Origin of the sequence: Sphingobacterium sp. UBA2610, assembly GCF_002339225.1 — a bacterium.
Lineage (GTDB): Bacteria > Bacteroidota > Bacteroidia > Sphingobacteriales > Sphingobacteriaceae > Sphingobacterium > Sphingobacterium multivorum.
In genome coordinates this window covers 56,627-114,297 of the sequence record NZ_DDKA01000032.1, presented here as the reverse complement: position 1 = coordinate 114,297, position 57,671 = coordinate 56,627, and the positions used below count along the sequence as shown (strand labels likewise).

The window sequence follows — 57,671 nt, the reverse complement described above, 5'->3', positions numbered from 1 at the left end:
TTGTCGAGCTCTCCCTGCATCTGATCTGTAAGAATCTTACATTTTTTTGCATATTGATCTTTTTTAATTGATAAGCTTTCGCCAGTAACTTTGCGATAATAGTTATTCAATATTTTCTTTCCCGACTGGCAGGAACATACATTATTACAAACTGATAAAAAATCATAGCCCGTTGTTCCCTGTATAGGCCAGTCGACCGGGAGATTCTCTCCTTTCTCCAGTATCTTTTCAGCGACGATATACGTTTTCGGACCGATATATTTTCTCAAATTGTAGAGGTAGGCTGTGGGATTATAAAGTCCATCGATATGATCAATGCGGAGTCCATCAATCAGCCCCTCGTCAACGAGTGTTTTGATTAGCTCATGAGACTGCTTGAATACTTCTTCGTCCTGCACATTTAAACAAATTAGTTCGTTGACCGTAAAAAAACGTCTATAATTTATTCGTTGATGTGTATGCCACCAAGGACAAAGCTCATAATTCTGACTAGTTACCAATTCAAGAATACGATCGGGATCCGCATTAAAGCGTTGCAGCGTAGACGTAAGTATCTCGCCTGAGAGACCTTTAAAGATGTGTATTCGCAACTGCTTCCACTCTTCGTTATCTCCATTGGCTTGAGCGGTATTTATCTGAACCAAAAGGCCGCTAAAATCGGCTTGTGTGTTCCGTAAATAATCGCCCAATATAAAGCCATAGGATTCTGGTGAAATTGGATAAACATTTCCTTGATAAGAAAGTCGAAGACTATCATCGGAAAAAACGACTGTAATTTCATTGTCTGATATTGCTTCATCCAAAGTCTTTGCTAATATAGGTACCATTAATTTTCCCTGCTCAAATAAATTCGAACTATAGCAGGTATCAAAAAAACGGCTAAATGTTGATGACTGTCCAAATTCCAGCAAATCCATGAGCCATTCGTTCGCTGGATGAAATGCCATGTGATTTGGAACGATATCCTGAATCCATTTGATATTGGATTCTCTTAATTGTTTCTTAATAGCCCTGAGCTCGTCGAGTGTACCTAATTCTGGATTTATCTGATGCATATTAACACCGTCATAGCCATGGACACTCCCCGGCGTTGATTGTAAAATAGGTGCAGCATAAATCGTATCTATACCTAGATTAAGCAGGTAAGGAATTATGGCTTTAAAATCAGCAAAGTTAAACGCTTTATGAAATTGAATTCTGTAGGTTGTATTTGGCTTATTAATGGATACATTTCTATTCGTCTGCATAGTGCTGGATTTCATTTTAGTTCAGAACGCCAGCCAGCCATTTTAGTTCAATCGTTTTTCAAAAAAGGGAAGTTGAAATGAGATGGAAGGGGGTTGAAAATAATAAGGCAAAAAAATAATTTAAAATTAAAACGAATCTTTCTGAGCTGCGTTCTACCTGTACTTCTTCAATAATTGCAGTTTAAATTATTATAATATGAAAAAAATAGGAATTACGTTTTCCGCTTTTGATCTGCTTCATGCAGGTCACATTAAGATGCTCGAAGATGCCAAAGAACAGTGCGACTTTCTGATTTGCGGTCTGCAGACAGATCCAACGCTGGATCGTCCAGAAAAAAACAAGCCGACACAATCGGTATTTGAACGCTATATGCAATTAAAGGCATGTAAACATGTGGATATGATTATCCCTTACGCTACTGAGCAGGACCTCGAAGATGTTTTACGTTCATACAAAATACATGTTCGCATTTTGGGTGATGAATATATGGATAAGGCATTTACAGGCAGACAGTATTGCGAAGAAAAAGGGATACGACTTTATTTCAATAGACGGGAAAACAGGTTCTCGAGTTCGTCTTTGCGGAGAATAATTGCATCGAAGGAAAACACTAGTAAGGGCGCCGTGGTCAGTATAAACGATGGGGCTAATTACGCGTTAAAGCGCATAAACGCATAAACTAATAGTAAAAATATGATTATAGGTATTATTTTCGGCGTATTTGACATGTTGCATGTAGGCCATATCGTTGCGCTACAGGAAGCGAAGAGTCAGTGTGATTATCTCATTGTGGGACTTAAAACCGATTCAAATGTACAGGAAGCTGATGGCCATGACACGGCTCAGACCATGGTCGAAAGATTCATCAAATTGGAAGGCTGTCAGTTTGTTGATGAAATCATCCCTTTTGAATCGGATCACGACATTACAGATATGCTTCAGTCACTACCTGTCCACAAATTCTTTATAGGGGAAGACTATAAGATGGTTGATTTTTCAGGCAGAGATTATTGTATTTCAGAGGGAATTGAAATTTGTTATACCAAGAACAAAAACCGATTTTCAAGTCAGTCGCTTCGAAAAATTGTGAGTGAAAAAGAAATTGAGAAGGCGGAAAGGAGTTTTGGCGCAAGTTTAAAATGCCATTCCGCAAATATTATTTCAACTACACCCCAATAAAGGAGCAATGAAATATAGATACTGCAGGCTTGTAAACAATAACAATATCGTTCGTTATGAAAAAAATCAATATCGGTATTATTACGAGTTTAAGAAAGCAGTTGTTTGCCTATCGCATCCTCTTTTCTGAACATGTACAAAGTCCCGCAAGGGTTGTCCTGGAAGCAGCATCTCTTGAATCTATTAGCAGCAATTCTCTCATTCATGAAAAGCCTGAATTGCTGCTGCTCGATTATCGTTTGGTATTTAAAGATACCGCCCTTTTCTTTTCGCTTCTAAATAATCGCTATCCAAACCTGATCGTTATTGTTCTTGTGGATCAAACTCAGCTAAAAGAAGCGAAGCGATGTCAACGGTTTGTTGATGCCTATGTAGCCCCAAACATAGAGATTCTCCAGCTTTCTACACAGATTAGGAATCTAACAGTACGCGCTCCCTTCATGAACGCACATTAGTATAACAAGTGATGGCTTCGTCTTTTAATGAAATACCTGAGATAAGCGTATAAATAACGTGTACTTTGGGGCATTATCGAGAAAATTCCAATCGCAAAAATTTAATACGGTTTTAAATCCTTAGCTGATTATGTTGGCGCGACTCACACAGTGATTCTAACATGCTGATAATGAACAGTCATGACCAATATTAAGTATAAATTACATCTTCCGTAATATTTACCTAAAGATCGTTTCAGCGTTCCAACACGAAGCATTTTGACTAAAATCTGCACTGTTGTTGTTCTATAATTGCCGTAACATTTAGAAAATAACAACATGCAGCACATCGAGATAAACTCATTTTTTAAAGAAAAAAGAAGCCTACTCAAAAATTTCGCTTCGCAATTTACTTCAGATCCGGAGATTAAAAATGATCTTATACAGGACACCATGGTTAATGCATTAAAATCCATCGAAAAGCTTATACATAATCCTAAGGTGGGCTCATGGTTGTATGTGATTATGCGCAACATTTATATTAACCATTACAGAAAAACAAAACGTACTGAGAACTATCACCATGAGTATGCAGCTTTAGCCAGTGCGGATTCTGTTTCAACAAATTTAAGCAGCAGCAAATTTATCCAGGATGATATCCAAAAAGCATTGCGTCAGCTTTCCGAAGATAATTATGAAATTTTCAACATGTTCCTAGAAGGTTATAAATATCATGAAATCGCCGAATACATGCAGATGCCTGAAGGCACTATTAAAACACGCATTCATTTTATTCGAAAGACCATGCAAAAGCAGTTAGCAATATATCATTAATACAGGGCATATATTAAACTATAAAAAAATAAAAATTAAAACTATTTACAAATAAATCTTGTTATTTAAACATTATCACTAAATAAATAAATATTATGATTTCAAACAAAACATTACTTGCTTCACTAGCTACCGCAGCGATTTTAGTTTCGTGTAATAATCAAACACCGCAGGAAAAGGCGGCTGAGAAGATGGAGCATGCGGAGGAAAAAGCAGCCGACGCCAATGAAGAGGCAATGAAAACTTCCGAAGATGCTGCGACGAAAGATGCAGAAGCTGTTGTTTATTCCGATAAAGCGGCGGCTAATGCAGCCATTGCTTCAGTGACAGCCCCTGTCCTTTCCAATGATAAAGCCAAGGAACTTTATACAAAATTAGGTAAAACTTGGGTGGATCGCATCAATGCAGAGTCTGCAGATCAAGCGTTGGATAAAGAGAAATCACTGTTGGATATTAAAAACGAGATCGAAAAAAGTCTTGCTGATGGAAAAATATCTGCTTCGGATAAAGATAACATCATGAAATACCAATCGGATTGTTTAGCCGCTATTAAAGCTGCGCTCTAGAACATACGAGCAAAATAATCAATAAATCATAGGATATTTTGCGATTCACTTTCAAATCGTAAGATATCCTATTATTTTTGTCGTTATCCTTACGGCTCCATTGATTAAAGAAAGATGAAAATTATGAAAATCCATTCGACCAATTATTTTAACACATTGATTGAAGCTGCTGCAGATACCAAAGTAGTTAAGGGCACTATTCCACCATCAAAAAGCAATAAAACCGTTGCTGAACGACAATATGAATTAATCGCCTCTGCACCTTATCAGTATACATCTGACGATATTATTTTCCAAGTCTATGCGGAAAGAAGGGATCTAACGCCAGATGAGTATCCCGAAGCAAGAGCAGTTTTTTTCTCAAGAGGACAAGCTTGCCTGCGAGCTTCCCCCCTTACAAAAACCTATGTGTATGGGATTCATAGTAATAGTGAAGGCAGGATCGCTCTATATGGAATGGAAACAGCAATTTATCAGAAGTTTGTAGCGGATGATAATACAGCGAAAGTTAAAGCAATGAGGTCTACTAGGTAGCACTTGCACAATAAAATGGTGTTGAAAAAATTAACATTTCTCATGAGCAATCAATTGCTCCAAAAAAGAAATCTGCCGTTCGTTTATTTTCTTCCTAGCTTCCGCAAATGTAAACCAACCTCCGCGATCTACTTCTGGATAAGTTTGCATTTTTCCGGATTTCGGCGGCCATTCCATTTCAAAGGTATTGCTTACCAGATCAGCAGGATCTATATCTCCTTCAATTGCCCAGCACTTAACTATTTTTCCTCCTTTCTGTTGAATAGCTTGTAGCGCAATAAAATTTCCGCTGGGAAGATAGCCTGTCTCTTCAATAAATTCCCTTTTGGCTGCTTCAAGTTCATCTTCATACAAATCGATTTCTCCCTTAGGAATTGTCCAAGAGCCTTCATCTTTTTTCGTAAAATAGGGACCACCAGGATGTACTAAGAAAAAATAAATTTCTAGCGCCTCAAATTTATACAATAACAATCCAGCACTGGTATTTATCTTTTTAGCCATTGTTGCTGCTATTCCGTAACCGAATCCATGTAGGGGCATGATCGCTGCTCTTTTCCCAGCCGCGAACATGGCGATCAATACCGCCTTCAATCAAATGATTCTGAATTGAAGGGCTTAATAGGATATGATCTATACGCAAACCGGCATTTCGACTATAAGCCTGACGAAAGTAATCCCAGAACGTATACACCTGCTGATCCGGAAAAAGCTGACGAATCGCATCCTGCCAGCCCGCTTCAAGAAGTTGACTGAAAGCCTCTTTAACCTCCTTTCTGAACAATGCATCGTCGACATATTTTTCAGGTTTATAGGTATCCATTTCAGTTGGAATAATGTTAAAATCGCCGATGAGTATCGCTGGAATATCCATACTAAGCAACGTTTTGGCCCGCTTAGCTAAGCGCTCAATCCACGTCAATTTATACTCAAATTTGGGCCCGGGAAATGGGTTCCCATTGGGCAGATAAAGACAGCAAATCGCGACTTGCTGGATCATAACCTCCAAATAACGGCTTTGAACATCTTCGGCATCACCTGGAAGCACTCTAGAGATTTCTTCGATCTCATATTTAGAAAGAACCGCAACCCCATTCCAGCTTTTTTGACCGTGCCAAACGGCATGATATCCGATGGCATTAATTTCTTTCAGTGGAAAACGTTCCTGCGGAGATTTCAACTCCTGGAGGCATACAACATCAGGCGATTCTTCGGCCAACCAGCGAAGCAAGACTGGTAGACGCGCATTGATACCATTAATATTATAGGTAGCTATTTTCATGAACTCATTTTTAACTTAAATAAACAACCAAAGGAACCTCTTTATTGTTTGAAACTGCTAAGAAAAATTTAAGCGAGGAAAATTGAACATCTTTAGCAAAACAGCACTTATTTATGAAATTTGTATGGGATTAAATGACTATTTAAGTGATACGACGATAAATTCATTTCTCCAACGCTATAAATACGTATTTAACCTGTATTTTTCGGAAGTTCCTTAGCTACCCTACGCTATTTCTATTCAAAAACTACGGTTAAAGCTTCATAAACATCCTTTAGGTATAAATTTTGTTTCAATTACATCAAAAGAATTTACATTCAAATAGCGTACGGATATGGAAAATATTGAAAAGAAAGCAAAAAAAATAGGTTTGGAAAAAGGCTACTATTTATTGCTAATGGCCATTTTGGATCTTCCAGTTGAAGAAGTACAAAATACAGTAAAGGAGGGTTAAATCATATGAAAAAAATAGCAATCATCAGTACTTGTCCGCCTCAAGAATGTGGGTTAGCAACTTTTACGAAAGACCTTAAACAAGGTATGGAATTCGATCCTACTGTACAAATTGACATCATCGCTTTATCTAAACATGGATTAGAGGATTTTAATGAATCTGTACGCTTTGTCATCTTTCGGGATCGACTTGATAGTTATCATCAAGCAGCTCGTATCATCAATGAGGAATATGATTATTGTATTGTGCAACATGAATTTGGAATATTTGGTGGTGCCGACGGTATTTTCATCACACAAATCGCCAACAATCTTACTATACCATTATTAACCGTATTTCATACTATTCTGCAAACCCCTTCATTGCAGCAGAAAGAAATTATGGAATTACTTCTGGAAAAATCTCAGGTGGTTGTCAGCTTATCGCCAAAAGGAGTAGAATTGTTAAAGGAGCAATTTGATTCGGCTCTTACGGATAAAATTAAAGTTATACCGCATGGCGTGCCGCAGTTTGACTATAATCAGGGGTTAGCCAAGTACAGGTTGAATTTACAGCAAAACTTTGTGATGATGACTTTTGGTTTAATCGGAAGAAGTAAAGGGCTTGAATATGCCATAAAATCCCTGTCGGGTATCGATCTTCCTGGATTCAAATACTTGATTGTTGGAAAAACACACCCCAATGTGCTTGCCCATGAAGGTGAATCTTACCGATTCGAACTTCAAAATTTAGTTGATCAACTAGGTTTACAGGATAAAGTTGTTTTTATTGATAAATTCTTAACGGATGAAGAACTTAAAGAGTATCTGACGGCATGCGATATATACTTATCCCCATACCCTCACGAACAACAAATAAGCAGTGGAACCTTATCTTTTGCAGTAGGCGCGGGAGCTGCAGTTATCTCCACTCCTTACTGGCATGCCAAAGATCTATTGAAAGATGATCGTGGCATTCTCACTCCGTTTAACGACATAGAATCCATGCGTGGCAACATCAAATTATTGTATACCTCCCATCGACTACTCGCTTGGCATCGTTTCAAAGCACGCAGCTACGGAGAACAAACTGTATGGAAAAACGTAGCAAAAATGTATATCGAGCTTCTAAATGGAGTAACAACACCGGTGAGATCTTTAATTGATTATGAAAAATACCTCTCTTTTGATTTGAAAAGAGAAGCTTAAAGTTAAAGGGCTGTCCGAGGAGTCTAACTTTTCAGGGCAGTGATTAACGTGGACAGCCCTTCTTTTTTACTATTTTATGTACATCCCATCCAATTCAACAGCCTTTCGGGTAATCAATTCTCAAACGGATTGGCTTGACTTTTTACTTACCCTATTTAGTCGTAATAGCCTATTTAAAGTTTCGAATGCCTTTATGGTATAAATGGCCTGCGCTTCTTCCATTTTGACACTCGATTGAAGTTCGATTTTTTCGGTAGATATAATCTTGTCCTTTTCAGCAATTGAAATATAGGCGAACAATTTACCAGCTGATTCGGGCACCGCTGTTGCATATCCCGTTGTGGCAATAGCCCAGGTTGTACCAAACAGGTTGCTTACTGCAAGTGCCATTTCTTCGGTAATTTTCGGAGATACGCAGTCGCATCTTTCGGCTTCCTTTGCATCCACCTTTAGGATTTTTATCTTAGCATTAATCGTATAGGTGGTCACTCCCCCAGCGAAAACTTCCATTGCGCCCTCCATCTGTGAACAGGCTAACTGCAACAATCCCGCTGTCACACTTTCAGCAACGGCAATACGATCTTTAGCTTCTTTGAGATTTTGAGCGACTTCGCGCAGTAACAATTCTGGAAACTCTATTTTCATTATATATTAATATAAGGTCATTTACATTGAAGGCATTGCCTACGCTATCTTTATGCCACATGGTATATTTTAATTTCAGGATTATTGCTTATTAGTGGCTTTAGTGCAACGAGGATGATATTATTGTATAATTCTGTTGACAAAAAAGCCTCAGCATCTTCATAAGTATCAAAGCCATATAAGAGCTGTATATCCCCATCGCTGAAGAGTAACTCTTGTGTTTTCGCTCCTTTTATTTGTTCTCGAAATAAATCTTTGAACTTATGATATGTACTTGTCAATTCCCCCCTATTGGAAGAATTCATTTTTAACACAATTTGCAAATATGCTGTCGTCATTTGTTCCTTATTTTTATTGTCCATAATGGTTTAAATTTCCCTGACCCGGTACGAATGGATTGGAATTGCCCAATCCAAATGTCTCTAAAAACCAAACAGCTTCTAACCAAAGATCGTTTGTAATAAATTAATATTCCTTCGTTATCTAAGCTAACTTTAGCATAAACATTTTAGATGATATGCATGTTAAGTAAAAGGACGATCTTTGCATACTAACATTGAGATAAAATCTATCAGCACATGATATATTCAAAAATAGCGCTGTCAACTGTACTTTTCGTATTAATGGCACTCACTTGTACAGGCCAGAGTTTTGATCGCCAACTGAGGATCAAAAGGAAAAGACGCAAAAGGAATTTTTGAAGTTTATTACTGAAATAGGAAGTAAAATAACGGATTCGACCTTAACGACCGAACAGCAAAATGCATTATTTAAGCCGATCGTTGCGTATGCTCATAAAGAACATACTGGCTTAACACGATTGCGCAAAAAATATTTTGAAAAAATACAGGCTCCACCAACAGCGCTTAATGCATTTATTTTTGATAGCAAGCCTCCTGAGGAACTGTCAAAAATGTTGGAAACCCCACAATTCACGACAGTAACCTTGCTACAGTGTTATCGACCTATCGAAATAGCGCGACTTATCATTATGGGAATATCGATCTGGCCATGTCTAAAGTAGATAAATCCTCGCCTATCAATTTGATGCTTTCACACGATCCCTCCCATTGGCGCGCAGAGATCCTACCCAAATATCCCACAATCGACGTCACTTTCAGCGGGCATACGCATGGGGGACAATTCGGCTATAACAACCCGAATTATCAGTGGAGTCCGGTCAAATATGCTTACCGCGAATGGGCAGGCCTGTACCGTGAAAAGCATCAGGCACTGTACGTAAATGTTGGCTTCGGTTATCTAGATTATCCAAGCCGAGTTGGGATACTACCGGAGATCACTATATTTCACCTGAAGAGTAAAGGTTAAAGCAAATTAAATACTATCCCTGATGGATTTTTCACCCAGTACATATTTTCGGGTAACTCATTAAATTCATCACAGATTTCAACACACTTTCTAATCGAATTTCCTATCGGCTGGTCTGAAATACCAAGAAGTAGCAATTAGAATAATGTATAATAGTGCCGGAGCCATTAAAGCGAAAGAATCTCCCGATGCAATATGCGAATACAAGGCACCAGTAGCCGTAAAGAAAATACCCGCATATGCCCATTCTTTCCAAAGTGGTCTTTTAGGCCAAAGCAAGGCAACCACAGCTAATAGTTTCCAGATTCCCAGTAAAGGAAGTATATAACTCGGATATCCCAAATGGTCTATATTTTGTATCCCACCTGCTCCTTCTGTTTGAATTTTAAAAATCTGTATGATAGCAGTTGACAATAACCCTACAGCCAACCATATGGTTGCTATCCAATAAATTATCCGATTTCTTTTCATAATGCGTTGATTTATTTATTATCCTGTTAATTACTTTACATTCCTAGCCACCTCTCCTATCTTCAACACCCGGTATTATCCTTGCCACACAAGATAAAGCAGCTCTTTTACTAACCGTTCTTTATTATGTAGCTATTTGACTACAAATATAAATGTAGTTATGTAACTACACAATATTATTTTCACTTTTTTAAAGCGAGGCATTGAATACAACGGCTATCCTGCGATACCCCAATTAAACCTGCTAATTATTTTTTCATATATTTGAGTTAAGATCAATCCGACGTCACATAGTAACAACAAAATAACCGTAGTTACTATTCATCGCTGCGGTGGGCCGGAAATTCTGGAAGGATGCCGTAACATTGGGGCTAAACAAGGAGGCTGCAAGGTAGGTGAAGCCGTCATCACAACTGCAGGCAAGCTAGCCGCTAAATATGTAATTCATACAGTTGGACCAGTGTGGAATGGTGTCATTACACCGTTTCTGATGGCCGATACAACACTTAAGCAGATCAAAATAGTATGTTTGACGATGATACCTTTCTACTGATCAATCAAATAGTAATATAAACCTAGCATAAAACTAAGACTACTCCGCTTCAAATTCCCATCTATATTCATAGGAAGGAACAGGCTTATCAATGTGTGGAAATTGCAGTTTTTTGAGTTCCCTAATATGTTCAAAATCTTTATTTAGAAGTAAATATATACCTGCGTTCTTACCTATTTCTCTTAATATTTCTGGGGTAATCTCTTTTTCTCGACTGTTGGCAGATATGATCATTTTTACAAATTGCTTGCCCGATGAAGTTATATACGGGTTTAGCTTATAGGGCCCCGGAACACCAGTATTTTCGTGAGATTGTCCTGCCAATACATTATTGATATAGATAGCATAGTCTACATTTTTTATTTCATGGTAGAGAAAGTATGATTTTACGACCGAGGCTATTCCGCTATGAGCAACCTCAGCAACCTCATCATTTTCCCTATCTCCACCGCCATTGTTACACGACATAAACAACACAACACAGTACATAGCAATGACGATAATTTTTTTCATTTCGTATTTTCTCCTTATTTTTAAAACTGTCGCAATATTCCTTTGATAGCGATTCTAAGCCAATACGACCAACAAGTTAACAACCCAATTTAAGGCCTTAAAACAAGAAATTGCGGATGGCTATACAGCTTATTAAGATACAAATTAGTCGGAATAAAATGGGCTATACAGGTTATTTTTTTACAGGAGAAGTAAGAAAAGTGTAACCATATATCAACCTCTTGGCCGTATTTAAAAGAAAGAGAAACTTCCATCTTTTTAAAATTTCTTTATAAGTCACTAGAATTCACGATATTTGGAAAATAAACACCCTACCAGTATCTGTTTAAAACATTGGTTATCCAATAGCTGGATAACCTTTTTTTGTAAGAAGCTATCCTGAAGTTGCCCCACTCTCAATATAGCATGTCGAACAGTATGTAAACACAGCTTCACGATTGTTCGGCTGTCATCTATCTCGGTAAACTTTCGGGACGGCGCATACGATAAGAAGTCCCTGTGATGGCGTGCAAAAAGGCCTCAATATCTTTTATTTCATCTTTTGTCAGATTTAGGGGTTGCATCAATGGATCAGTTACAGGATAAAGTGGATCTTTTGCTTTCTGCTCAGCAGTAGCGGAATTCATCTGCATACCACTATTGTACATATTCAACAGACCGGTCATATTCCAAAACAATCCGTTGTGCATCCACGGATCGGTATTCATCACGTCACGTAGGGATGGTGTACGGAAACGTCCTACATCAGCAGGATCCTTTGTAATCTCGTATCGTCCCAGGTCCTGATATTTCCGTTTGTAATAGGTGAGACCAATATTGTGATACAGATCATCGGTAAAAAATTGACCATTATGACAATTCATACAGCGCGCTTTGGTGCGAAATAAATGAAGACCGCGCACTTCCTGATCAGACAACACTTTATAATTGCCATCTAAAAACTCGTCAAAACGGCTTCTTCTACTTGTTAATGTCCGTTGAAAAGCACTCAAGGCTTTCAGTACCTCCGGCATCGAATAATCGGTTTCCCCGAAAGCATCCACAAACAATTTGTTGTATCCGGGGATGGCCTTTAGCTTGGGAATCAGTTTTGTCAATTCCATATCCATTTCATGATGAGCTTCAATAGGACCCAACGCTTGTTCCTCCAATGAACCAGCACGACCGTCCCAAAACAATTCCTTGCGTGCATACACATTGAGCAAAGATGGCGTATTACGCGTGCCTTCAAGATGATCATTACCAACTGGTACGGTAAGCTTGTCAGCCCAGGAAGTCTGGGGGTTGTGGCAGCTACTACAGGATATCTGATTGCTTCCCGATAGAATGGGGTCAAAAAAAAGATATTTCCCCAACTTCACATCAGGCTTTTCCTTTAAAGAAAAATAACCGGTATCGATCTTGGGTAGGGACTTAAATTCATTCCAATGAGCCCCTACATCAATTGTTGGTTTTGGCCATTCGCTCACCGGCCGTCGATAATAAAGCTGTATCTCATCATCAAAGGCTTGCTGTTGATCTTTCATAGAAAGCAAACCCACAAAACCAACAATAGTGGCCAATACACAAAACTGCTTTTTCATTCTCTCTTAATTATGCTTATAAACAAGTACGATAACTATTTTAAAATATATAAGAAACCCCCAATTTACCCAGAAACCAATTTTTACCCGGTACACTTGACAACGTATAGTCTATCGGCACCAAATTACCCCTACACTGATAATCCATCTGGAGCTGTATGCTCCAATTGTTCTTTGCATGATGCGTGCCCCATACCCAGGACATATTCCAGCTATTACTTGGAGCGGTGTCGTAAAGATAATCTTGATACAGTATCTGCTTCCCAAAATCCCCTGTATTCAACTCAGATACGTAGAGATTATGGCTTGGTGACCATTGTTTAGTATAGGCTATTGTTCCTATTATATCGGCCGGCTGGCCGAGCCGGAATGTTCGATTCAGTCCTAGTCCCAGTTTAACTTGATCATATTCCATTTGGTTACCACTAACACCATCTTTTTTCTCGGTCTTATACATACCAGCATGGCCTTCAAACAAATACTGATGTACGGCTAATTGAGTTTTAAACGAAATTTCATGCCGACGATAGGTGTAGTTATTTGCTAGATAACTATAATTAAAATCCTGTCCATTTTCAATTTGTCCCTGCAGCGCTACTCTTAGCAATCGCTTGCGATGCATCTGCCGGCTCCATAAAAAATCGATTGATCCGATATCTTTTTTATAGTCATTTAAGGACAAATAGGTCTGTTTTGAGTTATCATTTCGTCTAAATGATTGTTCTTCATTTAGATAGCGACTATTAAAATAGATCTTATTCCTATCATTGGGTTTCAGCAAGATATGCGCGCCGACGCCTTTACGGTGAATAATATCGTTGTAATTGATCTCTTTTAGTCGCTCACTCGCACTTCCAAAACCGTTCATCATCCAATTGACATACAATGGGTCTTCTGTATTGGTTGTATACTTGTCATTTTTATAGCCCACGTTGACCCGTTCAGAACCATATCCCCAAATACCAGCAATATGATAAGAAAATGTTGGCAGATTGTGACCAACACTCAATTCAAACTGCAGGTTCATATCTTTGATATCGCCTCTGGGATCATTATTGGAGTAGTGAGAGCCTAATCGATAATCGATGCCCAGGGAAATCGGGAGCTTAGCATCGAAGAATGCTCTTTGGATTCCCGCATCGAGCTTATAGGTCTCTCGACTGTATTTATTTTTTCGCAACGAACCAAAATACAATGGCGCATCGACATTCCATCGTGACTGATGGCGCAAAGCAGTACTGTCTTCTGCGGAGCGGTCATATGAAAATCTTCCCCAAAAGCTAGTTTTGCGCCAATCGGTCTTCCCTTCCGTATACAATTGGGATTGAATGAGCCCATCAGTTCCTTGCGCCGCCTTAAAGTCCCCTTGCCCCCTGCTGTGCCGAATACCAAATAGAGAAGATCTATTTTTGATTTCCTCAGGAATCCATACCCTATTTCGTATGGCCATATCATGCATTATTACAAATGATGGCTGATACCAATAGGTCAAAGCTGCTGTTGAATCTAAAGAATTAGACGTACTCTGCCCGAAGACAGCGTGGTGGGCTAAGAAAGCCCCCAAAAATAACATGATGTATCTCACACTTTTCATTCAGGTATTTTTTATAAAATACCAGCTTTCCAACGAAAAAGCTGGTATTGGGAATAACCGTTTTTCATTAATCACCAAATCCAAATGGATTTGCTTTTATCGCGATAAAATCTTCTGTGGAATTATTTGTATCTTTTAATTTACGAACTCCATTGTTCGTTTTTTCGGTTTTGCGAATTACAGATTGCGATGAATAGCCACCTAATGGTGCGAAAGTAAAACCTGCATCCTGTGACGCCGTCAATTTTTTAGGAATTCTCGCGTCCTTGGTGTTTGGCTGTACTTCTACGGCATCCATAATCCAACCGACAGGTAACTGTCTGTATTTTTTTGCGGTGGAAGTCGGAACACTGATGGACGGTTCCGCATAGCTCTTCAAATTCTCCACATCTGAACGATTCGCGTGCTTAAAAATAACATAAGCATCCCGCCCTAAATTATCCAATATCCAGTCATTCCCCGTATAATCCAATATCTCCACATTGGGAACAGCCGGATTGTCAATATCTGTTGCAAAAGGAGTTTTGCCAGGGATATCTCCAAAATAAACCTCAAAATTAGCTTTACTCAGATCTACTGTAAGATCCGGATTCTTGATGGCTACTTCTTTTCCATTATTACCAACAAACGGTGATTTATGGTTTAGCGCATTTTGCGCAATTACAATGCTTTTACCAGGTTCCACTGGATAGGTCTTTCCATTGCCAGGAATCATAAATAAATCTCTTAAGTAAACATAGTCTGTATTTTCTGATTCGTAGCCGCCCATTCCTGAAGATTTACTCCAATCCAATTGGCCATTGGATTGATAGTAATCGGATTGACTGGTCGGAGATTGCCTTCCCCATAACCGGCCAAAGTAAAGACTATCGGCATATAAAACACGTTCTGTATTATTGTAAACTTCAAAAAACTGATCCCTGAATACCGCTCCTTCTTTATTATCAGAACCTGCATAGTAAATCTGCTTGATGACAAAGTCGCCCAATAGACCTGCAACCAATTCCATATCCAAAGTCGTAGAACTGGTTAAACTGATTTTTTTCAGCGAAGCATTGAATGTCACGTCTTCAATACTTGATTCTCCTGTCAAACTGTTGTATTGCGCTTTGGGTATCGTAATAGAAGCATCAATATCATATTCACCCGGTATAATAGAAGTCAGGTTGACCACACCTTGGGACGAAGAATATGTAGCACTGGTTTTTGTTGCCAGATTGGTTATCTTAACAATAACCTTGCTTAAGTCCAACTTGGTATTAAAATTTTCAGAAGCATATTTTAAATTCAGCTTAATATCCAGCGCTTGTACACCGGATGTATTATCTTTTTTACAGGAGATAAAAGGTAAAAAGAGAAAAGGAATTAAGTAACGAGTTTTCATTGTGTTTAGTTTTTATGTTAAAATTTATAAGTCAGTTGGGCGCCATAGTTGGGAGATGAATTTGGGGCTTGCACTGAAGAAGCTCCTTCCCTATAAAAGCGCGGTTGGTAATCCAGAAAATTATAGACGTTAAATGACAGGTAAATATTCTTGCCTATTTCCTTGGCCATATTGAGACCAAAATTCCAGTAGATGTAGTTGTTTTCAATATTTACCAAGTCAGCTTCATTTTTCCTTGCTGTGTATAATTCGAGATGCTTCGGATTGTATATATCAAATTGATCAATGATATGATACGTATAATCACGTGTATAATATCCTACAGGAATAATATCTCGGTAATTAGATTTATTGTAGTTTAATAATTCACAGTCTGCACTCAGTTCAATAATCAAACGCAAAGCGGGAAAATGAGTTGAACTTCGTAACTGCGCTCGACTTAAATAGTTCTTGGTAGATTTGGACGGAAAAAATCCAAGGATAACGTCATCTAACGCTGTCTTTTCGGCATTAAAATTCAAACGGCTCAGCGCACTGGAACTAGAATTGGCTAGGGTAAATGCGGCAGTAGCGGAGAAAGTTGTCATAATCTGTTGAATTCTAGGTGTAGAATACATGACTTCCGCACCAATATTGGACGATTTATTACTATTGGCAAAGTACAGATTGGACATTAAATAGCTTCTCGTCCCCGTCTGTTCAACTATTGGTTTACCCCCGGGCACCGCAGTAGCCGAATAGGTAGGCAAGTCAATGAGTTGATCAGCCGTAACCGTGTTGATTCCGCGCGTATTTTTTTTATAGAAAAGATTCGTACGTAGCTGATGCCCATTCTTATGCCATGAAAACGATGATTCCAGCGTTTGCCCTACACTACTTTTGAGATTGCTATTATCTTTTTCATAACGCCGCAAGTAAATCAATGCCATACTTTCGTCAACCTTACCATTATAAGAGTTGAGCAATATAATTTCATCAAAAGTAGGCCCGGGATATAGTTGTGCTAATCCAGGAGATTTGAAGGATAAGCCGTATGCTAGCCCAATCTGAGTTGATTTAGAAAGTGAATAATTGATGTTGGTTCTTGGAGAGATGGAAGAGTGACCATTCATAAGATCCCAGCGAACGCCCGCCCGCATGCTAAGATCCCTTCCCCATACTTTTGGCCGCATAGCATCCTCCGCATACAAGCCCAGGTTTTGCAAAGCGTTTGTTAATGAAAAATCATAATACCTATCCGATCTCGCTCCAAGATCCTTTTTGGGAATAGAAGGATCTGCAATTCGCCCCTTTCCACGGTTGATGTCATAACTATAGTTACTTCCAAAGTTTATTTTGTGGATAATATCGCCGGTAATTGCGATGGCATTTCCTTCCAATCGGGCATTTAAATTCAATGGTCTATTATCCACATGATCTAGCGCAGTATACTGACCAGGTGCATATTGTCCTTCTACAATTCCAGTTTGCACAGAATCGGTATAAAGCACGACTGCACCATTATAGTAATACTCCCGATAGGTTTTCTGCAGTGTTGAACTTATTCCTGCATTGAGACTAATGCTTTTAAGGAATTTATGGTCCAATTTGTAACTGGTTCGGCTAGCAGCATTCCAACCCCAGCCGCCAAAAGAAATGGCATTCGAGAGTGGGTCATCTGGATCTTTTCGGACCTGATCAATAACTTTATTATAAGAGCCTGAGAAGGTTTGTTTCAGACGCTTATCTGCGCCAAAATAGTTTGTCCATATCAAAGTTCCGTTTACGCGGTCGTATTGTTTCAGCTTATCTCTATTGTCTGCGTAAGACTGCACATAACCTAAATCCACATTAATTGTCCCAAGCTTTTTTCCGAGCTGCATTCCCTTAGACAGACCATATGAAGTTGCATTGCTCCGCACTTGAAGCCTAAAAAAAGCCGGAGTCTTGCCAGCCTGCCTTTCGATAATAACGGCACCATTTGATAAATCGCCATAGCGTGCCGGTGCTACGCCAGAAATAACTTCCAAATGTTCGATATTTTCTATCGGAATCTGACGCAGATCCAGACCGCTAAACACGTTTTCTCCAGAATAGAATTTTCCCGTTGTCGGTCGACCGGTTAAACCATAATCTGAAGGTCTAATTGCATTCGTTGCGGAAGACATGCCAAATATTCCAGCGTTCCGCCCTTGCATATTTCCATTGTTACCCAAAACCATGTCATCCATTATGATAGCGACACCAAAGGAGTTATTCAGTTCATTCGCGTCTCGCGATCGTACTGTAGTCTCACTAAAAGCACCTCTCAGCGTCAGATTTTGCATCTCCTGAACAGAAGGGGCTGTATTCTTCCGGTTTGGCAATCGGTTCAACAGATCGTTTAAACTTAGCGCCGGATAACGTTCAATCATTTCGCGATCAAATACGAGTGATGAGTTGCTCAACTCCCCTCTCTTCGCCTGTACCCCAACTTCTTCAAGAGCAAGACTCATATCTTGCAACAAAAAATTTTCAATCTTTTGCATCGAATCTAACAGGACTGTCCTTTCAACTTTTTTCTTACCAATGTAGGAAACCGATAGCGTAACACGTTTGCCATACTGCTCTTTAGGGATGGTTAAACGATATTCACCACGCCCATCGCTCATACTGGAGAATCCTAACTGATCCAAAATAACGGTACTTCCCAATAGGACTTTCTTATTACTATCAGTGATCTTTCCCCGGATGTATATCGACTGTGCATGCGCAACTGCAATTGTGTAAAATAAAATAAAACTAGTCCAATAGAGCTTTTTCATAAGTGAGAATAAAAGCGCACAAAAAGGCACATCTATTTAAAATGATTCTAAACAGATGCAAATGTGACGTATTTTAATACAGTATTTCAAATTATTTTTAATAATTCTAAATAAACTACTGCGTAAAAAATTAAATATGAACTAGAAAGACGCAAAAAACAGAATACTGACACGGATAATTTTTACTTCGAAATTGTGCGTAATGCTTTTCGAATAATGTAGTGTGTTTCCTTGGTATTACTTTCTTCTTCCCAACGATGACAAAGTGCTCTAACAAAACCAGGTTGGCTTTTGCTTGCGTCATTCAGCCAATTTGCGACGCTATCCCGAACATATTTTGAAGGATCGGATTTTAGCGGTTCTAAAATAGGCAAGGCTAGACTTGGTTCCTGCTTCAACCGATCGATGTGCTTACACCATACGCCCCTCGGTCGGGTTGACTCCGTAGCAAAACGCCTCACATTTTCATCCTTCTCCATCGCCCATAGGCTCAGATAGGTAATGCTCCTGTCCAAATCAAAAGCTATCCTATTACGGATGGCCATCCAGCTGATTTCTCGTACACCAAAATGTGTATCTGCAGCAAAAGGACGTATTGATGAAAGCAGTTCCTCAATTTCAAGCTGTTTATCATTTCCAATCGCGTAGGTCGCCCAGCAACGCACGAGATCTGCAGGATGATTGAATAATATTGTCAGGAAGGTATTATCACGATTTTGTGTGATCATGTCGAACAGCGCACGTCCGATCGTTTCATTGATGGAATTTACCGTCGGTTTCTGTAACTGCTCCAACAGCAACAAGATTGGCTTTAAGTAGTGAATGCGCGCATTCTGCTGAAGAATGTGCGCAAGTAAAAGCCGTTGGTCAACAGCTAGCCACTCTACAAGATTTGCAGTTTCAATCTCACCGCGGTTCAGACTGGCTAGGCAGTCTATTGAAATATCAGCTGTCCGCCTTACCCCTTTACGTTGTACTTTGCTCATAGCTGTATGATTAACGCATCAATATTAGTCTTAGCTCGGGATTACAGTAAGGACACCAGTTGCCGCGGAAAAAGGCCACGCTAACCGTTCCATTCTCCAGAAGTTTTCCGAGCTCAATTTTGCTATGCAGCGAATTCATCAAACTAAAATTCGGGACCTTGTCCCCTATCTGCAGGCTCTTTTCGATTAGATCGCCAGACTGAAGATCCTGAATGGATCTGCCAAATATTTCCTTTATTTCAAGACGAAGATTAGCTAAATTCGCATTTAATTTAGCAATTTTGTGTTCTAAATTTTTCATGATGCTGTACGTTATTTCTGCAAAGTTTTAAAAGTAAATGCACAATCACAATACCGCATATTATTATCCCTATGGGGCAAAAAAGTCAATTTTATGAGTATAACAGAGAAAGCAATAAAACAAAAAATATGTCCATTGGAATTTGCCGTCAATGCGATTAGCGGGAAATGGAAAATTCCGATTGTCTGGCGTATCAATGAAGGGGAAAAACGCCCAAGTGAAATGCTTCGTGGTATTGCAACAGTTGATAGACGGGTGCTAAACCAACAATTGGCCGAAATGGTCAATGATGGTATTTTAAGTAAACAATCTTTCCATGAGCTTCCTCCCAGAGTGGAGTATTCATTGACACCCTTAGGGAAAAGTTTAGTGGAAGTACTCTGGAAATTAAATGCCTGGGGAGAACTTTTATTGGAAAATTCCAATAAAAATTAGCACAAAGGGGCAGATTCGAGCCACACACCGATGCGCTATTTGTACGAAATGCGTTCGCCCCAGCTATGACAGCTATTTACGAAAACTGCAAAACACAAAATGCTGTTTCGTGTCGAAGGGTGTTATATGGTCAATAGTCATACATTCAATTTTCCTAAAACATGTCTGGAATAAATCGCTTATTGATTGTGCTGAATACTGTTTAATAGTAATGCCACTACATTTCTTTGGCCCCTGTTCAGAAAAAGTTCCAACGACTAAAATACCTCCCACCGCAATTGATTGATCTGCGATTTTGATGTAACGATCAATCTCCTGGCGAACAGTCAAAAAATGAAAGGTGGCCCGATCATGCCAAAAATCATAAGTTGCGTCGGGAACGAAATCCAAGATATCCGAAACAATCCATTTGACTTTAGTCGCCTCATCCCCTAATCGCTTCTTCGCTCGTTCAATTGCAGCGTTGGATATATCCAATACAGTAATATCTTCAAATCCTGCTTTCAGCAAGAAATCAACCAGGAAACTGTCACCACCACCTATATCGATGATTTTCGCCTTTTTTGGAAGGTTAGCTTGCTCTACAAAATGTAGCGATGCTTCTGGATTGGGCTGGTACCAGCTCACTGATTCCAGCGGCTTGTTTTCGTATATGTCTTCCCAATGCTTCTTTCGATTAAAATTTTCCATCTGTCTATTGTCCTGGTAAAATTTGATGATTGATATCTAATGCCCTAAGGTTTAGGGCAAAATTTTTAGCTCCTTAAAGACTTTCCGCGTATCTCTTTGCGGCAGCGCGAGAAATCAGGACGATTGAACTTGCGGTCCTGAATAAGCCGCGTTGCAAAGAAATAAATCTTTTCTTTTTGCTCAACATAACCTATCCACCATCCGGTATTGATCTGATTGGCCATAGTCCATCCGTTTTAGACCAAACTGTACCCGCAATCCTGTCTATTCGAAAATATCCATATTTTCATCATAAATAGGGCTTTTCATATCCAGAAATTTCAACACACTGTGAAATACGTGATTTTGGGTCAACGTTTTATTTGGTTTCAACTGTTTTGAATGATCAGAAACCCAAACAATAAAGGGAATCTCGTATTGCTCTTTTGGTGCAATGCTCATCGGCAATCCGTGCATATAAAGGTTATTTTCACCCAGCGATTCGCCATGGTCCGAGACGAACAACATGGCACTATTATATTCCTTCAATTGTTTTAGATCCTCAATCAGATTATGTAAAATATAATCTGTATAAACAACGGTGTTATCATAAGCATTGATCAACTCTTCTTTAGAACAGTTCCCGAGTTCAACACTATTGCATACAGGTTTAAACAGCTCGAATTGAGCGGGATATTTTTTGCTATATGTTGGCCCATGGCTTGTACTTGTGTGGAGCACAACAAAAATTTTATCTTTTTTACTGGAGGATATTCGCTCCTTTAGACCTGTTAAAAGTACCTCATCGTAAGCACATCCTTCACCCTTACAATTTGTGGCAAGTTGATCATTTGTTTCATATTCTTTAATATGTACAGGTGGCTCCCCCCAATTACTTGTTCGCCAGATCACATCGACATCATTTCTATAGAGATAGTTCGGCAGGATTTCGTACAAATCATCTGTATTTTTATGCTCCAATATACATTTTACTCCTGCTGTCGTATAGGTGGAGCAAGAAGTTGCGTCAAAATGATAAAGATTGGGTGTTTTGGAAAGTAGCGGATTTGTATTCTTTTGATAGCCATATAAGGAAAAGTTATCCCTTCGAGCAGATTCACCAATAACAAGGACAACCACTGTCTTTTTTTGGTCAGTTATCTTCGCATCTGGCAATAAAATCTCTTTTTTATTTTTTTGATGTTCGTGAATGTAAAAACGCGAAATATTGACGGTATAAGACCACGGCATGGAAAGTGCGCCCAAAGTCTTCGAATTCTTGTCGATCCATAACCAATTAGTCGCATTGGCGAATATTAAAATAACGATAAATAATAGCGAAAGTGACGAAGTGATAAAGAACTTCTTTGGTTTATCCTTTATTATTTTTGCTTTAATAATGAAGATACTGGGAATAATACCGAGAAAAACGAGATAAACGATCAATTTCAGGGAAAAGAAACCGCTGGACTCGGAATAACGGGTATTCAAGATATTGCCGATCATGGTTTCATCCAAAATAACGCTATAGGTATTTACAAAATAAACGGCTACTGAATTGATAAGAAAGAACAACACAAGTATCGATTTCCCGAAGCGACGCGAGGCTGAAAAAAATAGATAAAGTACAAAAGCATTCATTACCAGCATCAAAACCATTAGACTGCCGATGAGAACAATGCCCCCAAAGCTTTTATAATCAACATTTTTAAAAACAAAAGTATAAAATGGAAAATGGAAGAATATAAAATTCAACACACTCATGAAAAGGACAAAATGAACTAGTTTTAAGCTATTTTTTAGCATAAACGGTAATGGTTTTATAAAGTGTACTAATTAAGCAGATAAATGTAAAATAAAATATTAGCAAATTATCATTAATTATTCTATTGACCAATACTATACTGAAAACGAGGAATAATAAAATGAAAATTGGATAATACCGTTGGTCGTTGACCCAATTCCATATTTTAAATTCCCTGCTAAAAAAAATTCCGAGCAGTCCCGAAACATATCCTATAATACAGCCACTAACTACATCTAATGGATAATGTGCTCCCAACGCGACGCGAGATAAAGCAAGCATTAACCCAATACATGTTAAACAAAAAAACCACATTATTTTATAACTCAATCGTTGCGGCATAAAAGCATACATGATAACGGTCAGCGTTGTAAATATCGTAATGGAATGGCCCGAAGGCAAGCTATTGTTACCAAGAAGCATCTTACCAGTAATCAAAAAACTCGTTTGATTAAACACCGCTGCAGGTCGAGGCACAGCAAATGCCACTTTTAAAACAATGGAAAAAAAAGCTGAAATTAGCGATGCTGATATCAATGCTTCCCATAATTTAGGCGCATATAATACAAAAACACTCAATAGTGACAGGCTAATTAAACAATCTCCAAACTGTGTAAAATTAGACTCAAGATTTGGATATTGTCCGAGGTAAGCATTTATTGTGAAAAAGCTATTCTTCTGAATGACCGTATAGCCATATACATTCAATGCATGATTAAAATAGAGAAATAGAATGAGCAGAACTAATAGAAGTATAGGTAGAAAGAACAAGGGTTTTCTAAGCCTAGCATAATTATGGGTTATCGTCGAATTCATATTCATCGTCTACTCGTCTTTTAATCGAGTAAAGAACGGTTCGAATTCTGTAGAAATTTAGAATTTTAAGCTTGAACATATTTTGTTTAATCTATTGGATCCCTTTGCCGTTAGGTCAGGAACGTTCTATATATTGATAAATGCCAAGTCTGTCCATATGCATGGCATATTTTGACGGGTGCGTTTTTTCCATTTGCCGGTATCTGTCGCTTGATATTTTTATTACGGATGTTGCCATGGACTGCGATACCCTCTCTGCAATAATTGAGTTGCTTCAGGGTCATTAATACATATTTTTTGCGTAGGATCATAAATCAGGGGCCGATTCAACTACATCGACAAATTGGCTAATATGCAACTTGCGGTGGAGATATAGCCTTCTTCAATATCGGCTACAGGTAGGTGATTATTTTCAATTGCTGATAAAAGATCGAGCATGTGTCGTCGCGTTGCCGGAGCTGTATGCAGTTCTATTCGATGCTCTTCCAGATCTTTAGGAAACGTCTCTTTTTCTAAGATAACATCCTTTCGGATAGTCTCACCTTCTCCGATGGGAATGAACTCATATTTCATCACACTTCCCTTTAAAGTACCTTTGTCACCGTATATAACAAATGCCCAAGGATATTCAGGGTCTGTTGCTGCTCCCCATGTCCTATGCTGCCAGACACAGTTAAGATCTTCGTATTCAAATAGAGCGGTCTGCGTATCTGCAATCGTCGATTTGCCTTCTTTTTGGACATAAATACCACCTTTGGCACTCACGCTTTTGGGCCATTTAAGTTGCAAAAGCCAACGTACCGTATCAAACATATGCATTCCCATATCGCCGGTTATCCCATTTCCATAAGCCATAAAGGTTCGCCACCAGCTGCCATGCGGTAAACCATCATAAGCTCGTAAAGGTGCCGGTCCTGTCCATAACTCATAATCTAAGAACTCTGGAACTTGTTGTGTAGGCGGGTTACCATTTCTCCGCATATGATAGTAGCAGCACATCTCCACATGCGAAACCTTACCAAGCAGGCCGCTATCGACCACACGCTTCTTAGCGTCGATGAGATGCGCCGTACTCCGCCGTTGGGTCCCTACCTGCACTTTCCGGTTATATTTTCTAGCCGCGCGCCATATGGCATCGCCCTCAAGTACATCCACACTGATGGGTTTCTGCAAATAAAGGTGAGCCCCCGCACGCATCGCGTCTATAGCCTGTCTTGCATGCCAGTGATCCGGTGTGCCAATAAGGATAAGATCGAATTTATGGTTAGCGAGCATCTCCCTATAATCTCTATAAAGCTTTGGAACCTTTTTTGAAACCTGGCGCTCAGCAGTTAATCGCCCCGCCTCCTGCAAATGGTTGTCGTCAACATCACATATGGCGATAACATCAACATCCCGAACCTGCATTAAACGGAACAAATCACTCTTCCCATACCAACCCGCACCGATCAATCCGACCCGAAAATTTTTAATCGCATCTTTAAACGACAGACCTTTAACTTGCAAAGCGGATAAAGTTAAGACTGCTCCCGCTCCTTGAATAAATTTTCTCCGATTTAGATTGAACATAGACACAATTTGCTGGTTTATTACCTAATATAAGAAAAATAAGCAATAAACAATAAAATATTGCATCAACAAGCGCAGCTATAGAGCGGATAATCTGGGAAATTACGGAAAGAAAGGCTCGGAAGATATAGATATTTAACGACTATTAGCAGTCGGGGAATGGATTAAATCGGTTTGATGGACTGAGTCCCGGCTTTGATTAAAGGTTCCGGGACTGTGCCAATTTTCTTATAGACTAAAACTATTCAAAAAACTCTCTAATTCTTCAATTGCTACATTATTTGCTGAAGAGACAGTTGCAAATCGATTTGATTCGAGATATTGAATGCTAGTCAAACCATCGTTTTCAAACATGCTCCAGTCAAAAGACGCCAGCCAACCTTTGTAAGGCTTAACCTGCATTTTGGTTCCTAGGTCTTCAATTGATTTTAGGTCGATATAGTTCATCAAATTTAACTTTACCTGATCCGAACCTGGACCGGCTCCGTCGGTAACCATCAAATAAATATTTTGCTCTCCCTTCACATAGTTTGCCGTTGCGTAAGATCCTGACTCCGCATCCTCGAAAGCCGTCACCTCTGTGAGCTTAAATCCATTGATTTCCGGTTTGAACTTTGCCTTAAAATCAGCCGAACTGATAGGCTTCATCTTTCTCAGCGCTGTTGCTAATTGTTCAACCTTCAATGAGTCTGAATTTACCTGCACATATTCAATGTGTTGAACAGCTAATTGCTCTCCGGCAAATACAGCCTTTGAATTGGCCATGCTCGCTAGGGCCGCACATACCATACTAATTCCTAAATAAGGATACTTCATATTATTATTTCTCTAATCTTTCTCCCCTATAAACAAAAAGCACACCACTCTTTCAGATAACCTTCACTATTTCTTCAAAAATAGTGTAAATTCACGTTTACCAAACAGTTAGAAAATGAAAAGAGAAACCATATACCTAAAAGTAATATTATTTTACGTGGCTTCGCTGGTGTTGTTTGCTTTCGCTGCCGCTGTGACCAAACAGACAGCGTTGTGTTGCAAAGGGTAGCGAACATCAGTCTGAAAACATCGCGTTTATTGCCTATACAATTGTAATGCTTTTGGGTATTCTCATCGTCTATAGACTATCAGAAAAAACATCGTTTCAAACGAACAATAGGAACCAGATCCATTAATTCCACAATCGATGCACAAGACATCGGCAAAAGCCTTTTCAAACATATCATTTCCTTATTCATATCGACGCCTTGTAGACACGAAGCTACAACAACCAGACTTACTGCAAGTTCTAAAAATAAAGGCACGGCTTTTGTAAACTACTAAGTAAAAAAAAGTATTATGAGAAGAACGCTTTACACCACATCTGTTATTATATTACTCGTCTTATGTGTGATTATACTAATGACCACATGTTCAAAAATTGCCTAATTTATATCCAGTTTGGGCAAAATTGCAAAACCAGTGATAACGACGAGTTCATCGCTGAAAACAGCATCTAAAAAATAGATTCTTAGGCCCTCCTCATGGCTTTCATCAAGTAGCTAAATTTCGCTTTATTGATCAGGAAAGAACGCGATCCAGACAGATTGTACAAAATTTCGTTATTCCCGGACGTATAATTACAAAAAAGCCCTAGAGCGGGGAACTCTAGGGTCTTAGCCATATATTAACCTATTTTATGAAAAGTATTTGTATCAATAACGTCTTAGTTTCCTATTTATTTTGTAAAACATAGAAATTTCTTAAATTTTCTTTTTTCGTACAAAGATTCAATTCCTATCACTTGCCTTGTAATTATTCCTATAGCTGTCTTTTACCAGTTCATATCAATTACCTTACAGCGGTTGTGCTAAACCAATCAATAATCCCTCTACTCCCCTTAGATAACAGAGACGATACGCATTTTCATATTGTACCACCTCCCCGACCAGCACAGCTCCATGATTGTCAATGAGTCGCCGCAGCACATCATCGATATCTTCAACGGTAAACATTGCCCGCAAATAGCCCAAGGCATTGACCGGAGCGTTTCTATGATCTGCAATTATCGCTGGATCAATAAATCTTGAAAGCTCCAATCGGCTATGCCCATCTGGTGTCACCATCATGGCGATCTCCACATGCTGAGCACCGAGACCTGTTATTCGACCTGACCATTCCCCTTTAATCTGTGCCCTTCCCTCCAAATGTAAACCAAGTTCTGAAAAAAACGAAATCGCGTTGTCCAACGACTCCACCACGATACCCATATTATCCATTCGAAGTAACTTACTCTTTTCCATAATACATCATTTATAAGGACTTATAATTCCTATTAAAGATACAAAGGAAAATTTTAAGGCGACCACTTTACCCAGTCTTTAGAATTTATAGCTCAGGCCAGCTTTTACCATAAAAGGTGTTCCAGGGGTGAAATGCAATTCAGAAACGGGCTGTTGTTCATTTCTTAATCGAGTCTCTGTCTCAAACTGTGCTTCATTCCATTTGGTGTCAAATAAGTTTTGGGCCTGCAACAAAAAATTCCATTTTCCCACGCCATAGTTAAGCAGGAGATCGTTGACCAAATAACCTTTAGCACGTACCGAATTATCTTCTTTCGCTGGTTTTGTATTCATATAACGATAGCGCAAATTGGCCGAAATGCCGAGCGGTAGCTTCACAGATACTCCCCCTGTACTTGTTAAAGAAGGTACCAGCGGGATATAGTTTTCGCCTTTAGGTTGGTCAATTGCCCGCGCGTACGCATAATTGATGTCGCCATCAAAATATAACCATGGAGTAGCTTGATAGCGTAGACTCAAATCAGCCCCCAGACGTTTCGTTTTGCCTGAAGGCTCTACAACAGCTTCATCCCCGACGTACACAAATTCTTGCTGCAGGTATAACCCCCATAAAGCAGGCTGAATAAAAAGGTTATCAGTTGGCTTCCAGATCAAGCCAAGATCTGCACCAAAGGAAATGGGCATAATATCTTTTCCCTGTTGTTCCATCACCACCCTGATATCGTTGGAATGAAATCCCATACCCGTTTTCAAATAGATTTGGGCGCTATGATTGAACGTATATCCAAAGTTCAGCTTTGGGCTGATTCTTGTTGCAGAAGCCTCTTGCCCTGCAGGATCACTTTTCAGCTTATCATGCAAGTTGAAAATCAAGTGATCGACACGTAATGCAGGATTAATCGTCCATTTTCCAATACGCCAATCCAGATTGCTATAGGCATGAAGATTCATTTCTACACCCGAAATATGCGAAAGCCGATCCAATAATTCGTCGCGCTGATAGACATGGTTCAGTTGAAGATCTTTGATATCATCCACTCGGAGCCCAAACCCCGATGTCCAAGAAAGCTGACTATGATCAAAATGAAATTGGCGATTGTATTTGTTTTCGATACCGTACAAGTATCGATTATCAACCTGCTCTATTTCATCGCCATGAATGGGGTCTTTCAGAAAGAAAGTAAAATCCGAAAACAACTGAAATTTATAGCGCGAGAAGTAAACATTGCTTTCCCAGCTTTCTTGATCACTGATCAGCGCACGGTATTGCATCGCCAAATTCATGCGGGATGTATTCCCGCCTTCTGTAGAATCAATCGAACCCCAACGGCTAATCAGTCCCTGACGAACAGCCCGCTCCGGAATCTGACCCGATGCATTCCAACCCGAACTGAATATGGACCCCTGGAGATTGATATAATGTTTCTCATCGATCCACTGATTATATTTCGCAAATAGATTGACACGACTAAAATTTTGCTTGATGTCAAAAGGACCATTCGAATAATTGAACTCTCCTGCGGCATAGGCATATTTATTCTGCTCATGGTTATTCAGCAGATTAAGCATGGCCACGGTACGCCAGGAATCAAAAGAACCGCCTTCAACCTTAAAAAGATTATGATCCAAATGATCCAAGGTCGTAAAATTAACATAACCCGATGTGTTCAAATCGCCTTTGTCTGCATAATAAGCACCCTTGCCAAAATCAATGTCTTTTACCGTTTCTGGAATAATAAAATGGAGATCTGCGTATCCTTGACCGTGCGCATGAGAGACCATATTAACGGGAATGCCATCTGCAGTAATGGCAATATCTGTACCGTGATCATTATCAAATCCACGCAAAAATATTTGCTCAGCCTTTCCACCACCGGCATGCTGTGCTATAAAGAGCCCAGGAACTTTTCGTAACAGATCTTGCGCCGAATTAACCGGAATCTTACTTAAATCAACTTTGCTCAATGTTTTACTGCTATTGAATGCATCCACCTGAATTTGACTCAACTGCACTTCATTTTTTTGCATCTCGATTTCAATCGGAGACTTCGCTTCTTTTAGGATGTATACCTGATCGAGATAGCCAATCCGGCTCAACAATAAAGTATCCGGAAATATTCCCGGCTGTACGGAAAAAGTACCATTCGATGCTGTATGACTATGTTTTATTCCACGTTGGTAACGTATATTGACTTCTTCTAATCTCTGTTTACTATCCTTATCTTTCACAGTTCCCTGAATTACATGTTGCTGGGCATAACTGTGTGTAGTAGCCATTAGGCTTATAAAAAAGGTGATTTGATGTTTGTTCATATCCTATTTAAAAAATTACCATCCCAGAAATAACATCCCCGCACCGCAAATTGAGAGGACAGCACCACTAATAGCGTGTACATATCGATCAAGTTTTTCGGTGTTGAGCAAATTATAACCATAAATTCCCAACAAGACCATCCCAACCATGGTTGCCACTGTTGTGATGGTAAAGGTGCTAATCAGTGTAATCACCTCTGGCATTGAGCGGTGAGCACCTGAAAAAAATAAAAGTGGAATCAATGGTTCCGATGGTCCCATGACGAAAATTGCAAATAATACCAAAGGCGTTACCTTCGTTTTTTGATGATGGTGATGATGCCCTGATGTGCTTTTCCCATGCGTGTGTTCATGCACATACACCTCATCACCCATCACATCAAAATGCTTATGAGAATTCTTCTTTGACATTTTCCAGATCCCGTAAATCAAATATCCAAGTCCAAAAATAAATAGTGCCCAACTCGAAACATTGCCGCGCACGTCCTGCAACCAGCTGATCTTATTGAGCTGCCATCCAAGATAAACGCCAATAATCCCCAGTATGACCGAACTGAAAACATGCCCAAGCCCACATATAATGGTCCATAATATGGTTTTCCCCAACGACCATTTTTTCGATTTGGACAATACAATAAATGGCAGATAATGATCTGGGCCCGATGCAGTATGAAAAAAACTGATCGTAATAGCTGTAATAGCTAATGCGTAAAGTGTTGTGTTCATATAAATGATTTAATAGCAAAGCAGCTGATTAAGCCGCTTTCTTCAAGCAATGATTTATTAAATCGGTTTTATAGCCGTCTGTCGACCCAACCGATGATATTCACGAAAAGGAAAAGGGATTTAACCGAAAATTTTAAAGGAATGGTATAGGATACACCTGTCTGGCAGCCTGTTCGATAGATATTTATTTTGGAGTTCATAAAAACTATGCCATGACTTCTTATCCGCAAATAGCAAGAAAATTGGTAGAATCAGTCCCAAGGTACAGAGCCGAACGGCATATGCTAAATGTTGATCATAACGCCATTCGAACGAGCATTCTTCGATCGATCCGACATAAAAATCGAAATGGGATTGTGAAGAAGTTATTGCCGTTTTTGAGGTGTTTTTATAGGCAGTATGTGAAAAGACATCCTTGTTTATTTTACCTGTAAAAAACAGACAGAAAAAAACAATGGACAAAACCATTAAAAGTTGTCTTAAATACCTATACATAGCATGTAACATCCCTATGGGATTGATAGATCAAATGTATTATAAGTTTGATCGTGTAGAGTAGCACAAATCTTGAATTTTATAGTCTTTTTCTAACTTGCTAAAAAATGTATATCTAAAAAAAACAGCGCGAAAACTTTACTTATACCAATAACAACGCAATAAAACGGTAGAAAAACAAAATATCCCAGCATAAATCAACAGAGTTAAATTAGCACAAATCACGATTTACAACCGATCAAGTCGCTCCTATATTTTCGGCTATCGACCGGCTTGCCATACCGCTTATAATTGTAGTCTATCACATTATTTTCCCTCTTGCATCTCCAGCACCACTTGCTTCCGGATAAACATAGGATCATTAGAAAATTAAGCTATAAAATAATCCTAATTTTCTAATGATCATGCTAAAGCTGACGCAGGATTTAAAGTATAATTTTAAAGGTTTTGTCTGTGGCCAACAGCACAATACTAAGTACACACATCAGCAAGGAGTTGTAGAAATGATGATACTCTTGATGCGCCATATGTGCCGTAAACGCAGCAACCGCAAATGGAAACAACAGCAGCACTGCAGCATTCTTAAATTGCGGGTTATACAAACCTATTAAGAGCAATACTACCCCCATTAGTTCCCCTATTCCGATAATGATCATCCAAGTCTTATTAAAACCCAGGGACTGCATGCTTTGCATCATGGCGCTCTTTTGAAAAACTTTGAATAATGATGCATATCCAAATACATAAAGGTAGTACGCATTGCTCAACCAATGAGCGACTGATTTAATCGTTTCCATGTTATACTTTTTGTTTTCCTACAAATTTCTTTATTAATTTGCAGGAATAACAGTACATACAAGATTGTATGATACCAACAAAAAAGTTTGTATGAACCCGCGAAAAGAGAATTCAACCAATCACATTAATGAGCTATACTGGAAAGACCGTTGTGGTATTGCATTTACCTTGGCCACCATAGGTGGCAGATGGAAAATCAATATCCTTTCCTATTTGCTAAATGAAGGTAAACTCCGCTATAGTGAGTTGCGGAAAAGACTCGTGGGAATATCTGAACGTATGCTGATCGCCAAATTAAAGGAACTGGAGCATGACAAGCTGATTAATAGAATTGTATACCAGCAAGTTCCCCCAAAGGTAGAATATGAATTAACCGAGCTCGGCCGTTCGCTCGAGGAAATATTAAACCTAATGGATAGATGGGGAGAAGATAATCTCCCCGAATCAATGCTTTGATAGTGCATAGAGTGCAAAAGTACCTAACCAATGTGACCCCATGTAATCATCCTTGGTTGTAATATTGGGCAAAGAATACTTTAAATGTTTATTCGCCAACCTATGCAAATAACTTAATTCAGGCAGCGCTTTGGCGATACCGTTTAAACAGTTGGCGCGACTAAAATTAAGTCCATCCAGATGGACCAAATGTCCGTCGGTTCGATCTTTCACGATTCCTGGTTCTAAATTGAAATCGGGATTAAACAGATCTGGCATAAAATCCTTTAACCATTTACGGTAATCCTCCTGTTGCAGCACCATACTCATACAAAGGGCTTCTTCAAGACAAGGAGAAAGAAAATCGCTTCCACTTGGCTCAAAAGAAATGTTGCAGCTCTTATCCTGACTGTATAAACGAGAAGCATTCGTCATTAATGATTTTTCAAACGTCACATTTCCCGTGCTTCTTGCATAGTCCAGGGACAGCGAAAGGCCAAAGGCCGAATTATCATGATAGCCTGTCCTGATCGGATAGACCAATTTGGGCAAATATTCCTGATACGATTTTACCACATGTTTCACCAACGGTTCAAGATTCGATGCCCAGCGTTTTGCATCGGCATCTTCCCAAGTTAATAATTCCTTCTGCAGCTGCAACAACCAAGCCCAGCCATACGTACGCTCAAAGTTCTTATTGTTCTTATCTTGAAAGAAATCTAATTCAACAGCCACATTTTCTGCTGTAATATTTCGGTTCAATTGGCGTCGAATTTCACCTGAGCTATCCAAATTTGGAAATTCCTTCAAAATATGCACAATTGACCAATACCCGTGTACAGAAGAATGCCAGTCAAAACAACCGTAAAAAATTGGATGCAATGTACGCGGTGCTTTTAGATCACCATCACTACCGAGTACCTGTCCCAGCTTATTGGGATATTCCACTTCGATGCAATGCAGTGGCAAACTGAGCAGATGCTTGGCCTGAATGCTATCCAAGGTTAAAGGCTGATCATTTGAACTCGTATTTACTTTGGTCGCTGAATTATTTTGACATGCAACAAAAGCAACGGACATGCAAAGAAGCCCTATTATTTTCTTCATAAACCCTTATTTTATAAACGACTATATAACATTTAATTAAGTAATTGTTCTACCAGTTCAGGAACAGCTATGGTCGCCGATTCTCCAATACACTGTATATTACGTAAAGCGTTGTCATGAGGAATCTTTTTGTCAATTAAAAACGATTTACAGTGACTAGGCGCAAATTCTTTAAGTCCCGCAGCGGGATAAACCTGTAGGGAGGTCCCCACAATAATCAAAATATCGGCCTTCGAAACCAGGCTTATCGCTTCCTCAATGGCCGGCACAGCCTCTCCAAACCAGACTATATTTGGCCTCAGCTGACTACCCTTCTCACAAAGATCACCCATTTTGATCTCATCACCAACAATGGGATACACCAAACGGTCATCGACAGATGACTTCGACTGATCCAGGCGTCCGTGCAAATGAACGATATGGGATGAACCTGCCTGTTCATGTAGTAGATCTACATTCTGCGTCACAATACTCACCCGGTATGCTGATTCCAATTTTACCAGCGCATGATGAGCCGCATTTGCCTGTGCGACCAAAGCGGCTTTCCGTCTCAGATTATAAAACTCCTGCACCAAGGCTGGATTTTTATGCCAACCTTCAATGGAAGCAACTTCCATGACGTCATGTCCTTCCCACAATCCATTGGCATCCCTAAAGGTAGGTATACCGCTTTCAGCCGAAATACCGGCCCCCGTCAATACAACGATATTTTTCTTTTCCATCTTAAATCTATTTGTTGCACCATTGTATAGTTAAGATTGACTTTTGATATGACCTTCATCATGTCTGTAGGCCTGATCTAGATCATTCATTTATCAACAAAGATGCATAATTATCCGGCAGCTCGAGTCGGATCGAATCTTTACTCAAGGCTGCCTTACGGTTCATATCATCAAAAGAACGTTGGTAATACACAAAAGCGCTATTTGGTATATGCAGTTCACTGGCTTTCTGCACGTTGAACACATAGCGATTATTTTTTAATTTGACATGCTGATAAATCCGATAAGTAACAACTTGAATCTGTACCTTATCAAATTTCGGAATGACCTTTAAATCCGCCGGTTCATGAAAGTATTTATCATTGAAATACATAAATTCATTTGACTCTGCTAATGTTGCTAGAGCTAACCTTCCATTGACCACTTCATTCACTAACGAATCTGCCCGCAATCGCTCGGATTTACTTCCGTCACCGGAAGAACAACAAACACAAAGAAGAACAAAAATTGGGATCAAAACAGCTTTGATTGGATTCATAGGCCTAAGTTATAATAAAAAATGCTTTTGCGCCACAATTCAGGAGAAAATGCACCGAATACCGAAAGAAAATGGATCAGAATTAATAAATCAGCATAGTTTATATCTCGCAAAAAAGCCCAGGATATTTTGTTATCCCAGGCTTTTTTTCAACGCTAATTGCTATTCGACCTCTTAAAGGTTATTTTCGATAGCGCCCACTTTCTCGCGATATAGTTGTATTGGCGCATCCAACAAAACAGCAATAACTGTCATATTTTTATCCAAGCGCTCTGCTGGTGCCTGAATGTAGATAATACCCGGGATGCTACTCCAATAAAGCTTATTGAAAATCTCATGATTTATCATGGAGCCCTCACCGACCACGCGGATCCTGGCGACTCCATTTTTAACACCTTTTAGTGCAATAGGACCCGTAGGTTTTCCCTCGACAAACAGATACAATGTCTGGCGATCTTTAGAGAGCGCGCTTAGTCCTTCATAATGTCCTTCAGGTAAGCCTTTTCCAGTCTCATAAAGTGCTTCGGCATGATCCTTAATCCACTTTAATACCGTTGGATTAGTCGCATTACTACTTGGCAATTTGGTCTCTAAGCCATCCACGGTCAATCCGGAATTATCAAAGATATTTTTTCCGGCATGCAGTGTTGAAGCGATCTGACCTAAAGCACGACCTGTCAACTTATTATCCAGTACAGATTTCAACGTAACTTCAGTATCTTGCGGTGCAGTCCAACGAAGCACCTCCGCAAAGGTTAGTGCAATCACAGTCACATCCTGATCAAAGTTTACTTTCGTCAAATCGACTTGAACGGTTCCGTTTTCAGACTTAACGTTCACTTTCGCGGATGCATCACCAACAACTGAGACTTCTTTAATGGCTGTATGATTGACCAAACCTCTGAGCTGCAATTCGGGTTTCTGGTCGTATACATACAGGTAAAGTGTCTTTCCGTCCTTTGATAAAGCAGATTTCCCGCCGTAGTTCACAAAAGGAATACCGGCTCTTGTACCGTAGATCGCAGCTGCATGCTTATGTGTCCATCGCCCCAGCTGTTTCAAAATATTTAATTGTTCCTCAGGGATCGTTCCATCTGCCTTTGGACCGATATCCAACAATAGGTTTCCACCCAGGGAAATACAATCTACCAACGTTCGAATGATCATATTCGGTGATTTGTACTTTTTATCAAAGGGTTGATAGCCCCAAGAATCATTCATGGTATAACAGAGTTCCCAAAATTTAGCATCAGGACGGTTTACTGGAATCCCTTGCTCAGGTGTATCGTAATCTCCATGATGATTCAATCGCGAGTTTATAATAATATTCGGATTATACTTCCGCAAAAGATTCAAGGTCTCTTTAGCTTTCCACTCCTCGGCACTATGCTCCCAATCCCCGTCAAACCAAAGTAATTCGGGCTTATACTGTTCGGATAGCTCAGTCAATTGCTTCTGGTAATATTTTACATAATTATCCCAACGAGAAGGCTCACTTTTCAATTCATAACGTTTTCGATTGCGCGTAAAAACATCGTAATAAGGATGGCTCCAATCGGGCAAAGAATAATACAGTCCAGTATGCAAGCCTTCTTCTTGTATGGCTTTCACAAATGGTGTGATTACATCCTGTTTGGCAGCTGCGTCTTGTAATGTCGTGATCGCTTTATCAGCCTTCGTATTCCACATCGAGATCCCGTCATGGTGTTTGGTCGTAATCACCGTGTATTTCGCACCGGCTTCTTTGATCAATTTGGCCCATTCCTTCGGTCTATAATCCTTTGCTGTAAAACCATTCAGTTGCTTGATATAATTGTCATGGTTGATGTAATTATTGAAGAATGACCAAGATTCTGATATTCCATCGACAGAATAAATCCCCCAGTGAATAAAAATACCCAGTTTGGCATCCTCAAACCAATCCATTTTTTGCGGTGATACATTGTTCTGCGCTGAAACGTTTAAGCACGCGGACGCCAAAAGAACAAAAAGAGAAATCTTTCGAAACTTCATAAGCTATTTTATCGATTACATAACAGTTTAAGCGGGCAAAATACACATAAATCAGCACAATCCAACTATGTAAGGGATAAATTACGTTGGAGAGCAATTGAAATCTAACATTGTATTTTCTCTCGCTCAAACTAAAAACACGCAGGGAATATTCCTATTATTTAAACGGACCTCATAGGGACTTTATAGGGACCTCATTCGGACCTCATTCGGATAAAGCCGTGTAAAGTCCCTTTTAAACACCTATAAAGTCAGTCTTAAATACCTATGAATTTTGATGCTTGTAGCACTATGCCCTATCGTTGAATTGATTGAACATGTCGCAGTGTTAAAATTCTTCTACTTCGAGCATCAAAATATGGACTAGTCTTGATCATTTTTACCTGTTTGTATGTGCTTACAAAAACTTCATGTATATTTGGCCGGTATGATCGAATTATATACAGATGGGGCTTCAAGTGGAAATCCGGGCCCTGGAGGTTACGGAACCATCTTAAGAACTATTTATACAGGCGATAATGAAGCCTTTAAAGGTAAACTGATCGAAAAAGAGTTTTCGGGCGGTTACCGCAAAACGACTAACAACAGGATGGAATTGATGGCTGTGATCGTCGGCCTCGAGGCACTGAAAAATCTACAACAACATGTTACCGTGTATTCTGACTCCAAATACGTCATTGACGCCATTGATAAGAAATGGGTATATGGTTGGATACAAAAAGGTTTTGCGGGAAAAAAGAACAAAGATCTTTGGTTGCGCTTAATGAGCGCCTATAAGCTCCATACCGTACGCCTTGTATGGGTAAAAGGCCATGCTGGGCATCCGTTAAATGAGCGCTGTGATCGTTTAGCTGTCGCAGCATCCAAAGATAAGGCAAATTGGAAAATCGATAGTGTTTTTGAAATGGAAGAAGGTAAATAAAAACGGGGCATTGTACAATGCCCCGTTTTTATTATTTCCATGCGATTATTCGCCGCTTTCCTTAGCTGCTAAGTATCTTTCAGCTTCCAAAGCTGCCATACAACCTGTACCTGCAGCAGTGATTGCCTGACGGAAGATGTTATCCTGAACATCACCACAAGCAAAAACACCCGGGATATTTGTTGCAGTACTATCTGGTTTTGTAATTAAATAACCTGTTTCATCCATATCCAATACACCTGTGAAAAGCTCGGTATTAGGCTTATGCCCAATAGCAACGAAGAAACCTGTTACTTCGATATCATTTTCAGACTGGTCTTTATTGTTTACAACACGTATTCCGGTCACCACCTGACCATCTCCTAGGACTTCTTTTGCCTCAGAATTGTAGTGAACTTCGATATTTGGTGTATTCATAACGCGATGTACCATTGCTTTAGAAGCACGAAACTCGTCACGGCGAACCAACATATGTACTTTTGAGCATAATTTTGCAAGATACGTTGCTTCTTCTGCCGCTGTATCCCCAGCACCTACAATAGCAACCTCTTGGTTTTTAAAGAAGAACCCATCACATACAGCACATGCTGAAACACCAAAACCATTGTATTTTTGTTCAGATTCCAAGCCTAACCATTTTGCTGTGGCTCCTGTCGCAATAATCACAGTATCTGCGGTAACTTGTACCATTCCATCGATCTCAACACGGTGTACCTCACCTGTAAAATCCACTTTAGTCACATATCCAAAACGCACTGAAGTTCCGAAACGTTCAGCTTGCTCACGCAAATCTTCCATCATCACTGGTCCAGTGATACCTTTTGGATAACCAGGGAAATTGTCCACCTCAGTTGTTTGAGTCAACTGTCCCCCTGGCACAATACCGGTATAAACGACTGGTTTCATATCCGCACGGGCTGCATAAATCGCGGCAGTATAACCTGCTGGTCCCGAACCAATAATCAAACACTGTACATGTTCCACTTCTTGTTTGAATTCCATAATCCTTTTTCTAAGCTATTAATTAACGTTATTTTTTAAATTTATCTTGCAATCCTTTCAACATATCCAAAGAAATGTTCTGCGGCGCTTCTTCTTTTTGTTGATTGAATTCCTTTTTCGCAAGTTTTTTATCTTCTACAGAATGGGTGGCTGCAGCTGCTTTTGCCTTTTGCTCACTCTTTTCCTTTTTATACCGATTCCAGATATTCTCCAAGACCTTCTTGGTATACAATGGAAAATCACCATTCTGCATCCAAGCGTAGTAACTGGGCTCTTGCTCAAATACTTCTATAACAGGTCTTCCTTTATGTTTACCAAAATTGATCGTTTCCAATCCCTCCGCATTATAGACGAGCCGTCCGGCAAAATCTACAGGTTTACTTAGGTTGGTAAACGTATGTAGCGCCTCAACATCGTTTACGACAGGATAAGATACTGTCCCATGTTTATCTTCGAATGCAGCGCCTTCATATTTTGTCAGCTGCGCTTTCAAGACCTCATATGTGGCACGAACATCCGCTTCCGCTGTATGCGCATTTTCAAGATCTTCGTTGCAATAAAACTTGTATGCAGCTTTCAGCGTACGTTGTTCCATCTGATGGAAGATATTTTGAACATCCACAAATGCTCTACCCTCCAATGAAAAATCAACACCTGCCCGTAAAAACTCTTCCATAAGCATTGGGACATCGAATTTATTGGAATTATAGCCCGCGAGATCTCCATCGGCAATAAAAGCCGCAAGTTCCACTGCGATTGCTTTAAAATTAGGAGCATCCTTCACATCTTCATCATAAATGCCGTGAAAAAAAGAGGATTCCGCAGGGATAGGCACTTCTGGATTGATCTTCTTTGTATAGACTGTTTCTTCACCACTGGGCATCACTTTCAGAAATGATACTTCCACAATACGATCGGTCGCTACATTAACACCTGTAGTTTCCAAATCGAAAAATACCAATGGTCTTTTTAATTTTAATTCCATGCTGGATAATACACTTTTTTATCAAAAACCAAAAATACAAAGTAGTATTCGATTTTTGTAGTCTAAGAAATTTAATTTACAACCGCTTGATGAACTGGTTCTACTTGACTGATTTTCCCAACAACAACCTTCACCATGGCATCGTAGTCCAAGTATTTATTGGCAAGATGCTGCACCTTCTCGGGCGACATATTTCTGATCTGTTCCATATAATAAGAATAATAGTTCAATGTCATCCCATTTAACAAAACACTTTTGAACTTGTCGGCATGCGAAAAGATACTTTCCAACGAACCCAACATAGAACCTTCCATATAGGTCTTCACAAGATTGACCTCATCCTCGGAGGCCAAAGTTGTTTTCAACAAATTGATCTCCTTTTCTATTTCAGTCAACGTGGCCTGTGTTACATCTACCCCAACTTCAGTTACAATGGTCATAAAACCAGTATGTTTCAAGGTAGCAACAGCCGAACCAATGCTATAGGTATACCCTTTTTCTTCTCGGATATTGCGCATTAGGCGGGAACCGAAAAAACCACCTAATAATGTGTTGACAAATTGTAATGCCGGATAATCGGGATGTTCCCTTCCGATTGTCTGACAGCCTAACCGAATGGCAGACTGCAAGGCATTATCTTTTTCCTCATAAGCCAGGTTATTTGAACCTTGCACCAAAACTGGGACTTCCGAAGGAGATACAGCAGCTGCTCCTTGCCAATCGACACCGAAGATTTGCTCCAACTCCTGCAAAAGCTCTTCAGAAACATTACCTGAAACAATTAATGTACAATTGGTAGGAACAATTTCCCTACGGTACAATTCGATCAGCTGCGCACGCGTAATTGCATCGTAATCTGTTAGTTTTGGTGTACGCCCATAACGATTGTTCTCACCAAAGATCAAATTGTAAAATTTGCGTCTCGCCAGATAATCATTTTTCTGAATAGAAACTTGAAACTTTTGCTTGTTATTACGCAAATAGGTATCTAACTCCTGTTGCGGAATCGATGCTTCCGTCAGAATATCTTTTACAAGCGGCAAGAGTACTTGACTATGTCTATTCAATGTATAAAGCGACAGAGACGTTACGTCAAAAGAATATTCAGGAACAAGAAATGCTCCGTAGAAATCCACTTTATCTGCAATCTCTGCACTCGACATGGTCTTTGTCCCCTCCTTAAGCAATGCACTTAAAGTACTATTTAACAACGGATTTTCAGCCGCACCGTCAAGATAGGTATTCTCAAAGATCCATTCTATCCGTACCAGCTCCTGCTCGGGCGACTGGAATACATAGACAGGCAATCCGTTTGCAAACTGCTTCTTGATTGGTTCTTTCAAACTTATATTTCCAATTTCACGGAACTCGGGTGCTTTTGTTCTATCCAACATGTACAGCCTCCTCTTGTTTTGATTTATACATTAATATAGAAGCATTCTCCGGTCTAAAAATAACCTGAGCTTGCTGTTGAACTTCCTCAGCACTCACCGACAAATATTTTGAGACCTCTGTGTTGATGCCGTTTGCATCACCCAGCAACTCATGGAAAGCCAAGTTCATGGCTTTATCCAAAATAGATAGTTCTGCAAAAACATTGGTCGATTCGATCTTATTCTTTACTTTTTCCAATTCAGCTGCAGGTACTAACTCGGATTTTATGACCTCCAATTCTGCCCACACCGCACGTTCAGCTTCCTCTAGCGAGATGCCTTCCGATGGTTTTCCTTCAATAACAAAGAGGTTATTGTCGATACTTCCCATCACATAAGCATTTATTTCACTAAATAACTGCCCCTCTTTTACCAATCGACGATACAAACGTGAAGAAGAGCCCCTCGATAAAATGTCCGACAGAAGATCCATTGCAAAATACCCCTCTTCCAATCGAGCAGGGCCATGAAATGCCATATAAAGCGCATCCAAAGGCACCTCTGCCCAAGTCGTTTCACGCCTAATCTTATCTTGCGCGGGTTCTTTAGGCAATTGGCGATTGTATTTTTCGCCCGCCTCGATATCGCCAAACCATTTTTCAGTCAAAGCTTTTACTTCCTCAAAATGAACATCTCCAGAAACAACCATAATTGCACTCTGCGGATTATAATGTAATTTGAAAAATGCTTTAACATCTTCCATTGTAGCCTCTTCAATATGGCTCAGTTCTTTTCCGATGGTTGCCCAACGATACGGATGTACCTGATAGGCTAATGGACGTAATTTTAGCCAAGCGTCACCATAAGGCTGATTCAAATAACGCTGTTTGAATTCTTCACTCACGACATTCCGCTGCACTTCGAGGCTTTGTTCGGAAAAAGCCAAACTTAACATCCGGTCCGACTCCAACCACAATGCCGTTTCTAGATTTGAAGAGGGTAAAGTGATGTAATAATTTGTAATATCGTTGCTGGTGAATGCATTATTCTCGCCACCCACTTTTTGTAATTCGGTATCGAAATTAGGAATATTGATACTTCCACCAAACATCAGGTGTTCAAATAAGTGCGCAAATCCGGTCTGTTCCGGCGATTCATCCCTTGCTCCCACATCGTACAAGATATTGACGCAGGCCATGGCTGTATTATGATCCTCGTGTACCAATACACGTAGGCCGTTTTCCAACGTAAATTTTTGATAAGAAACCATCTATTTTTTCTTCGATGTTTTTAAATCCAGTTAATACCTTTTCGCAATAAAGATAAGGTTTTGGCTTCTTCGGAGCCTTCTTCAGGACGATAGTCATATACCCAATTGGCTTGGGCTGGTAGACTCATCAATATGGACTCAATCCGACCATTCGTTTCAAGTCCAAATTTAGTCCCCGAATCCCATACGAGGTTAAATTCGACATAGCGTCCGCGACGGATCAATTGCCAATTTTTCTGTTGATCTGTAAAGGTTTTATGTCGATTTTTCTCCACCAATGCAGTGTAGGTTGGTGCAAACGTGCGTCCAAGGTCACAGGAAAAAGCAAAAATATCTTCCATGCTCACCCCCGTTTTTTCAGTATTCAACTTATCGTAAAATACACCTCCTATGCCACGTGTTTCCTGGCGATGTCTGATATAAAAATAATCATCCGCCCAATTTTTAAACTTTTCATAGTAGGTAGAATCATGTCTATCACAGACATCTTTCAGCTGCTGATGAAAATAACGCGCATCCTCTTCATCGATATAATGCGGAGTTAAATCAATACCGCCGCCAAACCAACGAATCTGATCGTTCAGTTCAAAATAGCGGATATTCATGTGTATAATAGGTACGAAGGGATTGTTTGGATGGATTACAATGGAAACTCCTGTCGCAAAAAAATCATCTTCTTCCACCGCAAATGACTTTTTGATCGCTTCAGGTAATTTGCCATACACAGACGAAAAGTTAACGCCTCCTTTTTCAAAAATTTGACCATTTTGAATGATCCTGGTGCGACCGCCACCGCCGCCTTCACGCTCCCACAATTCTTCTTCAAAGCGTGCCGATCCGTCTAATTTCTCCAGCGCCTGACATATTTCGTCCTGAATTTCTTTATAAGCTAAAGCAATCGCTTCTTTTGTTATCATCTACTCTATTGCTACTTTATTATGTTAATTTTTCGCTCAATGCTTGAATAATTTTAGATGCAGGGAGGTGTTCATACAAAATTTGATGCACGGCATCGCATATTGGCAATTCCACCGCATATTTTTTCGCATACTCTTGAATACATGCCGATGCGTAATACCCTTCAGCCACCATATTCATTTCCAACTGCGCAGATTGTACACTGTAGCCCTTTCCGATCATATTACCAAAGGTTCTATTTCGGCTAAATTGGGAATAGGCTGTTACCAAAAGATCCCCTAAATAAGCCGAAGTATTCACATCCCTTGACGTATCACCATCTACTTTACCTACAAAACGACGCATTTCGCGAATTGCATTGGAGACCAGCACAGCCTGAAAATTATCACCGTAACCTAAGCCGTGACAGATACCTCCAGCTAACGCATAGATGTTTTTCAATACTGCACCAAATTCTATTCCGAGTACATCTTCCGAAAGAATCGTCTTGATAACCCTTGACGACAGAAAGGAAGCAACCAATGCTGCACTATCCAGGTTCTTACAGCCGAAAGTTAAATACGACAATTTGCCTAAGGCAACTTCCTCCGCATGGCAGGGACCACCAACCACACAGATCTGTTCAATATCGACCTCATAGCGTTGCTCCAAAAACTCACCGATAATCAAATTATCTTTGGGAATAATCCCCTTGATGGCTGAAACAACAATTTTATTTCTAAAATCTTCCTTCGTCACATTGGCCAGTGCATCCTTCAAATAGGCCGCAGGCGTATTTAAAATGACAATATCTGAATTAGTAATTACATTTTTAGCATCGGTATCAATCGTCGTAATACTAAGATCAACCGAAACACTGCTCAGGTAAGTCGGGTTATGTTTGAATTTTTGAATATATTCTGCATCCTCTTCCTTTCTTACCCACCAAAAAATATGCTTGTCTTGGTCATTTTCACATAGCATCTTGATCATAGCAGTAGCCCAACTTCCGCTACCAATTATACCAATCTTTTTCCCCTGCATGTCTTTAATTTGTTTTCGACAGCAAATATACTTATTTACTAACGAGATATACGATTCACGCGGTGAGATATGATACTTTCGTTACTTTTTAAGCAAATAAACGCTCCCAGAAGCCTAATTCCAAGCCAACATAATAATCGTTGTTTTCGAATTTTATGGGGTAAACGCGAATAAAATCATGCTGTTCGGGATTACCTCTTCCCGACACCAGATCGAATTCATGGCGATGAAAAGGACAGATTACTTTGCCACGTTCACACCAGCCATTTTTCAATGGTGCCCCAGCATGTGGACATTTAGGCGAGAAAGCATAGAGTTGGTCTTCGTACCAGGTAATACAAATAATTTTTCCACCAAATTTATGTTCGCTGATGCCCTGATTTTTAAGAAAATCGGCATGTTCAATTTTGTACCAATGAACCATTCGACAAGATAGCTAAAAATTACAGTGAATTTTCTATCTTTGTGCAATTTCAAAAATTTGCACTATATATGGCTTTACAATGCGGTATCGTAGGTTTACCAAACGTCGGTAAATCAACATTATTTAACTGTTTGTCGAACGCGAAAGCGCAAGCGGCTAACTTTCCATTTTGTACAATTGAACCAAATGTTGGGGTAATTACCGTACCGGATGCCCGTCTCAATAAATTAGCTGAATTAGTCAACCCGCAACGAATTGTTCCAAACACCATCGAGATTGTCGATATCGCCGGTCTTGTGAAAGGAGCTTCAAAAGGTGAAGGCTTAGGCAATCAATTCTTAGGAAATATTCGTACAACAAATGCTATTATTCACGTTTTAAGATGTTTTGACGATGGGAACGTGATCCACGTAGATGGTTCGGTAGATCCAATCAGAGATAAAGAAATCATTGACACCGAATTGCAGCTTAAAGATTTGGACACTGTAGTAAAACGTATCCAGAAGGTAGAAAAAATGGCTAAAACAGGCGGCGATAAAGATGCAAAAAGAACGTTTGACATCCTATCAATCGTCAAAGATCATCTTGAAGCTGGAAAATCCGCCCGTACAGCAGCAATTGAAGCTGAAGATTTTGAGTTTATCCAGGATTTAGCCTTGTTAACGGCTAAACCTGTACTTTATGTATGTAATGTAGATGAAGGTTCTGTTAATACAGGTAACGCTTACGTAGAACGTGTTAAGGAAGCTGTAAAGGATGAAAAAGCCGAGGTATTGATTATCTCAGCACAGATCGAATCTGAAATCGCACAACTGGAAAGCTACGAAGAACGAAAGATGTTTTTAGACGACTTGGGTCTTGAAGAATCTGGCGTACATAAGCTCATCCGCGCTGCATATTCGCTTTTAAATTTGGCGACTTATTTTACCGCTGGTGTACAGGAAGTTCGCGCTTGGACGATTGAGAACGGATTTACAGCCCCTCAGGCTGCAGGTGTAATCCACACAGATTTCGAAAAAGGGTTTATCCGCGCTGAAGTAATCAAGTATGACGATTTTGTCTCACTTGGCTCCGAAAATGCGGTAAAAGAAGCTGGAAAGTTATCGGTGGAAGGAAAAACATATATTGTCCAAGATGGCGATATCATGCACTTCCGTTTTAATGTATAATCATTCCCACCTGTTCAAACAGATAAATACAAAAAAGAGGCCAGTACATGAAATGTACTGGCCTCTTTTTTTTGTGTTATTTAACAAAATAGCGGTGTTCAATCACCTCTACTTTTTTGATATCCTTATCTTCCAGCACTTTCTTAACATCACAATGACCAGTTACGCCGCGATAGATCAGCGCTCCGCCAAGGGTCAATCCTGATAATCCAGTCAGTGGTGATTTAAAAAGTTTTTTAACACCCAAGCCCAATATGAATCCGCCGGCAATCACCGACAGAACACGCTCAGAGGTGCCAATATTTTCTTCGATACAATCGTCTTCGATCTTTGTTTTTATCTTATCAAATGCAAAGTTTAGTAGGTTACTCATAATTATCTCCATTTTATTTATCGTACATGTTATAAACAAATGGTGTCCTAAAAAAGTTTAGGAATAGAATAATAGTTTTTTATGTTGTTTCTCCGACGACATCTCTTATATTCGTATTTAACAAATTAGAGATACATGCAAATCAAAAAATATTCTGGTGAATTGGTACCCTTTAATGGTGAATCGCTTCGTCATTCGCTTTCTCGTTCCGGTGCCAATGCTGACCAGGTCAATCAGGTCTACGATAAGGTACTCAACGAAATATATGATGGGATTTCAACAAGAGAACTCTATCAGCTGGCCTTTGATACGTTAAAAACTGTGCGAAATTCTTACGCCGCTCGCTACAGCCTTAAGAAAGCCCTGCGTGAACTTGGCCCCGAAGGTTTCTACTTCGAAAAATACATTGCCCACCTTCTGCGATCCATCGGATATGAAAGCACCACCGGACAGACCGTACAGGGACATGCCGTTTCCCATGAATTGGATGTTGTAGCCTATAAGGACGGTAAACTGATCACCGCCGAATGCAAATTTCGAAACGATATTGACGCAAAAATATCCGTAACGACGCCCATGTATTATCTTTCAAGATTCAAAGATATCAGCAATATCAATTATCAGTTTTTTGGAAAACAGCTGCAGTTTCAAGAAGGCTGGCTGATTACCAATGCATACTTCACCTCCGACTCGATTGATTTTGCCAAATACTATCATATCAACTTGCTTTCTTGGGATTATCCAAAAGAAAATAGCATCAAAAAGAGAGTAGACAAAGCTGTTTTCTATCCGGTCACTTGTCTCACAACTCTTTCCGACCTTGAGGAACAGCAACTGCTCAAAAATCAACTTATTTTGGTAAAAGATATCGTGAGTAATCCCGAGAAATTGGATCTCCTAAACTTAACAAAAGAACGGAAAGAAAAGGTCTTAAACGAGGCTCGCGAACTCATCAACTATCAGGTGGAAGAAGAATATTAATTATAAAAAAAGGTGTTATGTATACCTGTTTGGACAGCTATACATAACACCTTTTTCAGTAGTCGATATTACTTCTAAAGCTTGGTCGGATGATAGATCTTGCCATATTTCGCAAGTTCGTTTAAATCTGTCTTTTCCCAAAATATACCATAAATGGCTGCTCCGGACCCTGACATAGAAGCGTAAATTGCTCCTTTTTGATATAAAGTTTCTTTGATTTCTTTCAACAAGGGGTAACTTTCGAAAATACCATCCTCAAAATCATTTCGAATATGAAACTTCCACTCTTGGATGGGCAAACGAATCGCTTCTTCCAAATTAACTTCGGGTGCCTTAGGTTGCACAGCAGCAAAAGCCTCAGCCGTAGAAATATGAATATTAGGCATAATTACCACAAGATGGTAGCCATCCAGATTTAGATTTAAGTCTTTAAAATCTGTCCCAATACCTGTTGCAAAAACAGGATTATTTGCGATAAAAAAAGGACAATCGGCACCTAGCTTTGCGGCGTATCCCGCCAGCTGCTCTTCAGTAAGATTCAATTGAAAGAGCGTATTAAGTCCTTTCAAAACAAAAGACGCGTCCGCAGAACCGCCGCCTAATCCTGCTCCAATCGGAATTTGTTTGACCAAATCAATGGAAACGGGTGGAATGCCATAATCTTTTTTCAACAATTCAAAAGCTCTTATACAAAGGTTATCATGGAGATTCCCTGGGATACGTTCCCCTTGAATGTTTAGTGTTGTCTCCGCAGCAGTCGTTTCCAATAATTCGATAATATCGTAAATCGGAAGTGGATAGAAAACGCTATTCAGTTCATGATAACCATCCGTACGCTTGGCAATGACTTGCAGCCCAATATTTAGTTTAGCGTTTGCAAAAAGTATCATGTGAATTGCTCTAAATCGTATATTTCAAAATTAATAACTTACCAATGAAAAGATATTATCACTGAACCTAGATAACCGTCCTTTCGCTTTAAGGAAATCCAAAGAGATAATAAAACTGTAGGCGACAATCTCCCCACCAAGTCGTTCAATAAGTTTACTGGCGGCAACGACGGTACCCCCTGTCGCTAAAAGGTCGTCGTGAACCAATATACGGCTTCCTTTTTCAAAAGCATCTTCATGGATTTCAATGGTTGCCTGGCCGTATTCCAGTGCATAGGATTCAGATACGGTTTTAAAAGGCAATTTACCTTGTTTTCGGATTGGAATAAAAGGCAAGCCCAGCCTATTGGCAAGTAAAAATCCAAATAGAAAACCCCGACTCTCAATTCCAGCAATAGCATCTATCTCTATGCCTTGCAATTGATCAATAATCGCATCAACCATTTCGCTACACAATGCCGCATCTTTCAACAAAGGGGTAATATCTTTAAAGACAATACCAGGTTTAGGAAAATCCACAATATCCCGGATTTCCAGTTTCAATTTATCTTGAATCATTCTCAAATATTAAATAAGGCGCAATCTTCGCAATCGCAAGATCTGAAAGTGTTCCTATTTTTGTCAAGTCCTCAATATTGACATAACTTCCATGCTGATCCCTATAATTGACGATTAGTTTCGCATCTTTAGGGCTAAGATACGGATGTTTGGCCAATGAATTTGCATCAAGCTTATTAATATTGATTTTTTTGATTCCATCTAAATTGGCTACAACAATATAGTCTTTAATCTGGTCATAGGTCTCGGCTGTAACTCCATAAACCTCCTTTAATTGTTCTATGCGGTAGAACCCACCAAGAACCTCTTTATATTTCAAAATGCGTTTGGATAGAACCGAACCTATCCCTTTAAGACTGATTAATGCTGTGGTATCACAGGTATTAATATCGATAAGCTCGGCTTTATTTCTTTCAAACTTATCGTAAAGCAAAGGCGCTTTATTTTGTTGTTTTGTTCGCGCTGAATCAGGCATTGTTTTGATTTGAATGTAGGGCTCTAATCTGTTGTAAAGTCGGCCATTGATCGAGTAAATTTTCTTCAGATCGGTTTTTACTCTAAACCTTCCACCTTTTTTTTCATAGTTTTTCAGGACCGCAATCTGTTTATCAGAAAGCCCCAACTTATGCCAATCAGCGTGTGGTAAATTGTTTGGATCAAAATAGAATAGTTTGGTCTCTTCCAAAACCGAATGTTCAGATATTGCCCCCGCACTTTTGTCTTTAGTCGAATAGGTTGCCTCGACCTCCTGTTTGTTTACCGGACCAGAGACCTCAAGAGAGTCATGAAAGGATTGTTCAAATAATTTGGCCTGATTGGGAATTGGATCGCGCGTATTGCTTTTAATCAAAGCATAGATCGTCACAAACAACACAATGATTACCAAAATAATGAAAAACCCATTTTGTTCTGTTTTATTAAATTTAAAATAAGCCAATAGCCTCTTCATAAGCCGCTAAAAATTGGGATATCTAAATTTAATAAATTATAAGGAAAATAAAAAGGGAATTATTAAAAACAATTCCCTTTTTATTAATTATTATCTACAAAGAGATTTATAACTTTGACTTGTCCACTTTTTCAACTTGGCTACCATCCTTTAAAGTTTTTGAAATAGCATCAAATGGCCGAGAGACCACTTCATCCCCTTTTTTCAGCCCTGAGGTAACGATGATATTTTTATCATCCTGAATACCGGTCTTTACCAACACCTGCTTAACAGTTTTATCTTTTAGGACAAATACATACTCCTCCACTTTCTTATTTGTATTGGTAGAATCTTTATCATCAGAACGCACAGTTACCGATTGAATCGGAACAACCAGCCCTTTATCATGTTTTGTAAATATCTGAACGGTTGCTGAAAGCCCTGGCTTAAATGGCGATGCAACGTTCTCTTTCATCAAGTCCTGATACGATTCTGCACTGATGCGCACTTTTACATTAAAATTTGTTACCTGATCTGTCGATGATGTCGTCGTCGTTGTTGTTGCTATATTTTTAGACGAGCTAGCAATTTCCGTCACAACACCTTTAAACTTCCTATCCTTAAAAGCATCGACTTCGATCTCAGCTTGATTCCCTACCCTTACATTATTAATATCATTTTCATTTACATCGACATTAACCTCCATCGAGCTCATATTGGCTATACGCATAATTTCTGTACCTGCCATCTGCGCCGTTCCAACAACACGCTCTCCCTTTTCGATAGACAAGAGCGAGATGATACCATCTGAGGGCGCATAGATTGTCGTCCGATTCAAATTATCCTGTGCTTCTTTTACTGACGCTTGTGATTGGTCAATGCCATATTTTGTCGAACGTACCGTTTCCCTTTGTGCTTGGATAGAAGCCTGTGCAGCAAAATATTCGGCAGAACTTTTATCCATTTCTGAAGCAGAAATAACACGTTTTTCGAAAAGCTCCTGATTCCGTTTATAGGTAGCGGCAACATTTTTGAAGTTTTCTTCTTGTTGTTTTAATTGCTGTTGTGCAGCTGCGAGATTGGCCCGCTGTGAATTCATTGCCGCAACCGAACGATCATAACCAGACTGCAAAATATCAGGTTTGATGCGACAGAGCACCTGTCCTTTTTTAACAAAATCACCTTCTTTAATGTTAAGCTCAACAACCTCTCCAGATACCTCCGAACTCAACTTAACCTCCACCTCAGGCTGAATCTTCCCACTCGCAGAAACTAATTCATCGACATCGGCCTCCTTTACGACATCCACAGCGACTTTAGTAATCTCTCCCTTTCCAAACCAGCCAGCTTTAAAACCTATGAAGCCAAGGACCACCAAGAGCACTACGATGATCAGTATAATTTTTCCAATGCTACGTTTTTTCTTTGCCATTTCTTTTGTTAGTTCAAATAGATTAATTGTTATCGAATTGAATTGGATTTCCAAGGTAATAATCGATGATCTTCGATCTGAATATTACGTTATATTTTGCTTGAATAAGGTCAAATTCGGCCTTATTTCGTTCTGTTTGAGCTGTAAACAATTCCAGTGAATTCGCCATACCAATATCATAACGCTCCTTTGTTGCCTTGAATGCTGTTTCAGCACTTTCAAATGCTACAGTAGCCGAGCTATAGCGTTGTTTGGCCGCATTCACATCCAATACAGCCTGATTAACGGCCTTGTTTAAGTTATTTTTTGCCAACTGCTCGGATGCCTCCGCCTGTTTCAAACCAATCTTTGCCTTGGCCACATTCACTTTATTCTGATTTCTCGAAAAAATAGGAATAGCAAGAGATAAACCTGTGAAAAATGACTTATTATCCGATACTTGCTGGCCAAAGGGCACTCTAAAAAGAGTTGCAGGATCTAAGGGATCGGTTTGTCTTGTCGTTGCAGAGGAGTAATTCGTTCCATAACTCACATTCAGATTGAGTGTAGGATAATAGCCTCCCTTCGCGATATCGATTTGTTTCAATGCCACCTCTTTATCCAATGCAGATTTGTGAATATCGGGCTGTAAGGTGAGCGCTTTTTGGTAAACATCCACGGCATTCTTATCCACTGCATGAACCAATATGGCTTCCAGACTCGGGCGTTCCAAAGAAATAACGGTTTCAGGAGGCATTTCCATCAACTGCTTCAAGGTCAACAAAGACATTTCGTATGAATTTTTTAGATTAACTTTGTTCAGTTCATTTGTGGCAACCTGATTTTTTGACTTAGCAAGATCGGCAATTGTTTTATTACCAACTGCAAATTGGATGGAGTCCAAAGAAAATTGTTGCTTTGATAAAGCAATCTGATCTTCACTGGCAACCATCATCTCATGATTGGTTATTGCTTCCAAATAATTCACCAACACATTGAGCACGAGATCATTCTTGATCTTATCTACCTGAGTCGCTGTAGACTCCAGTTGCAATTTATTCGCTTTGATCTGATTGACCTGCTGAAAACCCTGAAATAAGTTGACACTAGATCCCACGGAGCCACTGGTTCCTTTTGTCCAAGTGTTATTAACGATTCGTCCAGAAGTTAAATCGAAACCAAAACCATAACGGAAACTTTGATCCACAGTAGCACTCAGGTTTGGCAACAAATTACTTTTTGCCTGAAACAGGTCCTGCTCAGCAAGATCTTTGTTCAGGGCCGCTTGCTTTATCTGTACGTTCCGTTCCAATGTCATACGAATGGCCTCGGCCACCCCCACAACCTGTTGGGCTTGAACTAAAACATTAGTTCCAAGAAATAACCCAGTAAATACTACTGCAGAATAATAAAATCTTTTCATGTCCATATGTAGAACCATACATTTTTTTTTAGATTTGAACTTCATTTATCGGTTATGTATTTTGTCAAATCTCCATTTTTCCTTAGATGGCTATATCCCAAATCAATATGGAACATGCCACGTCATGAAAAAAAAGTCTATCTTACTTTTGACGATGGTCCAATTCCTGAAATTACACCTTTTATACTCGATATCCTAAAAAAATATCAGGTGAAGGCAACATTTTTTTGTGTTGGTGAAAATATTAAAAAAAATCCACATTTGTTTCAACGAATTTTAGCGGAAGGACATCAGGTGGGCAACCATACTTACAATCACCTCAAAGGCTGGGAGACAAATGATGAGCAGTATTTGGCAAATGTTGCAAAATGCCAGGAACTGACCCAAACCGATCTTTTTCGCCCGCCTTATGCCCGAGCAACAAAATCCCAACTCCGTCAACTCTATAAAAAATACCGTGTGATCATGTGGGATATTATGTCGGGTGATTTTGATCCGAATTTAAGTCCCCAGAAATGCCTCGAAAACGTTTTGCCCAACATTAAAAATGGCTCTGTTATTATTTTTCATGATAATATCAAAGCCATTCCCCGTGTCGAATATGTTCTCCCTAAAACAATAGAATTTCTATTAAAAAATAACTATCAGCTTTCGAGAATAGATTAAGGTTTACTTCTAGCAAACGTCACCTCAGATTCATAATATTTACCTACACTGACACTGAAATACCCCAATGCATTGTTGCTTAAATTTGAAATCGGATTAGATGGCGAAGCCGAACCAGGATTAATCATTTGAAAACTATTCCAGTAATTGTAGGCGCCTACATCGATACATTGACGTAGGATACGCACACGATCACCAACTTTCAAATCTCTATCGCGGTCGACAATATCATGCTGCACCTCTAAGCCATTGTTATACTTATCGTTAAAGACATCAATAAAACGTAGTTTACCTCCATTCACCGACATCTTATACTTATAATAATTCCCTTTTTCCGGGGGGTCAACAAATACGAGAGTTGGATAATAAATGGTATCAGTAAAAATAATGCGCTGTGAAAGCCCTATAGAATCCACATCCACATAGCTGGGAACCTTTGATACCCCTTGGATCTCCCTTCCATCAGCGGTCTTTACCTGCAACTGGTAAGTGACCTTTTCCTGTAACCGTAATGTCTTATTGGTATACAGCCCGTCAGCCCCCGCTTGAAACGTATAAGTGCGATTATTTTGCATATTCTTAACGATCACTTCTGCATCTGTTATCGGAGAAAACAGCGAGTCTTTAATACTTACAACCTGCTGTATACTAATCTCATGCTGTTGATCCGAAACCATCAAATCTGCGGTGATAACCAATTGACCTGTATTTTCGGGCAGTTCCAATTCTATTTTGTCTTCGCAGCTCCCTAAAGTAAATAATGCAACAGCTATAACTCCTAATATCTTCTTCATACTTTGCTAAAATTTAAAATTCCACGTAATCGATGGTATCGCTCCAAATAATGCTATCCGATAAATCTCGGTGACATTGGATTGTCCTTCTTTTTCTCTAAAGTCGATCAAATAGGCATTTTTTCGGTTATAGGCATTGTAGAGACCAAACGACAAGCTCGAGTAGCTATTCTTTGTTCGCTTAATATCATAAGTTGCTGCCAAATCCAGGCGGTGATAAGCTGGCATCCGCTGCCCATTTCTTTTATCGTAATAGAAGATCGTACGATCGTCAACAAAATATTTCCCCGCGGGCATCGTTACGGCGTCACCTGTATAGTAGACAAAATTGGCGCTCAAATTCCACTTCGGATTTAACTGATACTGCGCCACAATGGCTATATTATGGGTTTTATCCTGCCGCGCACTAAACCACGCACCATCATTGATCTGTTCAAATTGGCGCTCACTTTTGGATAAAGTATAACTCAGCCAGCCGCTAAATCGCCCCAGTCTCTTTTTCAGAAACCATTCAATGCCGTACGCTCTACCTTTTCCAAACAGCAATTCCCCTTCCAGCAATTCATTTGCCTGTAGATCGGCGCCATTCCTATAGTCAATCTGGTTCTTTAAATCTCGATAATAACCTTCAACAGAGAATTCATATCTGTTGGATGCAAAATTCCGAAAGTAACCCAGCGAATACTGATTGGATAACTGCGGCTTAATTGTATTATTGCTCAGTACATATTGATCGGTAGGAAGGCTGCTGGTCGTATTACTCAGTTGATGCAAATACTGAACATTGGTATTAAACGAAGCCTTTACCGTTGTCAAATCATTGATCGCGTAGTTTAAGGAAATGCGAGGCTCCAGATAGACGTACTTTTTACCCAACTTGCCATTTCCTACATAGGTAGAATCCACGGCCTCGCCAGCAGGATCGAAAGTATAAAATGTTCCCGGTCCCAATGCTGCGTAAGCGGATGCTCTCAGTCCAAAGTTTAATTTTAAACGGTCGGTAACTGACCAGTCATCGGTTAGATATGCAGCAACATCAACACCCTTACGATGTTGAATTTGCAATGAATTCACCTTCGAATCTTCCCCCGCTTCGATACTTGCCGGTCGGATTTCCTGCAGGGCTGCCTGCAATCCAAATTTTAGATTGTGACGGTCCGAAAGATTGTACTGAAAATCTTGCTTAAAATTGTAATTAAAGATATCTGAGCGGATCTTAAAGTTATTATCATCCTCAATCTTAACCTGATAATTGAATTTACTAAAAATTAACGTTGTATTGCTAAACAACCTATTGCTCCAGACATGGTTCCAACGCATGGTTCCAGTCGCATTTCCCCAATTGAAATCAAACAAATCATGATAAGCCATTGCATCCTTACCGAAATATCCAGACAAGTAAAGTGTATTCTTATCATTGATGCGATAATTAAACTTTGCATTGAGGTCATAAAAAAAGAGCGCACTCTTCTTAATATTCTCATCACTTGAAAGTTTTAAGAAAAGATCCGCATAAGTACGTCTGCCGGAGATCATAAATGAGCTCTTGCCTTTTTGAATAGGTCCTTCCAATTTAAGACGCGAGGCGATAAGTCCCAAGCCACCTTCTACGTTGAAGTGCTTATTGTTTCCATCCAAGGTGGTTATTTCCATAACCGACGAAATTTTACCCCCATATTGAGCCGGAACCCCACCCTTGTAGAAATTAACGTCTTTGATCGCATCGGAATTAAAGGTCGAGAAAAAACCGAACAGATGGGAACTGTTATAGACAGGAGCCTCATCCAGCAAAATCAGGTTTTGGTCGCCACCACCACCACGCACATAAAAATTGCTGCTTCCTTCCCCACCACTGGTTACTCCTGGAAATAGCTGTATGGTCTTGAGAATATCTTTTTCTCCAAATAGTATAGGGACTTTTTCGATTTCTTTAGGGCTAAACTGCGTAAGCCCAGGCGTTAGATCCTTTATTGATTTGCGCCTATTTCCGGTCACGGTAACCTCGGCGAGCTGATTTTCCTCAGGTACCAACTGAATAATATAAGTGGAGTCCTTATCCAGATAAACAGAAAATCCTTTTGTTCGATAGCCTACCGACGATACTTCTATCCCTTTGCTGCCATCACGGACAGACAAGCTAAAAAAACCATATTTATTTGACGCAGTGGATTTTTCCTCCGCATCGTTTCGTATCACGGCACCAATAATATTCTCACCGCTGATACTGTCCCTAACAAACCCCGAAATAGATTTAGACTGTTGACTATACGCTTGCTGCGCGCAGAACAAAATGGAAGAAAGACAAAAAACAACCTTTATAGGTTTAAACATAATCAAGTGAAGTCAAAATTTTGCTGAAAATAATAAAAAAGCCTTACAATTTGTAAGGCTTAATAATAAGTTTATAATTTGTTAGTTAAGGTCTCTGTTTAACAAAAATAGCATTTTATTCATTTATGCCAAATATTTATCCATTTTTCTTTTCACTTTTCTTCGCTTGATCAAAATATCCCTTAAAAAAAGCCATTTGATAAACAATTGACCGAGACCAGTACTCCCAATTGTGTCCACCTTCACTTGTAACAAAGGTATGATTTATATTATGGTACATCAATTTATCATGCAGCGCAACATTCACCGTGTAGAAAAAATCTTCCTTACCGCAATCGATGATTAAGCGAAGTTTATTATTGATTAATTTGGGAACCATATTCATAACAACACGATTATCCCATTCTTGCGATACATCAGCATAATTCCCTATGCGATCTTTAATTTCCCAATTTAGGGGGAAAGGTCTAAAATCTACCCCACCGGCCGTACTTCCTGCAGCGCCATAACTATCCTGATGTTTTATGGCCAGCGAGAGCGCGCCATGCCCGCCCATACTTAAACCCGTAATAGCCCTTCCGCTCCGATCTTTGATCGTTGAATAATGCTGATCTACATAATCGATCAGCTCTTTGGACACAAAGGTTTCATATTGGTAGTTTTTATCGTTCGCGATGTCCCAATACCAGCTTCCAAAACCGCCATCGGGACAAACCACCATATAACCATACTGATCTGCCAATGCGCTTACACTTGAATTTTTAACCCAATTGCTATAATTACCGGAATAACCATGCAATAGGTAAAGGACGGGATAATTGATTTTGCTCGAGTAATTTTGCGGAAGAATTACGACTGTCTTAATTGCTTTACCCATGGACGGGCTCTGAATGGAAAGAGTATCCACTTTTGCAGCGTAGGAGTTCGTGAGTGTGCATAAAAATAAAGTGAATGCAATTAACAGCTGTCTAATACCGGCCAGACAAAATAGGCCGCTTTTGATAGGATCGGTTTGATGAAAATTATGCATCGAATAACTGAAAATAGGTCTAGTGTTTATCATAAATGTATTGATTTCTTTCAAAGAAATAAAGATAGGATTTTAAACCAAATGGACGCTCGCTAATTGTATAAAATCCAGTTCCATTGCTATCGAAAGCTATTGCTTCCCCCTGCGGCTCTACCTGATAAGGCAGAATAGCTGGCTTTCGTTGCAATACCTGCTTCCAGGATTCACTTCGGTTTCTCTGCCAATAGAAAATATGGGTAATATTCTTTACAAGCAGTTGTGTACCTGTCTGATCTATAGCAGAAGCCGTAGCAAAAGTAAATGGCAGCTCTGCTATCCTATTTAAGGTGAAATATTGCTGTTTAACATTTGTAAATACTTCGGCGCCATAAACAGTCGATCGAAATTCACGTTTAGATATAACATACAACATGTTGTCAATTGGATCAATCATAATCGATTCGGCATCTAACCGTTGCTGGCCAGGAAATTTAAGAAAGATAGCCCGAATGGACTTCTTCGGAATAAGCCCAGGATCATCGGCCTGAGGCTCAGGAAATACATACAGGCATGTCCAGGTTCTTTTCCCGGCGTTGTTTCCGATGTCCGCGAGGACGAGAAAATAGGTATCTCCAATTTTCACCC

Annotated in this window: 58 protein-coding genes and 2 pseudogenes (2 of these 60 running past the window's edge); 16 read left to right on the top strand and 44 right to left on the bottom strand. The window is 39.6% G+C overall.

Going from position 1 to position 57,671, the window contains the following annotated elements:
- Positions 1 to 1,247, bottom strand: the beginning of a protein-coding gene (gene treY / locus B4Z47_RS21655) for a malto-oligosyltrehalose synthase (RefSeq protein ID WP_159332935.1). The gene continues 2,956 nt to the left of window position 1, outside the view; 1,247 of the gene's 4,203 nt are visible here — the first part of the coding sequence; its start codon is at positions 1,245 to 1,247; its stop codon lies off the left edge, out of view.
- Positions 1,248 to 1,443: 196 nt separating this feature from the next.
- Between treY and B4Z47_RS21650 the strand changes: the two genes are divergently transcribed.
- From B4Z47_RS21650 to B4Z47_RS21625, 6 genes are all read left to right on the top strand, one after another.
- Positions 1,444 to 1,926 carry an adenylyltransferase/cytidyltransferase family protein gene (locus tag B4Z47_RS21650; RefSeq protein WP_046676287.1) on the top strand — a complete coding sequence of 161 codons (483 nt, stop codon included), beginning with the start codon at positions 1,444 to 1,446 and terminating at the stop codon, positions 1,924 to 1,926.
- Positions 1,927 to 1,941: 15 nt separating this feature from the next.
- Positions 1,942 to 2,427: an adenylyltransferase/cytidyltransferase family protein gene (locus B4Z47_RS21645; protein WP_070560786.1), complete on the top strand. Its 486-nt coding sequence runs from the start codon at positions 1,942 to 1,944 to the stop codon at positions 2,425 to 2,427.
- 56 nt (positions 2,428 to 2,483) lie between these two features.
- A complete protein-coding gene (locus B4Z47_RS21640; RefSeq protein WP_115048577.1) occupies positions 2,484 to 2,882 on the top strand; it encodes a hypothetical protein in 399 nt (132 codons plus the stop codon).
- A 318-nt stretch (positions 2,883 to 3,200) separates the two neighbouring features.
- On the top strand, positions 3,201 to 3,695 hold the full coding sequence (locus B4Z47_RS21635; RefSeq protein ID WP_046676284.1) for an RNA polymerase sigma factor: 495 nt from the start codon (positions 3,201 to 3,203) through the stop codon (positions 3,693 to 3,695).
- A 95-nt stretch (positions 3,696 to 3,790) separates the two neighbouring features.
- Positions 3,791 to 4,261, top strand: a complete 471-nt coding sequence (locus tag B4Z47_RS21630; protein WP_046676283.1) for a hypothetical protein — start codon at positions 3,791 to 3,793, stop codon at positions 4,259 to 4,261.
- Positions 4,262 to 4,375: 114 nt separating this feature from the next.
- On the top strand, positions 4,376 to 4,795 hold the full coding sequence (locus tag B4Z47_RS21625; RefSeq protein ID WP_236560187.1) for a DUF6157 family protein: 420 nt from the start codon (positions 4,376 to 4,378) through the stop codon (positions 4,793 to 4,795).
- A 30-nt stretch (positions 4,796 to 4,825) separates the two neighbouring features.
- Here B4Z47_RS21625 and B4Z47_RS21620 read toward each other — a convergent pair whose 3' ends face one another.
- Complete coding sequence (locus tag B4Z47_RS21620) at positions 4,826 to 5,296, bottom strand: NUDIX domain-containing protein (RefSeq protein WP_070560792.1); 471 nt, start codon at positions 5,294 to 5,296, stop codon at positions 4,826 to 4,828.
- Positions 5,289 to 6,074, bottom strand: coding sequence for an exodeoxyribonuclease III (gene xth, locus B4Z47_RS21615; RefSeq protein WP_115048575.1), 786 nt, complete (start codon positions 6,072 to 6,074; stop codon positions 5,289 to 5,291). The genes B4Z47_RS21620 and xth overlap by 8 nt, the downstream gene beginning before the upstream one ends.
- 459 nt (positions 6,075 to 6,533) lie before the next feature.
- Between xth and B4Z47_RS21610 the strand changes: the two genes are divergently transcribed.
- Positions 6,534 to 7,715: a glycosyltransferase gene (locus tag B4Z47_RS21610; protein WP_115048573.1), complete on the top strand. Its 1,182-nt coding sequence runs from the start codon at positions 6,534 to 6,536 to the stop codon at positions 7,713 to 7,715.
- 120 nt (positions 7,716 to 7,835) lie between these two features.
- On the opposite strand, the gene B4Z47_RS21605 is transcribed toward B4Z47_RS21610, so the two are convergent.
- Positions 7,836 to 8,360, bottom strand: a complete 525-nt coding sequence (locus B4Z47_RS21605) for a CinA family protein (protein WP_115048572.1) — start codon at positions 8,358 to 8,360, stop codon at positions 7,836 to 7,838.
- Between the two features lie 50 nt (positions 8,361 to 8,410).
- Positions 8,411 to 8,722: a hypothetical protein gene (locus B4Z47_RS21600; RefSeq protein ID WP_115048570.1), complete on the bottom strand. Its 312-nt coding sequence runs from the start codon at positions 8,720 to 8,722 to the stop codon at positions 8,411 to 8,413.
- A gap of 335 nt (positions 8,723 to 9,057) precedes the next feature.
- Here B4Z47_RS21600 and B4Z47_RS21595 point away from each other — a divergent pair, with 335 nt between their 5' ends.
- Both B4Z47_RS21595 and B4Z47_RS21590 read left to right on the top strand, forming a co-directional pair.
- Positions 9,058 to 9,384: a hypothetical protein gene (locus tag B4Z47_RS21595; RefSeq protein ID WP_115048568.1), complete on the top strand. Its 327-nt coding sequence runs from the start codon at positions 9,058 to 9,060 to the stop codon at positions 9,382 to 9,384.
- A pseudogene (locus B4Z47_RS21590) lies at positions 9,351 to 9,689 on the top strand (metallophosphoesterase); the annotation flags it as partial. The gene B4Z47_RS21595 and the pseudogene B4Z47_RS21590, both read left to right, overlap by 34 nt.
- A 90-nt stretch (positions 9,690 to 9,779) precedes the next feature.
- On the opposite strand, the gene B4Z47_RS21585 reads toward B4Z47_RS21590, so the two are convergent.
- The gene (locus B4Z47_RS21585) at positions 9,780 to 10,160 is read right to left on the bottom strand and encodes a DoxX family protein (protein WP_236560186.1); all 381 of its coding nucleotides are present in this window, start codon (positions 10,158 to 10,160) and stop codon (positions 9,780 to 9,782) included.
- A gap of 274 nt (positions 10,161 to 10,434) precedes the next feature.
- Between B4Z47_RS21585 and B4Z47_RS21580 the strand changes: the two genes are divergently transcribed.
- Positions 10,435 to 10,713, top strand: coding sequence for a macro domain-containing protein (locus B4Z47_RS21580; RefSeq protein ID WP_115048566.1), 279 nt, complete (start codon positions 10,435 to 10,437; stop codon positions 10,711 to 10,713).
- 39 nt (positions 10,714 to 10,752) lie between these two features.
- Here the strand turns inward: B4Z47_RS21580 and B4Z47_RS21575 are convergent, their stop codons facing one another.
- The 7 genes from B4Z47_RS21575 to B4Z47_RS21545 all read right to left on the bottom strand — a co-directional run bounded on the left by B4Z47_RS21575 (position 10,753) and on the right by B4Z47_RS21545 (position 19,857).
- On the bottom strand, positions 10,753 to 11,226 hold the full coding sequence (locus tag B4Z47_RS21575) for a hypothetical protein (protein ID WP_115048564.1): 474 nt from the start codon (positions 11,224 to 11,226) through the stop codon (positions 10,753 to 10,755).
- Between the two features lie 452 nt (positions 11,227 to 11,678).
- On the bottom strand, positions 11,679 to 12,809 hold the full coding sequence (locus tag B4Z47_RS21570; protein ID WP_115048562.1) for a cytochrome-c peroxidase: 1,131 nt from the start codon (positions 12,807 to 12,809) through the stop codon (positions 11,679 to 11,681).
- Between the two features lie 40 nt (positions 12,810 to 12,849).
- Positions 12,850 to 14,403: a DUF6850 family outer membrane beta-barrel protein gene (locus B4Z47_RS21565; protein ID WP_147282037.1), complete on the bottom strand. Its 1,554-nt coding sequence runs from the start codon at positions 14,401 to 14,403 to the stop codon at positions 12,850 to 12,852.
- 67 nt (positions 14,404 to 14,470) lie between these two features.
- On the bottom strand, positions 14,471 to 15,787 hold the full coding sequence (locus tag B4Z47_RS21560; RefSeq protein WP_115048558.1) for a DUF4876 domain-containing protein: 1,317 nt from the start codon (positions 15,785 to 15,787) through the stop codon (positions 14,471 to 14,473).
- Positions 15,788 to 15,804: 17 nt separating this feature from the next.
- Positions 15,805 to 18,570, bottom strand: coding sequence for a TonB-dependent receptor (locus tag B4Z47_RS21555; RefSeq protein WP_115048556.1), 2,766 nt, complete (start codon positions 18,568 to 18,570; stop codon positions 15,805 to 15,807).
- Between the two features lie 182 nt (positions 18,571 to 18,752).
- On the bottom strand, positions 18,753 to 19,556 hold the full coding sequence (locus tag B4Z47_RS21550) for a DNA alkylation repair protein (protein ID WP_115048554.1): 804 nt from the start codon (positions 19,554 to 19,556) through the stop codon (positions 18,753 to 18,755).
- 10 nt (positions 19,557 to 19,566) lie between these two features.
- Positions 19,567 to 19,857: a redoxin family protein gene (locus tag B4Z47_RS21545; protein ID WP_070560814.1), complete on the bottom strand. Its 291-nt coding sequence runs from the start codon at positions 19,855 to 19,857 to the stop codon at positions 19,567 to 19,569.
- Between the two features lie 93 nt (positions 19,858 to 19,950).
- Between B4Z47_RS21545 and B4Z47_RS21540 the strand changes: the two genes are divergently transcribed.
- Positions 19,951 to 20,292 carry a winged helix-turn-helix transcriptional regulator gene (locus tag B4Z47_RS21540; RefSeq protein WP_070560815.1) on the top strand — a complete coding sequence of 114 codons (342 nt, stop codon included), beginning with the start codon at positions 19,951 to 19,953 and terminating at the stop codon, positions 20,290 to 20,292.
- A gap of 72 nt (positions 20,293 to 20,364) precedes the next feature.
- On the opposite strand, the gene B4Z47_RS21535 is transcribed toward B4Z47_RS21540, so the two are convergent.
- The 10 genes and pseudogenes from B4Z47_RS21535 to B4Z47_RS21490 all read right to left on the bottom strand — a co-directional run bounded on the left by B4Z47_RS21535 (position 20,365) and on the right by B4Z47_RS21490 (position 31,760).
- On the bottom strand, positions 20,365 to 20,982 hold the full coding sequence (locus B4Z47_RS21535) for a class I SAM-dependent methyltransferase (protein ID WP_070560817.1): 618 nt from the start codon (positions 20,980 to 20,982) through the stop codon (positions 20,365 to 20,367).
- 51 nt (positions 20,983 to 21,033) lie between these two features.
- Positions 21,034 to 21,215: pseudogene (locus B4Z47_RS21530) on the bottom strand (class D beta-lactamase); the annotation flags it as partial.
- Positions 21,216 to 21,246: 31 nt separating this feature from the next.
- The gene (eptA, locus tag B4Z47_RS21525; RefSeq protein ID WP_115048552.1) at positions 21,247 to 22,767 is read right to left on the bottom strand and encodes a phosphoethanolamine--lipid A transferase EptA; all 1,521 of its coding nucleotides are present in this window, start codon (positions 22,765 to 22,767) and stop codon (positions 21,247 to 21,249) included.
- Complete coding sequence (locus tag B4Z47_RS21520) at positions 22,754 to 23,581, bottom strand: phosphatase PAP2 family protein (protein ID WP_201303617.1); 828 nt, start codon at positions 23,579 to 23,581, stop codon at positions 22,754 to 22,756. The genes eptA and B4Z47_RS21520 overlap by 14 nt, the downstream gene beginning before the upstream one ends.
- 330 nt (positions 23,582 to 23,911) lie before the next feature.
- Complete coding sequence (locus B4Z47_RS21515) at positions 23,912 to 25,150, bottom strand: Gfo/Idh/MocA family protein (protein ID WP_201649477.1); 1,239 nt, start codon at positions 25,148 to 25,150, stop codon at positions 23,912 to 23,914.
- A gap of 228 nt (positions 25,151 to 25,378) precedes the next feature.
- The gene (locus B4Z47_RS21510; protein ID WP_070560823.1) at positions 25,379 to 25,966 is read right to left on the bottom strand and encodes a hypothetical protein; all 588 of its coding nucleotides are present in this window, start codon (positions 25,964 to 25,966) and stop codon (positions 25,379 to 25,381) included.
- 1,016 nt (positions 25,967 to 26,982) lie between these two features.
- Positions 26,983 to 27,429, bottom strand: coding sequence for a VOC family protein (locus tag B4Z47_RS21505; RefSeq protein WP_115048550.1), 447 nt, complete (start codon positions 27,427 to 27,429; stop codon positions 26,983 to 26,985).
- A gap of 78 nt (positions 27,430 to 27,507) precedes the next feature.
- Positions 27,508 to 29,706: a TonB-dependent receptor gene (locus tag B4Z47_RS21500; protein ID WP_115049559.1), complete on the bottom strand. Its 2,199-nt coding sequence runs from the start codon at positions 29,704 to 29,706 to the stop codon at positions 27,508 to 27,510.
- A 51-nt stretch (positions 29,707 to 29,757) separates the two neighbouring features.
- Positions 29,758 to 30,468 carry a hypothetical protein gene (locus B4Z47_RS21495; protein WP_115048548.1) on the bottom strand — a complete coding sequence of 237 codons (711 nt, stop codon included), beginning with the start codon at positions 30,466 to 30,468 and terminating at the stop codon, positions 29,758 to 29,760.
- 920 nt (positions 30,469 to 31,388) lie between these two features.
- Positions 31,389 to 31,760 (bottom strand): DoxX family protein, encoded by a 372-nt coding sequence (locus tag B4Z47_RS21490; protein WP_115048543.1) that lies wholly within the window; start codon positions 31,758 to 31,760, stop codon positions 31,389 to 31,391.
- A 91-nt stretch (positions 31,761 to 31,851) separates the two neighbouring features.
- On the opposite strand from B4Z47_RS21490, the gene B4Z47_RS21485 reads away from it, so the two are divergent.
- Entirely contained in the window at positions 31,852 to 32,217 is a 366-nt protein-coding gene (locus B4Z47_RS21485) for a winged helix-turn-helix transcriptional regulator (protein ID WP_115048541.1), read from the top strand.
- On the opposite strand, the gene B4Z47_RS21480 is transcribed toward B4Z47_RS21485, so the two are convergent.
- The 4 genes from B4Z47_RS21480 to B4Z47_RS21465 all read right to left on the bottom strand — a co-directional run bounded on the left by B4Z47_RS21480 (position 32,206) and on the right by B4Z47_RS21465 (position 36,576).
- Entirely contained in the window at positions 32,206 to 33,303 is a 1,098-nt protein-coding gene (locus B4Z47_RS21480) for a DUF2891 domain-containing protein (RefSeq protein ID WP_286727896.1), read from the bottom strand. The two genes, B4Z47_RS21485 and B4Z47_RS21480, sit on opposite strands and share 12 nt — an antisense overlap.
- A 32-nt stretch (positions 33,304 to 33,335) precedes the next feature.
- On the bottom strand, positions 33,336 to 34,025 hold the full coding sequence (locus B4Z47_RS21475) for an SIR2 family NAD-dependent protein deacylase (protein ID WP_115048537.1): 690 nt from the start codon (positions 34,023 to 34,025) through the stop codon (positions 33,336 to 33,338).
- A gap of 82 nt (positions 34,026 to 34,107) precedes the next feature.
- The gene (locus B4Z47_RS21470; protein ID WP_070560836.1) at positions 34,108 to 34,563 is read right to left on the bottom strand and encodes a hypothetical protein; all 456 of its coding nucleotides are present in this window, start codon (positions 34,561 to 34,563) and stop codon (positions 34,108 to 34,110) included.
- Between the two features lie 174 nt (positions 34,564 to 34,737).
- Positions 34,738 to 36,576: an alpha-L-fucosidase gene (locus B4Z47_RS21465; RefSeq protein ID WP_115048535.1), complete on the bottom strand. Its 1,839-nt coding sequence runs from the start codon at positions 36,574 to 36,576 to the stop codon at positions 34,738 to 34,740.
- A 427-nt stretch (positions 36,577 to 37,003) separates the two neighbouring features.
- Here B4Z47_RS21465 and rnhA point away from each other — a divergent pair, with 427 nt between their 5' ends.
- Entirely contained in the window at positions 37,004 to 37,498 is a 495-nt protein-coding gene (rnhA, locus tag B4Z47_RS21460) for a ribonuclease HI (RefSeq protein ID WP_115049557.1), read from the top strand.
- Between the two features lie 45 nt (positions 37,499 to 37,543).
- On the opposite strand, the gene trxB is transcribed toward rnhA, so the two are convergent.
- From trxB to B4Z47_RS21425, 7 genes are all read right to left on the bottom strand, one after another.
- Positions 37,544 to 38,500, bottom strand: a complete 957-nt coding sequence (gene trxB, locus B4Z47_RS21455; RefSeq protein WP_115048533.1) for a thioredoxin-disulfide reductase — start codon at positions 38,498 to 38,500, stop codon at positions 37,544 to 37,546.
- Between the two features lie 28 nt (positions 38,501 to 38,528).
- Complete coding sequence (locus tag B4Z47_RS21450) at positions 38,529 to 39,485, bottom strand: 3'-5' exonuclease (protein WP_070560842.1); 957 nt, start codon at positions 39,483 to 39,485, stop codon at positions 38,529 to 38,531.
- A gap of 71 nt (positions 39,486 to 39,556) precedes the next feature.
- Positions 39,557 to 40,879, bottom strand: coding sequence for a M16 family metallopeptidase (locus tag B4Z47_RS21445; protein ID WP_115048531.1), 1,323 nt, complete (start codon positions 40,877 to 40,879; stop codon positions 39,557 to 39,559).
- A complete protein-coding gene (locus B4Z47_RS21440) occupies positions 40,869 to 42,128 on the bottom strand; it encodes a M16 family metallopeptidase (RefSeq protein WP_115048529.1) in 1,260 nt (419 codons plus the stop codon). Before B4Z47_RS21440 ends, B4Z47_RS21445 begins: the two co-directional genes overlap by 11 nt.
- A 20-nt stretch (positions 42,129 to 42,148) precedes the next feature.
- Complete coding sequence (gene hemF / locus B4Z47_RS21435) at positions 42,149 to 43,045, bottom strand: oxygen-dependent coproporphyrinogen oxidase (protein WP_070560847.1); 897 nt, start codon at positions 43,043 to 43,045, stop codon at positions 42,149 to 42,151.
- Positions 43,046 to 43,064: 19 nt separating this feature from the next.
- On the bottom strand, positions 43,065 to 44,069 hold the full coding sequence (locus B4Z47_RS21430; RefSeq protein WP_070560849.1) for an NAD(P)H-dependent glycerol-3-phosphate dehydrogenase: 1,005 nt from the start codon (positions 44,067 to 44,069) through the stop codon (positions 43,065 to 43,067).
- Positions 44,070 to 44,157: 88 nt separating this feature from the next.
- Entirely contained in the window at positions 44,158 to 44,493 is a 336-nt protein-coding gene (locus B4Z47_RS21425; RefSeq protein ID WP_070560851.1) for a Rieske (2Fe-2S) protein, read from the bottom strand.
- 68 nt (positions 44,494 to 44,561) lie between these two features.
- Here B4Z47_RS21425 and ychF point away from each other — a divergent pair, with 68 nt between their 5' ends.
- The gene (gene ychF / locus B4Z47_RS21420; protein ID WP_070560853.1) at positions 44,562 to 45,662 is read left to right on the top strand and encodes a redox-regulated ATPase YchF; all 1,101 of its coding nucleotides are present in this window, start codon (positions 44,562 to 44,564) and stop codon (positions 45,660 to 45,662) included.
- Positions 45,663 to 45,738: 76 nt separating this feature from the next.
- On the opposite strand, the gene B4Z47_RS21415 is transcribed toward ychF, so the two are convergent.
- Positions 45,739 to 46,035, bottom strand: a complete 297-nt coding sequence (locus tag B4Z47_RS21415) for a YgaP family membrane protein (protein ID WP_046676248.1) — start codon at positions 46,033 to 46,035, stop codon at positions 45,739 to 45,741.
- A gap of 135 nt (positions 46,036 to 46,170) precedes the next feature.
- Between B4Z47_RS21415 and B4Z47_RS21410 the strand changes: the two genes are divergently transcribed.
- Positions 46,171 to 47,016, top strand: coding sequence for an ATP cone domain-containing protein (locus B4Z47_RS21410; protein ID WP_046676247.1), 846 nt, complete (start codon positions 46,171 to 46,173; stop codon positions 47,014 to 47,016).
- Between the two features lie 74 nt (positions 47,017 to 47,090).
- On the opposite strand, the gene ispE is transcribed toward B4Z47_RS21410, so the two are convergent.
- From ispE to B4Z47_RS21385, 5 genes are all read right to left on the bottom strand, one after another.
- Complete coding sequence (gene ispE / locus B4Z47_RS21405; RefSeq protein ID WP_115048527.1) at positions 47,091 to 47,906, bottom strand: 4-(cytidine 5'-diphospho)-2-C-methyl-D-erythritol kinase; 816 nt, start codon at positions 47,904 to 47,906, stop codon at positions 47,091 to 47,093.
- Between the two features lie 30 nt (positions 47,907 to 47,936).
- A complete protein-coding gene (locus B4Z47_RS21400; protein WP_046676245.1) occupies positions 47,937 to 48,464 on the bottom strand; it encodes an adenine phosphoribosyltransferase in 528 nt (175 codons plus the stop codon).
- A complete protein-coding gene (locus tag B4Z47_RS21395) occupies positions 48,451 to 49,413 on the bottom strand; it encodes a helix-hairpin-helix domain-containing protein (protein WP_070560859.1) in 963 nt (320 codons plus the stop codon). Before B4Z47_RS21395 ends, B4Z47_RS21400 begins: the two co-directional genes overlap by 14 nt.
- A 106-nt stretch (positions 49,414 to 49,519) precedes the next feature.
- Positions 49,520 to 50,824, bottom strand: coding sequence for an efflux RND transporter periplasmic adaptor subunit (locus B4Z47_RS21390; RefSeq protein ID WP_070560902.1), 1,305 nt, complete (start codon positions 50,822 to 50,824; stop codon positions 49,520 to 49,522).
- Positions 50,825 to 50,846: 22 nt separating this feature from the next.
- Positions 50,847 to 52,226, bottom strand: coding sequence for a TolC family protein (locus B4Z47_RS21385; RefSeq protein ID WP_159332923.1), 1,380 nt, complete (start codon positions 52,224 to 52,226; stop codon positions 50,847 to 50,849).
- Positions 52,227 to 52,340: 114 nt separating this feature from the next.
- On the opposite strand from B4Z47_RS21385, the gene B4Z47_RS21380 reads away from it, so the two are divergent.
- On the top strand, positions 52,341 to 52,892 hold the full coding sequence (locus tag B4Z47_RS21380) for a polysaccharide deacetylase family protein (protein WP_376746068.1): 552 nt from the start codon (positions 52,341 to 52,343) through the stop codon (positions 52,890 to 52,892).
- Here B4Z47_RS21380 and B4Z47_RS21375 read toward each other — a convergent pair.
- From B4Z47_RS21375 to B4Z47_RS21360, 4 genes are all read right to left on the bottom strand, one after another.
- Positions 52,889 to 53,686, bottom strand: coding sequence for a DUF4249 family protein (locus B4Z47_RS21375; protein WP_070560865.1), 798 nt, complete (start codon positions 53,684 to 53,686; stop codon positions 52,889 to 52,891). The two genes, B4Z47_RS21380 and B4Z47_RS21375, sit on opposite strands and share 4 nt — an antisense overlap.
- Positions 53,687 to 53,692: 6 nt before the next feature.
- On the bottom strand, positions 53,693 to 56,017 hold the full coding sequence (locus B4Z47_RS21370) for a TonB-dependent receptor (RefSeq protein WP_115048525.1): 2,325 nt from the start codon (positions 56,015 to 56,017) through the stop codon (positions 53,693 to 53,695).
- Between the two features lie 136 nt (positions 56,018 to 56,153).
- Positions 56,154 to 57,080 (bottom strand): alpha/beta hydrolase, encoded by a 927-nt coding sequence (locus B4Z47_RS21365; RefSeq protein WP_312194605.1) that lies wholly within the window; start codon positions 57,078 to 57,080, stop codon positions 56,154 to 56,156.
- Positions 57,067 to 57,671: the 3' portion of a hypothetical protein gene (locus B4Z47_RS21360; protein WP_115048521.1), read on the bottom strand. 295 nt of this gene lie beyond the right edge of the window; only the last 605 of its 900 coding nucleotides appear in the window; its start codon lies off the right edge, out of view; the stop codon is at positions 57,067 to 57,069. Before B4Z47_RS21360 ends, B4Z47_RS21365 begins: the two co-directional genes overlap by 14 nt.

Excerpts from the sequence above, each read along its gene's own strand:
- B4Z47_RS21650 (WP_046676287.1), top strand. The coding sequence starts at position 1,444 with ATGAAAAAAATAGGAATTACGTTTTCCGCTTTTGATCTGCTTCATGCA.
- B4Z47_RS21645 (WP_070560786.1), top strand. The coding sequence starts at position 1,942 with ATGATTATAGGTATTATTTTCGGCGTATTTGACATGTTGCATGTAGGC.
- B4Z47_RS21640 (WP_115048577.1), top strand. The coding sequence starts at position 2,484 with ATGAAAAAAATCAATATCGGTATTATTACGAGTTTAAGAAAGCAGTTG.
- B4Z47_RS21635 (WP_046676284.1), top strand. The coding sequence starts at position 3,201 with ATGCAGCACATCGAGATAAACTCATTTTTTAAAGAAAAAAGAAGCCTA.
- B4Z47_RS21630 (WP_046676283.1), top strand. The coding sequence starts at position 3,791 with ATGATTTCAAACAAAACATTACTTGCTTCACTAGCTACCGCAGCGATT.
- B4Z47_RS21625 (WP_236560187.1), top strand. The coding sequence starts at position 4,376 with ATGAAAATTATGAAAATCCATTCGACCAATTATTTTAACACATTGATT.
- B4Z47_RS21620 (WP_070560792.1), bottom strand. The coding sequence starts at position 5,296 with ATGGCTAAAAAGATAAATACCAGTGCTGGATTGTTATTGTATAAATTT.
- xth (WP_115048575.1), bottom strand. The coding sequence starts at position 6,074 with ATGAAAATAGCTACCTATAATATTAATGGTATCAATGCGCGTCTACCA.
- B4Z47_RS21610 (WP_115048573.1), top strand. The coding sequence starts at position 6,534 with ATGAAAAAAATAGCAATCATCAGTACTTGTCCGCCTCAAGAATGTGGG.
- B4Z47_RS21605 (WP_115048572.1), bottom strand. The coding sequence starts at position 8,360 with ATGAAAATAGAGTTTCCAGAATTGTTACTGCGCGAAGTCGCTCAAAAT.
- B4Z47_RS21600 (WP_115048570.1), bottom strand. The coding sequence starts at position 8,722 with ATGGACAATAAAAATAAGGAACAAATGACGACAGCATATTTGCAAATT.
- B4Z47_RS21585 (WP_236560186.1), bottom strand. The coding sequence starts at position 10,160 with ATGAAAAGAAATCGGATAATTTATTGGATAGCAACCATATGGTTGGCT.
- B4Z47_RS21575 (WP_115048564.1), bottom strand. The coding sequence starts at position 11,226 with ATGAAAAAAATTATCGTCATTGCTATGTACTGTGTTGTGTTGTTTATG.
- B4Z47_RS21570 (WP_115048562.1), bottom strand. The coding sequence starts at position 12,809 with ATGAAAAAGCAGTTTTGTGTATTGGCCACTATTGTTGGTTTTGTGGGT.
- B4Z47_RS21565 (WP_147282037.1), bottom strand. The coding sequence starts at position 14,403 with ATGAAAAGTGTGAGATACATCATGTTATTTTTGGGGGCTTTCTTAGCC.
- B4Z47_RS21560 (WP_115048558.1), bottom strand. The coding sequence starts at position 15,787 with ATGAAAACTCGTTACTTAATTCCTTTTCTCTTTTTACCTTTTATCTCC.
- B4Z47_RS21555 (WP_115048556.1), bottom strand. The coding sequence starts at position 18,570 with ATGAAAAAGCTCTATTGGACTAGTTTTATTTTATTTTACACAATTGCA.
- B4Z47_RS21550 (WP_115048554.1), bottom strand. The coding sequence starts at position 19,556 with ATGAGCAAAGTACAACGTAAAGGGGTAAGGCGGACAGCTGATATTTCA.
- B4Z47_RS21545 (WP_070560814.1), bottom strand. The coding sequence starts at position 19,857 with ATGAAAAATTTAGAACACAAAATTGCTAAATTAAATGCGAATTTAGCT.
- B4Z47_RS21540 (WP_070560815.1), top strand. The coding sequence starts at position 19,951 with ATGAGTATAACAGAGAAAGCAATAAAACAAAAAATATGTCCATTGGAA.
- B4Z47_RS21535 (WP_070560817.1), bottom strand. The coding sequence starts at position 20,982 with ATGGAAAATTTTAATCGAAAGAAGCATTGGGAAGACATATACGAAAAC.
- eptA (WP_115048552.1), bottom strand. The coding sequence starts at position 22,767 with ATGCTAAAAAATAGCTTAAAACTAGTTCATTTTGTCCTTTTCATGAGT.
- B4Z47_RS21520 (WP_201303617.1), bottom strand. The coding sequence starts at position 23,581 with ATGAATTCGACGATAACCCATAATTATGCTAGGCTTAGAAAACCCTTG.
- B4Z47_RS21515 (WP_201649477.1), bottom strand. The coding sequence starts at position 25,150 with ATGTTCAATCTAAATCGGAGAAAATTTATTCAAGGAGCGGGAGCAGTC.
- B4Z47_RS21510 (WP_070560823.1), bottom strand. The coding sequence starts at position 25,966 with ATGAAGTATCCTTATTTAGGAATTAGTATGGTATGTGCGGCCCTAGCG.
- B4Z47_RS21505 (WP_115048550.1), bottom strand. The coding sequence starts at position 27,429 with ATGGAAAAGAGTAAGTTACTTCGAATGGATAATATGGGTATCGTGGTG.
- B4Z47_RS21500 (WP_115049559.1), bottom strand. The coding sequence starts at position 29,706 with ATGGCTACTACACACAGTTATGCCCAGCAACATGTAATTCAGGGAACT.
- B4Z47_RS21495 (WP_115048548.1), bottom strand. The coding sequence starts at position 30,468 with ATGAACACAACACTTTACGCATTAGCTATTACAGCTATTACGATCAGT.
- B4Z47_RS21490 (WP_115048543.1), bottom strand. The coding sequence starts at position 31,760 with ATGGAAACGATTAAATCAGTCGCTCATTGGTTGAGCAATGCGTACTAC.
- B4Z47_RS21485 (WP_115048541.1), top strand. The coding sequence starts at position 31,852 with ATGAACCCGCGAAAAGAGAATTCAACCAATCACATTAATGAGCTATAC.
- B4Z47_RS21480 (WP_286727896.1), bottom strand. The coding sequence starts at position 33,303 with ATGAAGAAAATAATAGGGCTTCTTTGCATGTCCGTTGCTTTTGTTGCA.
- B4Z47_RS21475 (WP_115048537.1), bottom strand. The coding sequence starts at position 34,025 with ATGGAAAAGAAAAATATCGTTGTATTGACGGGGGCCGGTATTTCGGCT.
- B4Z47_RS21470 (WP_070560836.1), bottom strand. The coding sequence starts at position 34,563 with ATGAATCCAATCAAAGCTGTTTTGATCCCAATTTTTGTTCTTCTTTGT.
- B4Z47_RS21465 (WP_115048535.1), bottom strand. The coding sequence starts at position 36,576 with ATGAAGTTTCGAAAGATTTCTCTTTTTGTTCTTTTGGCGTCCGCGTGC.
- rnhA (WP_115049557.1), top strand. The coding sequence starts at position 37,004 with ATGATCGAATTATATACAGATGGGGCTTCAAGTGGAAATCCGGGCCCT.
- trxB (WP_115048533.1), bottom strand. The coding sequence starts at position 38,500 with ATGGAATTCAAACAAGAAGTGGAACATGTACAGTGTTTGATTATTGGT.
- B4Z47_RS21450 (WP_070560842.1), bottom strand. The coding sequence starts at position 39,485 with ATGGAATTAAAATTAAAAAGACCATTGGTATTTTTCGATTTGGAAACT.
- B4Z47_RS21445 (WP_115048531.1), bottom strand. The coding sequence starts at position 40,879 with ATGTTGGATAGAACAAAAGCACCCGAGTTCCGTGAAATTGGAAATATA.
- B4Z47_RS21440 (WP_115048529.1), bottom strand. The coding sequence starts at position 42,128 with ATGGTTTCTTATCAAAAATTTACGTTGGAAAACGGCCTACGTGTATTG.
- hemF (WP_070560847.1), bottom strand. The coding sequence starts at position 43,045 with ATGATAACAAAAGAAGCGATTGCTTTAGCTTATAAAGAAATTCAGGAC.
- B4Z47_RS21430 (WP_070560849.1), bottom strand. The coding sequence starts at position 44,069 with ATGCAGGGGAAAAAGATTGGTATAATTGGTAGCGGAAGTTGGGCTACT.
- B4Z47_RS21425 (WP_070560851.1), bottom strand. The coding sequence starts at position 44,493 with ATGGTTCATTGGTACAAAATTGAACATGCCGATTTTCTTAAAAATCAG.
- ychF (WP_070560853.1), top strand. The coding sequence starts at position 44,562 with ATGGCTTTACAATGCGGTATCGTAGGTTTACCAAACGTCGGTAAATCA.
- B4Z47_RS21415 (WP_046676248.1), bottom strand. The coding sequence starts at position 46,035 with ATGAGTAACCTACTAAACTTTGCATTTGATAAGATAAAAACAAAGATC.
- B4Z47_RS21410 (WP_046676247.1), top strand. The coding sequence starts at position 46,171 with ATGCAAATCAAAAAATATTCTGGTGAATTGGTACCCTTTAATGGTGAA.
- ispE (WP_115048527.1), bottom strand. The coding sequence starts at position 47,906 with ATGATACTTTTTGCAAACGCTAAACTAAATATTGGGCTGCAAGTCATT.
- B4Z47_RS21400 (WP_046676245.1), bottom strand. The coding sequence starts at position 48,464 with ATGATTCAAGATAAATTGAAACTGGAAATCCGGGATATTGTGGATTTT.
- B4Z47_RS21395 (WP_070560859.1), bottom strand. The coding sequence starts at position 49,413 with ATGAAGAGGCTATTGGCTTATTTTAAATTTAATAAAACAGAACAAAAT.
- B4Z47_RS21390 (WP_070560902.1), bottom strand. The coding sequence starts at position 50,824 with ATGGCAAAGAAAAAACGTAGCATTGGAAAAATTATACTGATCATCGTA.
- B4Z47_RS21385 (WP_159332923.1), bottom strand. The coding sequence starts at position 52,226 with ATGAAAAGATTTTATTATTCTGCAGTAGTATTTACTGGGTTATTTCTT.
- B4Z47_RS21380 (WP_376746068.1), top strand. The coding sequence starts at position 52,341 with ATGCCACGTCATGAAAAAAAAGTCTATCTTACTTTTGACGATGGTCCA.
- B4Z47_RS21375 (WP_070560865.1), bottom strand. The coding sequence starts at position 53,686 with ATGAAGAAGATATTAGGAGTTATAGCTGTTGCATTATTTACTTTAGGG.
- B4Z47_RS21370 (WP_115048525.1), bottom strand. The coding sequence starts at position 56,017 with ATGTTTAAACCTATAAAGGTTGTTTTTTGTCTTTCTTCCATTTTGTTC.
- B4Z47_RS21365 (WP_312194605.1), bottom strand. The coding sequence starts at position 57,080 with ATGATAAACACTAGACCTATTTTCAGTTATTCGATGCATAATTTTCAT.